This window comes from Nannocystis exedens (assembly GCF_002343915.1).
Lineage (GTDB): Bacteria > Myxococcota_A > Polyangia > Nannocystales > Nannocystaceae > Nannocystis > Nannocystis exedens.
In genome coordinates this window covers 6,766,963-6,824,633 of record NZ_NETK01000001.1, presented here as the reverse complement: position 1 = coordinate 6,824,633, position 57,671 = coordinate 6,766,963, and the positions used below count along the sequence as shown (strand labels likewise).

The following is a 57,671-nucleotide window of genomic DNA, read 5'->3' as shown; positions in this document are numbered from 1 at the left end:
GGTTCGCGCGAACAAACCGCACCCCACGCGTGCAGGGCAGGGCAGCCGCGCCATGACACCCGCGCCATCGGGCCCGGCTCGACGACCCCGGTTCGCGTGCGTCGAAGCCCCTGCGCTCGCCACATGTCTCGGGAAACATGCAATGCCGTTCCGGTCACGGCCGCGCAGGCCGCGGGAGCGCGCGCCGGACGGCAGCGCAGGCTCGCTTCTCTCGGGACATGGACCGAGAGTCCTCCGCGCATCTGCTCGCGGCCATCCCTGTCCGTCGAACATCCGCCCTCGCGAGCGCCCGGGGCGCGCCGCGTTCACCTCCGCCATCCCTGTCTCTCGGGACATCCGCCTCCCTCGCCCCGGCGCGCACGCGTCGACTGGCGCGTCCGCAAGGGCGGCGACTCGCCTGGCTCTCGGGGCCTCTCGCCGCGTCCCGAGGCCCGGCGCCCACCATCTGTCCTCCCGGACATCCCTGGGCCCTCCCGGCGCGGCCGCGCCCCGCCCGGCGCCCGTCACCTGTCCTTCCGGACATCCGGCTTCGTCCTCTCGCACGCTCCTCACCTGTCCTCCCGGACATCCTCCCCGCGCCGCCGCTCCACCCGGCGCCCATCACCTGTCCTCCCGGACATCCGCCCCCTCGTCCTCCCCGCGCCGCCGCTCCGCCCGGCGCTCACCACCTGTCCTCCCGGACATCCGCCCCGCGTCCTCCCGCGCGGCCGCCCTCGCGCCGCGCATCGGTCCCGGCGCCCATCACCTGTCCTCCCGGACACCCCCCTCGCCCCCACCGCGCGGCCGGGGCCTCCGCGGCTGCGCCCGCTCCGCCCTCTGTCGCCGCGCGGCGCGTGCGGCCCGTCGCCTCGTTCCGGCCCGCCGGTTGCCCTTCCGCACGCCCCGGCCCGCCCCTGCGACCGGCGGCCGCGGTCTCCCCGCGCGGCGCGCTGCTACACTGCGCGCGTGACCGCAGCTCCGGCCCCGTGGCTCGTCGTGCGTCGTCTCGGCGGCCTCGTCCGCTTCAGCCACACCATCTTCGGCCTGCCGTTCGCGCTGGCCGCGGTCGCGCTCGCGCACCGGCACGCGCTCGCGCGCGGCGGCGCGGGCCTGGACCTCGGGCGCCTGGCGCTGATCGTCCTCGCCTTCACCGCCGCGCGCACCGCGGCCATGGGCTTCAACCGGATCGTCGACCGCCGGATCGACGCCGCCAACCCGCGCACCGCCATGCGCGAGCTGCCGGCCGGGCTGGTCTCGCTGCGGGCCGCGGTGCTGCTGACCGTCCTGTCGGCGGTCGCCTTCCTCGGGTTCGCCTGGCTCTTGGGACCTGTCCCCTTGTTGCTGGCCCCCGCCTGCCTGATCGTCGTCCTCGCCTACAGCCTTTTCAAACGATTCTCGTGGTCGGCGCACCTGGTGCTCGGGCTCGCCCTGGCCCTCGCGCCCGGCGGCGCGTGGGTGGCCGTCACCGGCGACCTCTCCGCGCCCGCCACCCCGCTGTGGCTGATGCTCGCCGTCGCCACCTGGGTCGCCGGCTTCGACATCCTCTACAGCCTGCAGGACGAGGCCTTCGACCGCGAGCAGCGGCTGCACTCGATCCCCGTCCGCTTCGGCACCGTCGGCGCCCTGGTGTTCAGCGCCCTCCTCCACGTCGGCACCGTGGCCGCGCTGGTGGTCGTCCATCTGCGCGAGGGCCTCGGCGCCGCGCATGCCGTCGGGGTGGCGCTGATCGCCGCGATCCTCGTCTACGAGCACGCGATCGTCCGCCCCGGCGACCTCAGCCGGGTCGACAAGGCCTTCTTCGACCTCAACGGCTACATCAGCATGGCCTACCTCGCCTGCGCGCTGGTCGCCACGCTGGTCTAGCGAGCCGCGCTCGCGCCTGTCCGCAAGGACATATCGCTGCGACCGCGGCCGGGTCGACTCATGGGCGCGGTCCGCATGGCCCTCGCGCCCGCGGTCGGCGTCGCACACCCCATCGATGCCCGGCCGGCTCGCCGTCGATCCCGGGCTCGCCCTCGCCCCGTCGCCCGTGCGACGCTCGGGGCATGAAGGAGCGTCGTCGCCACCGCGACGAGCTCCTCCGCGGCCTCGCCCGCCTCCGCCGCATGCTGCCGGCCGATCCGTGACCTCCACCGACATGTCCCTTCGGACATTGTATATATAGAAAGGCGCGAGGCAATCGTCGCATGTCCCGGAGGACATCTGCGACGATGCGCTCGCGCCCGATAGGTTGCTGCAAAAGGGGACGAGACGCGGCGAGCTCGCGGAGGGGTCCAGGTGTCGCGGGCTCGCCGCGCTCGTCGAAGTCGTCGGGCCGGCGCTCGCACGAGGCGGTCGCGAGGCCCGGTTCGTCCGCGATTACTCGCAGAAGAAGAAGCCGGCGTAGATGTCGCCGTCGCAGAACAGCGCGCCGCCGAGGTTGCACGCGGCCTGGCAGTGCGCCATCAGGCCGGCCTGGCAGGCCGCCATCTCGTGCAGGCTGCAGTCCTCGCCCAGCTCGACGAGGCAGGCCGCCTCGACCGCGACCGGGTCGCACTTCGCCAGGCACTCGGCGCCCACGGCCACCTCGCAGCCGACGTCCACGTCGAGGCCGGCGTCGAGGCAGATGTCGACGTCGAGGTCGACATCCACGCCCAGGTCGACGTCGAAGCACGCGTCGATGTCGAGGTCGATGTCGACGAGGCCGTCGAGCAGCCCGTCGAGCAGGCCGTCGAGGCCGCCGAGGCAGGTGTCGGCGCCGAGGAACACGCCGTCGCAGAACAGCGCGCCGCCGGCCTCGACCTCCGCCTCGCAGTGGGCGGTCATGTCGGCGACGCAGCCGAGGAACGCGTCGAGGCCACAATCGACCCCGAGCTTGGCGATGCACGCGGCTTCGACGCTGAGCGGATCGCAGTAAAGGCCTGCGTCGACGTCGGCGACGATCGCGCAATCCGCTCCGAGATCGACGTCGATGTCGAAGCAGGTGCCGAGGTCGAGGTCGAGCCCGACATCGATGTCGAGGTCGAGGTCGAGGTCGAGGTCGAGACCCAGCCCTCCCCAACCTCCTCCGCCACAGCCGTTCTCGCAGCCGTGAGCCTCGGCCTCGGGCGTCGTGTAGGCGACGCCGGCAGCGGTGGCGAACGAGAGCGCGACGAAGAACGAAGAGATGAAGCGAGACATGGTGAGCCTTCCTTTCACGACAGGAGCTTGTGAATCGCTGGTAGATGGGGGATCTACACGGCGAGGAGTCCATCGAATCGCCCGGGCCGATTCCCGCAGGCGACATTGACGAGCCAACCATGGTCGGCAGGTTGTACCGGGCAAGCGAAAAATCGGGGGTGAGCGGTTGCACTCGGGGCCCGCAGACCGCGTAGGCGCCGAGCTACAACCTCGCCAGCCCCGTCAGGAGCCCGAATTCGGCGAGATTGCGGGCACCGAGTGCAATGGGGAATGAGCCGGGCCGAGCCCGGTCGGACGGCCCCGACCTGCGGTAGCCGCGCGCCGAATCACGGCAGTTGTGCAATGATTGCAGGCGAATTGGTACGGCGAAAGACCGCGCGAACGAGCAATTCATCGCTCGCTCCGACTGTCTGTAGGCGAGGGTAGCCACGGGGTCGCCGCCGCGCCCGGTCCATCCTCGCTCCCGACCCCGCCGCAAGCATGAGCCCGCCCGCGGCGCCCGTCCGGACGCGAACGCGGCGCGACCCCGCCGATCGTCGACGCGGCGGGGCGGATGCAGGCGCAGCCCGGCAGGGCTCGCTTCGCCCGGCGCCCCTGCCGAGGGTTCGATCGCGGCGGACCGAACCGCTGGTGTCGACATTGCTCGCCGCCTCCGCGCGGCGCTACCGACACTTCTCCCCCCTCCGCGCCCGCTGTCCGCGAACTGGGCTGCGGGCATCCAAACGTCGTTTGAAACACGTTTCAGGCCGCCCGGGGCGTCCGGGGAGGGTGACGTCTGCCAGTGACTACGGCCCCGGGGCCCGGCTCGGCCCGGTGAGGAGAATGTCATCACCGCGTTATGTCTCTTTATTCCTATGGTCAATGCGTGGCGGACGGCGATCGCAGCACGTACTCGCGCTCGAGCGTCGCGCCGGCGCGGTCGATCGTCAGCGTCAAGCGGCCGCGGGTCAGCGCCGCCTCGGGGTCCCACCAGAAGTCCTGGGTCACCGGCGCGCCGTCGACGGCGACGACGCGGTCGCGCGTCCGCAGGTCGAGCCGTCGCATCACCTCGCTGCCGTGGCCGACCATCACCCGGAACGCGACGAGCTGGCCGTCCTCCTGGTCCGGCATGAACCAGCTCCCCTCGAGCAGCGCCTCCGGATCGAGCTCGCCCTTCAAGAAGGCCAGATCGATCTCGCAGCGGCTGTGGTCGTACGTGCAGCGCAGGCCCTCGGTCAGCGCCGGCGTGTGCGGGACGATCGTGCCGACCGAGAAGTCGAGGTAGCCGCGATCTCGCGGGCTGCGGCTGTCGAGCTCGCCGGGGCTCATCTGCCGCAGCGCCGCGGCGCCCGCGACGTCGCCGACGTACTCGAGCAGCGCCGCCTGCTGCCCGTGCAGCCAGCCGCGCCGCGACGGGTCGGGCTCGCCGCGCACGGCCGTGGCGAAGTCGTCGAGCGCCCCGCGCACCGCCTCGCACGCGGGCAGTGTGCCATCGGGCGCGACGCAGCTGCCCGCGGGCGCCGCGTGGCGCACGTGCGCCGCCGCGAAGATCGCGAGGTCCGCGGCCAGCCGCCGCCGCAGCCGGTGCTCCGCCGGCAACTTCGCCAGCGCCGCGCGCAGGCCGTCCCACGCGGCCACCCGCGCCTGATCGCTGTGCGGGCCGGCCTCGAGCAGCTCGGCCGTCGCCGCCCAGGCCCGCGCCGCGACGTCGGCGAACCCGGCGGCCGCGCTGGTCTCCGCGATCCCCCGCAGCAGCCGGAGCGTGCGCGTCCGCGCCGGGTCCTGCCGCTCGTGATGCACGATCCGCTCGCCCGTCCGCGGGTCGGTGTACGAGTACGTGTTCGACTCGTCCCCCGGGTCGTGGAAGCCGAGCAGCGCGCCGGCGAGCTCGAGCTCCGCATTGACGCGCGCGTCGCCCAGCAGGTACGCCGAACCGAGCGCCTCGAACCCCTTGCCCAGCTCGGGCACGAGCGCGGCGTGCAGCGCCCGCGGCGCGAAGCCGCCGGCCATCAGCAGGCGCGCCCGCCAGCTCGCGCGCCGCGTCGGCGCGAAGCCCTGGCTGGTGAGCGTGTTGTACAGCGACGACTGCTCGCAGTCGGCGACGTCGGGCAAAAACTCGTGGGCGTGGCCGACCAGCTTCGCGCTCTCGCGCACGCCCTCGCTCGCCACCGTGACCAGATCGTCGAGCGCGGTGAGCCGGTCGGCCAGGCACGTGTTCGTCCAGTTGAACTGGTCCTTCGTCGCCGACGGCTTCGCCGCCACCTCGCGCCAGCGCGCCGCGTAGGCGTCGAGCGCCACCACCAGCATGTCGACCTCCTCGCGCGCCTGCGCCTGCGCCCACTGCAGCGCCCGCGCCCGGTCGGCGTTCCACACCTCGTCGATGTCCTTGCCCGGGCGGTCGTTGTACTTGAAGGCCAGCGCCTCGGCGTCGGCGACCGGCGGGGTCGGCGGGCGATCCAGCATATATACATAGGTCCCAAAGGACATGACCGAAGCGACAGCCACGCCTGCGACCGCCAGCGCCGGCCGCCACGCCCTCGACGCGCTCGCGCGGCTCAGCGCGGCCAGCAGCGCGTCCATCGACGGGAAGCGCGCCGCCGGATCGATCTGCAGCCCGCGGGCCAGCACCGCCTGCACCGCCCGCGGCACCGGCCGCGCCGGCTTCGCCGTCTCCTTGCGCGCGAACGCCTCGCACAGCTGCGCCAGGCTGTCGCCGCGGTACGGCCGGTGCCCGTGCAGCGCCTCGAACAGCACCACGCAGAACGCGAACTGATCGCTGCGCGCCGTGGCGCCGAGGCCCATCACCTGTTCGGGGGCCATGTACGCCGGCGTGCCGAGCACCGCGCCGGTGCGCGTCATCGGCTCGGCCAGCGCGGCCGCGTGCTCGTCGACGGTGCGCTCGGCCTCGGCGAGCGCGTCCTCGCCGAGCCGGGCGAGGCCGAAGTCGGAGATCCGGATCCGCCCGCCGCCGACGAGGACGTTGGCCGGCTTGAAGTCGCGGTGCACGAGCCCCGCCGCGTGCGCCGCCGCCAGCCCGCGCCCGGCCTGCGCCAGCACCTCGACGACCTCCTGCCAGCGCCGCGGCGCCGCCTTGAGCCAGTCGCCGAGCGTGCCGCCGCCCTCGTACTCCATGGCGATCCACACCTGCCCCGCGTGGACCCCGGCGTCGAACACCGCGAGCACGTTCGGGTGCTGCAGCCGCGCCATCGCCTGCGCCTCGCGCAGCAGCCGCTGCTGCGCCAGCGGCCCGAGCTGCCCCGGGTGCAGCAGCTTGAGCGCGACCGTGCGGTCGAGCTGCGGGTCGCGGGCCGCGTAGACCACCCCCATCCCGCCGGCGCCGATCACCCGCAGCACCTGGAAGCGCCCGATCGTGCTCGGCTCGTGCGGCTCGTCGAACAACGACGCCGCGACCTGGCGGCGGATCTGCTCGAGCGGGTGCAGGAGGACGTTCTCGGGCGCGTGCAACGTGTCGGAGCTCGGGGTGAGGGCGGCGGCGGCGGCGGTCATGGGAAGGTCTTTCCCGCGACGTTCCACGAGGATGCCCATCGATCACGCCGGGTGACGATTTTTTTTTCGCCGCCCGCCGCCGGCCCGATTACCATCGCCCGGATGGAGGAGACCGACGAGGCGCTGGTGGCCGCGTGGCGAGACGGTGACAAGCGCGCCGGCAGCCGCCTGTTTTCCCGCCACTTCGAGCCGATCGCGCGCTTCTTCTACAGCAAGGTGCAGACCGGCGTGGAGGACCTCGTGCAGCGCACCTTCCTCGCCCTCGTCGAGCGCAGCGAGCACCTCCCGGCCGGCGTGCCGGTCCGCGCCTACCTGTTCGGGATCGCGCGCAACCTGCTGCTCCGCCGCTTCCGCGACCAGTACCGCGACGGCATCTTCGACGGCGACACCGTCTCGGTCGCCGACCTCGGCGAGTCGCCCAGCGCCCTGGTCGACCGCCGCGAGCACCTCCAGCTCCTCTACCACGCCCTGCGCTCGCTGCCGCTCGAGCTGCAGATCGTCGTCGAGCTGTTCTACTGGGAGAGCTACCCCGCCCCCGCCATCGCCGCCGCGCTCGAGCTGCCCGAGGGCACCGTCCGCACCCGCCTCCGCCGCGCCCGCCAGCTGCTCGGCGACCGCCTCCGCGCCCTCGCCCCCGCGCCCGGGCTCGCCGAGGCGACCCTCCACGACCTCGAGCGCTGGGCCCGCGAGCTCCGCGACCAGCTCGGCCGCGGCTGACTCGTGCTCGTTGGGACATGTCGCAGCGGACATGCCCGCGAGGGCATGCCCGCGAGGGCATGTCCCAACGAGCTACTCGCTGTCGGCCTTCTTGCGCGAGGCGGACGCGATCAGCGCGTAGAACAGCGGGGTGGCGAAGATCGCCAGCACCGTCGCCGCGACCATCCCGCCGAACACGCCGGTGCCGATCGCCCGCTGGCTGTTCGAGCTCGCGCCGGTGGCGATCGCCAGCGGCACCACGCCGAGGATGAACGCGAGCGAGGTCATGACGATCGGGCGGAAGCGCAGCCGGCAGGCCTCGACCGCCGCGGCGCGGACCGAGCGGCCCTCGGCGACCAGCTCCTTGGCGACCTCGATGATGAGGATCGCGTTCTTCGCGGTCAGGCCGATGATCGTGATGAGGCCGACCTTGAAGTAGACGTCGTTGGGCAGCTCGCGCCACGAGATGGCGAGGACCGAGCCGAGCACGCCGGTGGGGATGACGAGCAGCACCGCCAGCGGGATCGACCAGCTCTCGTAGAGCGCGGCGAGGCAGAGGAACACGCACACCAGCGACAGCGCCAGCAGGTAGATCGCCTGGCTGCCCGACAGCTTCTCCTGCAGCGACTGGCCGGTCCACGCGTGGTCGAAGCCCTCCGGCAGCTCGGCCGCGAGGCGCTCCATCTCGGCCATCGCGTCGCCGCTGGCGCGCCCGGCCGCCGCGTTGCCGCTGAACTTGATGCTCTGGTAGCCGTTGTAGCTGACCACCTGCGACGGCCCCATCGTCCACGCGACCTCGGCGAACGCGCGCATCGGCACCATCTTGCCCGCGTTGTTGCGGACGAACAGGTCGAGCAGGTCCTCGGCCTTCATCCGCCGGGCCGCGTCCGCCTGGACGATGACCCGCTGCATCCGCGACTGGTTGGGGAAGTCGTTGACGTAGGCCGAGCCCAGGCTGGTCGACAGCGTCTGGTTGATCGCCGCGAACCCGACCCCGAGCGCGTTCGCCTTGTCGCGGTCGACCCGCAGCTCGATCTGCGGCGCCGTCGGCAGGCCCTCGACGTACACGTTCTCGAGCACCGGGCTCTGCGAGGCCGCCGCGAGCAGCTGGTCGCGGGCCGCCGCCAGGGCCGCCTGACCGCGCTGGGCCTTGTCCTGCAGGCGGAAGCTGAACCCGCTCGAGTTGCCGAGCGACTCGATCGCCGGCGGCGCGAGGGCGAACGCGATCGCGTCGGGGATCCCCGACAGCGCCGCGTTGGCCCGCCCGCCCACGGCGTCGGCCGAGTCCTCCGGCCCGCGCTGCGCCCAGTCGTCGAGCATGATGAACGCGAGCGCCGCGTTCTGCCCCTGGCCCGAGAACCCGAACCCGGCGATCGTGGCCACGCTGGCCACCGCCGCCTCGCTGGCGAAGTGCGCCTCGATGCGCCGGATCACGTCGAGGGTGCGCTCCTGCGACGCCTCCGGCGGGGTCTGGACGTCGACGATGAGATAGCCCTGGTCCTCGGTCGGCAGGAAGCTCGTCGGCAGCCGCTGGTAGCTCCACGCCAGCCCGGCGAGCAGGGCCACGTAGATCGCCAGGAAGCGCGCCGGCCGGCGCAGCACCCCGCCGACGCCGTTGCGGTAGCGCAGCGTCACCGCCTCGAAGCCGCGGTTGAACCACGCGAACGGCCCGCGGCGGGCGCGGCCGTGCCCGTCGGCGTGCCGCCGCAGCAGCGTGCCGCACAGCGCCGGCGTCAGCGACAGGGCGAGGAACGCCGAGAACGCGATCGACGTCGCCATCGACACCGCGAACTGGCGGTAGATCACCCCGACCGAGCCCGGGAAGAACGCCATCGGCAGGAACACCGCGATCAGCACCACCGTGATGCCGATGATCGCCCCGGTGATCTGGCCCATCGCCTTGCGCGTCGCCGCCTTCGGCGCCAGGCCCTCCTCGGCCATGATGCGCTCGACGTTCTCGACCACGACGATCGCGTCGTCGACGAGGATGCCGATCGCCAGCACCATGCCGAACATGGTCAGCACGTTGATCGAGAACCCGGCCAGCAGCAGCGCCGCGCAGGTCCCGAGCAGCGCGACCGGCACCACGATCGCGGGGATGATCGTGTAGCGGAAGTCCTGCAGGAACAGGAACATCACCGCGAACACCAGCGCCATCGCCTCGAGCAACGTGGCGACGACCTGGCGGATCGAGACCTCGACGAACGGCGTCGTGTCGTAGGGGACCAAGATCTCCACGTTCGGCGGCATCGTCCGCATCAGCTCGGCGATCTTCTGGTGGACGCCGGTCGCGGTGGCCAGCGCGTTGCCGCCGGGCGCGAGCTGGATGCCGATGCCGGCCGCGGGTCGCCCGTCGAGGCGCGCCTGGAACAGATAGCTCTGGCCGCCGAGCTCGACGTCGGCGACGTCGCGCAGGCGCACCAGCGAACCGTCGACATTGGCGCGCAGGACGATCTGCTCGAACTCCTGCACGGTGCCGAGCTGGCCCTTGACGAGCACGTTGGCGGCGATCCGCTGGCCGTCGACCGACGGCGGCGCGCCGACGATGCCGGACGCGATCTGGGCGTTCTGACTCTCGATCGCGGCGGTGACGTCGCCGGCGGTGAGGCCGTAGCCGACCAAGCGGGCCGGATCGATCCACACCCGCAGCGCCTTCTCGGTCGAGAACAGGGTCGCGCGACCGACCCCGGGCACCCGCCGCAGCTCGCCGAGGATCCGCCGGGCCGCCAGGTCACCGAGCTCGATCTCCGTCATGCTGCCGTCGGTCGCCCGCACCGTGACGAACTGCATGATCGCGGTCGTCGCCTCCTCGATCTGCACGCCCTGCTGCGCCACCACCCGGGGCAGCCGCGCCTCGACCCGCTTCAGCCGGTTCTGCACCGCCACCGTCGCCTTCGCCGGGTCGTAGCCGGGCGCGAACGACACCATGATCTGCGCCGTCCCCGAGGCGTCGCTGGTCGACTCGAAGTACATCACCCCCGGGATGCCGTTGAGCTCCTCCTCGAGGATGCGCGTGACGCCCTCGTAGAGCCGCTCCGGCGGCGCGCCCGGGTAATTCGCGGTCACCGAGACCGTCACCGGCGCCACGCTCGGGTACTGCGAGACCGGCAGGTAGACCAGCGAGATCGCGCCCGCCAGCATGATGAACAGCGAGATGGCCCAGGCGAAGATCGGGCGATCGATGAAGAAGGAGATCATGACGGTGCCCCCTCGGGCAAAATGGACAGGTCAGCGCTGCGCGGTGGCCGACGCGGGCGACGGCGGGGCCCAGGGCATCGGCGTCACGCTGGCGCCCGGGCGGATCTTCTGGAACCCCTCGACGACGACGGTCTCGCCGGCGGAGAGCCCCTCCTCGACGATCCAGCCGCGCGCGGTGAGCGGGCCGGTGCGCAGTGGTCTGAGCGCGATCTTGCCGGCGTCGTCGACGACGAAGGCTTGGGCCTCGCCGGCGCTGCTGCGCTGGATCGCCTGCGGCGGCACCACGATCGCCTCGACGTCGCGCCCGCGGGCCAGCCGCACGCGCACGTAGGTGCCGGGCAGCAGGGCGCCGTCCGGGTTGGGGAACGAGGCCCGCGTGGTCACCTGGGCGGTGCCCGGGTCGACGCTGACATCGGTGAACAAGAGCTGCCCGACCTCGCCGTACACGCTGCCGTCGGCGCGCACGAGCTCGACCTTGGCGGCGCCGTCGCGCTCGCTGGGGTCGAGGTCGTCGACCGGCTGCACGAAGTCGACGTAGATCGGATCGATCTGGTGAATGGTGGCGAGGTGCGTGGCCGCGATCTCGTTGACGAGCGCGCCCTCGGTCACCAGGGCGCGACCGATCCGCCCGCTGATCGGCGCCCGCACCGTGGCGTGGTCGAGGTCGACCCGCGCGCGGGCCAGTCGCGCCCGCGCCGACGCCACGTCCGCCTCGGCCTGCTTGAGCGCCGCGTCGGCGACGTCGTGCTGGGCCGTGCTGACCGTCTGCCGCTCGAGCAGCGTCTGCGTGCGGTTCGCGTGGCGCAGCGCCTGGTCGCGCGTCGCCTCCGCCCGCACGAGCGCCGCCGTCTGGGCGTCGCGCTCCGCCCGGTAGACCGTCGGCTCGAGGCGGAACAGCACGTCGCCCTTTTTCACGTAGCTGCCCTCCTCGAACACGCGCTCGAGGACGATGCCGGAGACCCGCGCGCGCACCTCGGCGACGCGTGAGGATGCGACCCGCCCCGGCAGCTCGCGCACGCGCGGCACCGCCTCGGTCGCGACGACCACGGTCGCCACCTCCGTGGCGGGCGGCTCACCCGCGGGGGCCGCGTCGGCCGTCGGCTGCTCGCACGCGACGAGCAAGGCGAGCAGCACCAGGGAATGGACGAACGAGGAGAAAGAGCACGGTTGCATGATTTCGAAACCCGTCGCATTCGCACCTCTTCGCGCGGACGACGTCCGGGTCGGAGGCGCAGCGCGCATTGGTAGAAATGTGGGACGATCGCAGATGCCGTGGAGCGACGCAGGCTCCGCCTTTACCGCTTTCGGGTCAGGTCGATCATTTGCGAGAACAATGCCTGGCGGTCGATCGGGGGTTCACTGTCCGGCGCCATCAGGTCCTCCAGCCACACCCCGTCCGCCGCGTAGCGTACGAGCTGCAGCTCCGGCGCTCCGTCGGTGTCGCGGTGCCGCTGCAGCCGCGCGCTGTACCAGTCGCGCCACGCCTGCCGCAGCGCCGGGTCGACCAGCGTCGAGACCGAGAGCGCCGCGCACGGACACGGCCCCGTCTGTCCGACGCGCAGCGTGCTGCGGACATATGCCCGCGTGAACCGTCCGTACGCGACCGGGTCCGCGGCCATCGACGCGTCGATCTCGGCGTCGAGGCTCCGCAGCTTCTCGGCGAACAGCGCCTCGGTCAGCTTCTGCTTGCTGGCGAAATGATGCAGCAGCCCGCCCTTGGTCACCCCCGCCGCGTCGGCCACCGCCTGCACGGTGAGGTTGGCCAGCCCGCGGTCGACCAAAATCTGTGCAGCGCAATCGAGCAACTTTTGTCGCACGACGTCCGGCTCCTTCTTGCGCTGATTGGCGAGCGACACGGGCCGCGAAACATACCGGCTGGTCGGTATCTTCGCAAGCGAACTCGCGCTCGGCGCCGCTGCTCGTCCGGCAGGTTTATGCACGAGTACCGCCTACCAGACAACGTTCGGCGATCTCACGCCCGTTCGCTGCTTTCCTGCCGCGGCGAGCGCGCTCGACCCTTGACGTGCGCGAGAACGCGCAATCGAACCGAGCATCTCGACATCCGTACGACCGCGAAATCCCACTCGCGGGCCGTCGCTCGTACCAACTTTTTGATGACACCCCGCGGCGACTCTCACTCCGGGGACTCCGCCACGAATGAGTACAGCGTCGATCGGGCTAGAGGTTGACGATCCGCTGCCCGTCCTTCGCCCCGAGCAGGCGCTTCGCGGCGCATTGGTGCCACTCGTCGTCGGCGCGCAGCGGCTCGAAGTCGACGGCGACCAGCCGTCCGCCGCGGATCTCGAGCGCCACCATGCCCGACGGTGCGCCCGGGCAGCGCCGCAGCTGCTCGACCAGCGTGGTCCGCCGGCGGGTCGACGGCGGCGGCGCGGGGCTCGGTGCCGGCGTCGCGTCCGGCACGGTCACGATCACCGGCGACGGCGCGGGGCTCGGCGCCGGCGCTTCGTCGACTCGCAGCTCGGCCGGCGCTGCCGGTACCTGCCAGCCGAGCGACCAGCCCAGCGCGAGCACCAACGACCCGCCGAGCGCGAGCAACAGCACCACCGGCGCCCACCGCAGCAGGCTCCGACGCGGCCGCGCCGGCTTCGCGGGCGGCGGCGCGGCGGCCATCCGCGGCGACGATTCGCCGGCCTCGCGGCGCTCGTCGGCCGCGGGCGGCCGCGCCGTCGCCACCTCCGGCAACGGCTTCGACGGCACCAGCACGCGCCGCAGCTCGCGGGCGAACGCCTGCGCGGAGCTCGGTCGCTGCGACGGGTCGGACCCGAGGGCGCGCAGCAGCAGTTGCTCGAGCTCGGGCGGCACGCGCGTGCCGAGCTGGGACAGCGGGATCGGCGGCGAGCCGAGCGCGATCTCGTCTTGCTGTTGCTGCGCCGTGTGACCGACCCAGGGGATCCGCCCCGTGATCAGCTTGTAGAGCGTCACCCCGAGCGCGAACACCTCGGAGGCCTCGGTGAACGGCGAGGTCTCGATCCGCTTCTGCTTCACCTGCGCATAGACCTCGGGCGCGCAGTAGCCGGGGGTGTGGGCGATCCACGCCGTGGGCTCCGCCAGCTGCGACACGATCGGGGCCGCCAGCGGCCGCTGGCGTACCAGCCCGAGGTCGATGAGCACGACCCGCTCGTCGTCCTCGCCGCCACCCAACACCATGAAGTTGTCGGGCTTGATGTCGCGGTGAAACCACCCGGCCGCGTGCAGGCTCGCCACCGCGTCGGCCGCCTTCGCCATCAAGTCGACCGCCCGCCGCCAGTACATCGGCCGCCCGTCGGCGAGCACCTGCAGGCTCTTGCCCTCGAGCCACTCCATCACCAGGTACTCGACCTTCGCCTCGAGGCGGAAGTCGAGCACGCGCACCACGTGAGGGTCGCGCAGGCGGAACCCGAGGATCGCCTCGGTCTTGAAGTGGGCGAAGCAATAGTCGTCGTTGCGGGCGACGGCCTCGGGGTCGCCGTCGAGCCCGACCGCGCGGCGCACCTTGACCGCCACCGGCGTCTCGAGCTCCTCGTGCCAGCCCTCGTACAGGTCGGCGAAGCCCCCGGCGGCGACGTGCCGCTTGATCCGGTAGACGCCACCCAAGGTGCGTCCCACGAGCGCCTTCGGATCGGGCCTGACCATGGCGTCTCATAGCACGATCGCAGGTCTGCGGTATACGAGGGCGTGCAGGGACCGCCGGCGAGACGATGTACACGCACATGTTTCCCCGGCGCTGCAAGTTCTTGGTATACGAGGGAAGACCAGGGCCCACGACGGTAAGACGATGTACACGCACATGTTGCTCTTCACGCTGGTCGGGGCGCCTGACACCTGTCCCGAAGTTTTAGTGCCCGCCTGCACCGAATACGCTGCCGGTCGCCGGCTCGAGGCCGCCGAGCTCGCCGCACCGATCGCAGGTGACGCGTCCGTCGCGCCGGACAATCGCCGCCTCGCGGCCGCCCTCGCCGCGGGCGCGTGGATCGACGAGGGCTCGCCGGAGGCGAGGTGCAGGGCCCGGGCGCTGCTCGAAGCGTACTTCGCCGACCCGGCCCTGAAGCGCTCGGCGGCGCTCGAGCGCCGCCGCCGCGAGGTCGAGGCCGACAAGTGTGAAAAGTCCGGCCCGCCGGACGACACGTCCGCGCCGCCCGCGGCGTCCCCCCCGCCCGCGCCGGCGCCCGAGCCCGAGCCGCCGCCGGCGAAGAATCCGCCGCGCTCGCAGCCGGTCCCCGACCGCTCCAACAAGGAGCGCCTCACCACCGGCAGGGCGCTGCTCGGCACCGGCGTCGGCCTCGGGGCGGTCGCGATCGGCACGATCGCGGTGTCGGGCTACTACCTCGGCGAGGCGCAGGCGATCACGACGAGGGCGGTCGTCGAGCACCGCCTGATGACCTTCGCGGAGAAGGAGGAGTTCCAGCGGGTGTTCGGGATCGCCGACCAGACGCGGTGGGTCGCGCTGGGCTTCGGGGTCGCCGGCGCGGTGACGCTGGCCGCTGCGATCCCGCTGTACGTGTCGGCGAAGCGGCGGGCCCGAGTGAGCCCGTACGTGCGCGGCGGAGCCGCCGGTGTCATCTTCAGCGGGGCGTTCTGACCGGAGCGCCGCGGACATGTCCCGAAGTACACTCGTGCTCCCGCTCGCCGTCGCCGCCTGCTTCGCGGAGACGTGGGCCGACGGCTCGGCGCGGTTCCCCGCCGAGACCGACACCGACGCGGGCACTTCGGCCGCGACGAGCAGCGGCGCGAGCGAGGCCCCGGGCGACTCGTTCCAGACGGTGACGAGCGACACGCCCACCGGCAGCAGCGGCCCCAGCGAGACCGCGACCACGTTCGAGGGCCCCGCCAACGAGCCGCCCGAGATCGTCAGCTTCACCGTCGAGCCCGACACGCTGCACGAGGCAGGCACGGCCGAGGCGCACGCCGTCGTCAGCGCGGACGTGGTGTCGCTGGAGCTGCACGTCGACGGCCAACCGGTGTGGTCCGGACCGCCGGCCGAGTTCGCGTGGTCCTTCGCGGCGACCTCGAAGGCCGCGTCCGAGGGCACGTACACGCTCGAGCTCGTCGTCCGCGACCGCGAGGGCCTCACCGCCAGCGCGACCGCGATGCTGTGGGTCACGTTGCCCGAGACCGGGGCCGAGAAGTGCGTGTTCACCGAGGACGTCCTCGCCAGCAGGTTGACCGCCACGGTCTACGCCGACGACGCGCTGATCGTCGTCGGCTCGCTGTCGAACCCCTCGCGCGAGGCCACGGTCTGGCGACTCGACCCCGACTCGTGCCAGCCCCAGGCGGGCTACCCGTGGAAGCTCTCGCAGTGGAGCGCGCTCAAGGTGCAAGGCACTTCGGAGGCCGTCGGCCTGGCGATCGACGGCGAAGGCCGCATGGCGATCGCCGCGAACATCGGCGAGGGCCTCGTACGCCAGCCCTACCTCGCGGTGCTCTCGCCCGAGGGCGCGCTCGAATGGGAACACCTCGGCCCGATGGGGCAGACGTACAGCGGCATCACGGCCGCGCCCGACCGCTTCTTCGTGGTCGGCGAGCAGCTACAGATCGTCGACGGCAAGGCGCCGCGCGACGGCCTCGTCGAGAGCTTCGACGCAGAAGGCAAGAAGGTCTGGTGGGACATCCTCGCCGCGCCGCTGCCAGGGGATAACTTCCCTGGCGACCCCAAAACCCTCGACGAACATCCGCGCGCAGTCACGTGGCAAGAAGAGAGTCAAACGCTGCTCCTCGTCGGCGAACGTCTGGTGTCAGAAGACATAGTTTTCAACTGGACGCGGGCTTTCTCTGCGCGTTACACTGGGAATGGCGCACTCGTCGGCGCCTGGACCTCGAGCGGCCTCGACGGCGACGAGGACGGTCTCCTGGCGATCGCCGATTGCGGCGGATTCCCGCTGGCTGCCGGCTGGGTGGGCTCCGGTCCGAACAGCCGAAGCCCGGCCACGCGTTGGCTCGATCCGCTCGGCAATGGCGACAAGCGCCGACTCGACAACCTGCTCCACGCATCGATGCAGGCCGTGGCCTGCGATCGTGAGCAGAAGGTCGCGGGCGTCGCTACGACCATCGACAGCACCTACGTCGTCGGCTTCAAAGGCAGCGACGATCCATTCCTGTTCAAGCACTTGTTTCCGCAGGCCACATTGACAGCCGTCGATTGTGATTCCCGTGGTTTCTGCGCGACAGCTGGCCTCCTGGGCAACCACGCGTGGGTGCGCGTGCATCACCCGTGAATCGCCCAATGCCACTACCAGCGCTACTTCGGGATGAACTGGTCGCACAGCGCGGCTACCTGCGCCGCTGTCTCTTTGAAAAACTCCCCGTAGGACGGCGCGCAGATCGATTCGACGTTGCCGTGCTTGATGTAATCTTCCGCGAACAGCCGAAGGCGGTTCTTCGCGGCCAACGGCGGTTCGCCGGGGAAGCACAAACTCGGCGAGAGCTCGACGTCGGAGGTGATGACGAGGGCGAACACTGCGTCCTCGTCGCCGCCCTTCACCGCGTAAAGGGCCTTCGTCCACTGATAGGGTCCCCCGAACGAGTCCTGGTCGAACGTATCCTGAATGACCACCACCAGGAGCAGCGCGTCGTCGCGCAGGAACCCTTCGTTGCAGCCCCCGGGGCCGTTCAAGTCGACGCCTGTATCGATCAAGGGGTGACCGACGGCCGCGAGGATCGAGTCGAATGGCAGCGGACTGGCCCCGCCCCAACCGACGCGGGCGAGGCAGTCGAACGCGGCGGGAAGGTCGGGGTCCTCGCGGGTGATGTACCGACGGCCACCCGCAAGCTTGCAGCGGCGGCCAGAGGATCCGATCTCGCTGCTGAAGGTCTCGCCAGCCCCAATCGTGAAGTCGCACTCGTCGATGGTCGCCCCGCACAGATCCGGCATCCCGTTTGGATCACAATCGGCCGGATCCTGGCACAACGAGCAATCGTCCATCGACCACCAGAATGAAGAATCTGTCACGAGGACGTGGAGGTCAAAGCCGTCGAGTTCTTCCTCGAGCGCCTGCGCGAACTCGGGGAACGCCGCGAGCAGCCGCGTCTGGGCGAACTCCATCGTGTGCTGGGCCGAGATCGCAAAGATGACGTCCACCTTCCCCTGGCAGCCGATCGGCGCCACGTCGCCGAAGTCCGGCAGGGCACTGCCACTGCTGCCGCTCGCGGCCGGCTCAAACGTCGTCGAGGTCGATGCATCGGCCGATGTCGACACATCACCCGTGCTCGTGGTCGTCGTCGGCGACGATGGCGCGCTCGTGGTCGACGTCGGGTCACCCGCGGTCACCCCGACGCTCGTGCTGCCGAACGGCGTCGTCTCCGCGCGCGACGCGGCGTTGCAGCCAACAAGGTAGAGGACGACAGCGAAAGCGGTGACGCGCGACATCGCGCGCCAGGTTATCGGCCTCCAGAACCCGGCGCTACTCGCTTGGCGTGCCATCACGCACGATCTCAGAAAATTTATTTCGTTGCGTACGCAACAACCGGACGCGTACACGACCAAGGGCACGTACGGCGGGGCGTCAACCTCGCCCTCGATGCCCTCTCCGCGACGCGTCAGCCGTTCCCGGTCGCGACGAGTCGGGGTACAACGCCACGGTCTGCCCGACGCATCCATCCAGGAGGTGGCCTGCGACCGTGAACCAGGAGCCGCGAGCGTTACGACGAAGACCCCGGCGCCGGCGCCAACGTCTTCGGCCTCAGGGCGTGCGACGATCCGTTCCTGTTCAAGCACTTGTTCCGCAGGCCTCACTGAGGCCGTCGATTGCGACTCTCGCGGCTTCTGCGACCGCCGGCCTCCCGGGAACCTCGCGTGGGTCCGCGTGCATCCCCCTGAAGCGTCAATAGCGCATCGGCGCTATTTCGGGACGAACTGGTCGCACAGCGCGGTTAGTTCCGCCGCTGTCTCTTTTAAGAACTCCCCGTAGGAGGGCGCGCAGATCGATTCAACGTTGCCGTGCTTGATGTAATCTTCCGCGAACAATCGAAGTCGATTCGTTGATTGCACCGGAGGCTTGCCAGGAGAACACAGGCTCGGCGAGATATCGACGTCGGTCGTGATGACGAGAGCGAACACTGCGTCCTCGTCGCCGCCCTTCACCGCGTAGAGAGCCTTCGTCCACTGATAGGGTCCCCCGAGCGAGTCCTGGTCGTACGTATCCTGGATGACCACCACCAGGAGTAGTGCGTCATCGCGCAGAAACCCTTCGTTGCAGCCGCCGGGGCCGTTCAGCTCCACGCCTGTCTCGATCAACGGATGATCGAGCGCCGCGAGGACCGAGTCGAACGGTTGGGGGCTGGCGCTGCCCCAACCAACACGAGCAATGCAGTCGAACGCGGCGGGCAAGTCGGGCTCCTCGCTGGTGATGTAGCGACGGCCGCCCGCGAGCTTGCAGCGCCGGCCGGAAGAGCCGATCTCGCTGCCGAAGGTCTCGCCGGCGCCCAGCGTGTAGTCGCACTCGTCGATGGTCGCCCCGCACAGATCCGGCACGCCGTTGGGATCGCAATCGGCCGGATCCTGACACAACGAGCAATCGTCCATCGACCACGTATACGATGAATCGGTCACGAGGACGTGTAGATCGAAGCCCTCCAGTTCCTCCTCGAGCGCCTGCGCGAACTCGGGGAACGCCGCGAGCAGCCGCGTCTGGGCGAACTCCATCGTGTACTGGGTGGAGATCGCAAAGATGACGTCCACCTTCCCCTGGCAGCCGATCGGCGCGACGTCGCCGAAGTCCGGCAGGGCACTGCCACTGCTGCCGCTCGCGGCCGGCTCGAACGTCGTCGAGGTCGATGCATCGGCCGATGTCGACACATCACCCGCGCTCGTCATCGTCGTCGGCGACGACGGCGCGCTCGTGGTCGACGTCGGGTCACCCGCGGTCACCCCGACGCTCGTGCTGCCGAACGGCGTCGTCTCCGCGCGCGACGCGGCGTTGCAGCCAACGAGGTAGAGGACGACGGCGAAAGCGTTGACGCGCGACATCGCGCGCCAGGCTATCGGCCTCCAGAACCCGGTGCTACTCGCTTGGCGTGCCATCACGCACATTTTGGAAGAATTTATTTCGTTGCGTACGCAACGACCGGACGCGTACGGCGGGGCGTCAACCTCGCCATCGATGCCCACGCCGCGACGCGACGACCGTGGGTGGTCTCGACGAGGACCGTGGGATCGCCTCGGTTCGTGCGCGGCGACTCCGCCGGTATCATCTTCGCGGCGCGAGCGGAGCCGAGGACATGTCCCGAAGTACACTTCTCGTCTCCCTCGTGACCGCCGGCTGCTACGCGGACGTAGAAGGCCAGGCCACCGCCCTGTTCCCCCAGGGCAGCGACAGCGGCGGCGCGTCGTCGTGGGTGACCAGCACCGGCGTCGACGCGAGCGCGGCGAGCGGGCTGCCGGCGACGACCAGCGACCCGCACCCGGCCACCCCCGGATCTGGCGAGCCGTGGAGCACGACCACCGGCGAGCCGGTGGACGAGCCGCCCGAGATCCTCCTGTTCGAGATCGAACCCCACGTGCTGCACGAGGCGGGCGCGGCCGAGGCGTTCGCGGTCGTGAGCCCGAACGTGACCCACCTGCATCTGAGCGTCACCACCCTGGAGATCGAGGAGAAAGAGTTCGCGCCGTCCGAGTTCACGTGGTCCGTCGACGCCACCTCGAAGGCCAACTCCAACGGCACCTACGAGCTGCTGCTGACCGCCGAGGACGACAAGATGCAGAAGGACCAGGCCTCGGCTACGCTGGTGGTGATGCTCCCCGACACCGGGACCCAGCGGTGCGTCTTCGAGGAAGACATCGGCTCGGGCTGGTTGACCGCCGTCGTCTACGGGGACGCGCTGGTCGTGGCCGGCGCGCTCGCGGCCCCCTCGCTCGAGGCCACGGTGTGGCGCCTCGATCCCGACACCTGCGCCCCGCAGTTCGGCTCGCCCTGGCAGATCTCCCAGTGGACCGAGCTTCCGGAGGTCCAGCCGCCCTCGCAGGCCGTCGGCCTGGCGGTCGACGCCGAAGGCCGCACCGCCATCGCCGCCAACATCGGCTCCGGCCTCGCGCGTCGACCCTACATCGCCGTGCTCTCACCCGAGGGCTCGCTCGAGTGGGAACGCCTCGGCGCCGTCGGCCAGACCTACAGCGGCATCACGGCCAGCCCGGACGGCTTCTTCGTGGTCGGCGAGGCGCTGGTGAACGAGCTGCCTCCCCGCTACGACGGGTTCATCGAGGGGTTCGGCGACGGCGGGACGATGCTCTGGTCCGCCACCATCGCGGCGCCGCTGCCCGGCGACAACTGGACGGACGACCTCAACATCTTCGACGAGCATCCGCGCGCGGTGGCGTGGTCGGAAAAATTGAACGTTCTGGTCGTGGTCGGCGAGCGCTACATCTTCAGTGACAACAGCGAGCCACCTCTGCGGGCGTTTTCGGTCCAGTACAAGCTCAACAACAGCCTCACCGACGCGTGGACGTCGAGCGGTCTCGATGCGGCCGAGGACGGCCTCGTGGCCGTCACGACCTGTGGGGAAGACATGGTTGCGAGTGGATGGATTCAGCCCGGTAAGACCGCGCGCTCGCCGGCTGCCCGCTGGCTCGACCCTACGGGCGACGGTGACGCGAAGCGAAGACTCGATCCTCTCGAAAACACGACGTTTTACGGGATCGCCTGTGACCGTGAGAACAAATTCACGACAGCGGCCAGCACCGCCACCTCCGCTGCGGTGGTCGGGTTCCAGAGCAGCGACGATCCTTTTCTGTTCAAGCACGACGTCGCCGACGCTGGCCTGCAGGCGGCCGACTGCGACGGCCGAGGGTTTTGCGCGGTGGCAGGTCTTCGTGGCGATCGAGCTTGGGTGAGAGTGCATCATCCGTAACCACGTCCCTCACAACGAGGGTCGGACAGCTCTCTGAGAATGAGTGCTCCAAGCTCGTCAGTCCGGGATGAACTGATCGCAGAGCATGGCGAGTTGAGCGGCGACATCCTTGAAGAAGGGGCCGTACGCCGGCGCGCAGATCGACGCCATATTCCCGTGCTTGAGCTGCTCTTCCATGAAGATCCGCATGCGGTTCTTATCGAGAGGCGGCTCACCAGGAGCGCAGAGATTCGGCGATATATCGTTGTCCGCAGTGATGGCGAGCGCGACCACCGCGTCCTCGTCGCCCCCCTTCACCGCGTACAGCGCCTTTTTCCACTGGTAGGGCCCCCCCAGCGACCCGTACTCGTAGGTGTTCTGGATGATCACGAGCAACAGCAGCGCATCGTCGCGGAGGAACCCCTCGTTACATCCGCCCGGAGAGTTGAGCTCGACGCCCGTCTCGATCAGGGAATGGTCCAGAGCGGCGAGGATCGAGTCGAAGGCCAGCGGCGTGGCACTGCCCCACCCGACGCGTGCGAGGCAATCGAACGCGGCCGGGAGATCGGGCTCTTCGCTGGTGATGTAGCGATGGCCTCCCGCGAGCTTGCATCGCCGGCCCGAGGAGCCCAGCTCGCTGGCGAAGGTCTCGCCGGAGCCCATCGTATAATCGCATTCGTCGATCGTCGCGCCGCAAAGGTCGGGCACGCCGTCGGGATCGCAGTCGGCTGGATCTTGACACAGCGAACAGTCATCCATCGACCACGTGTGCGACGAGTCCGTCACGAGGATGTGCAGGTCGAACCCGCCGAGCTCTTCCTCGAGCGCCTGCGCGAACTCGGGGAACGCCGCGATCAGCCGCGGCTGGTACTCCTTCATCGGATATTCAGTGGAGATCGCAAAGATGATGTCGACCTTCCCCTGGCAGCCGTCCGGGGCGACGGCGCCGAAGTCCGGCGGAGCGGCGCCACTGCTACTGCTGCCGCCAACGACCGCGTCGCTCGTCGAGGTCGACGTCGATACATCCGTCGCTGTCGCCGTCGACGTGGACGTGGACGAGGACGTCGTGCTGGTCGATGTCCCCGTCGACGTACTCGTCGTCGCAACCTCACTGCTCGCGCTACCGAACGGCACGCCATCGGGCGCAGCAGCCTGGCAACCGACAAAGCAGAGAGTGGTGACGACCAATCCGGCGAGGCGCGACATCGCGCGCTACCGTATCGGCCACACGGCCCCGGCGCTACTCGTTTGGCACGGCGAAGCACAAGAATGGAGCCGCCTAAATGTTTGCGTGCGCACCACGAACTGCGCCGGTCGAAGGTGTCGCCTCGAGCCATCCGCAGCACGTTTAAAGATTGAAGAAGAGGCTCCGTCCGAGGGACGGCGGTCTGGACAACGACCGCTGGTAGCAAGAAAAAACAGGCCGACGCGTCCTTCATTCTTGCGCTTGCCCCTCAGATGCCCAGCGCTGCAATCGTGGATGGGTCGCCACGATTCATCACGAGATGAACGGCTCGCTCCATCGAGTTCGGCGGCCAGCTCCCTGAACAGCAAACGCTGCCTCACCGGCGCTCCTGCCCGCGGTATCCTCGAAGGGTCGCGCTCCCGAGCACCACAATCACCGATGGGGGCACGGATCGCACCGCGGCGCGACCTGGGCCGCGACATCCTCGAGAACGCGCCCTACTCGGGCCGCGCAGATCGACGCCCTCATGCCGCGCTGGACCTGCGCTTCCACGAAGCTCCTCCCAGGATTGGGATATCCCTGGGCAGATCCGCGAGCGCGCATCGATCGGGTCGTCCGATCCGGCACTCGTGCTCGCGCTGGTCGTCGCAACCTCACGACTCGTGCTGGCGAACAGCGCGCCGCCAGGCGCGCCGGCGTGGCAGCCAACGAAGTAGAGGTGAGACCGACGCCGTGCGACATCGCGCGTCACCTTTACGGACCATGCGACCCGGGCGCTACTCGTTTGGCGGGACGCTGGGAGCCATCTATTCGGTTGCTTGCGAGGGACCATGCGACCCAGGCGTGCTCGCTGCGCGCTGTGCTACCCGACGATGGCAGCCGTTTTTTCGGTTGCTGCCAGCCATTCATTCGGTTGCTCGCGCAACGAGCCCTATGCGAAGCCGGGCGCCGCCCGCGTTCGCTCGCAAGCTGTGTCACAGCAAGGAAATACACGGCTTTGAACGCTTGCCGCCGACGATTCTCTTGCGCCGTCATCGCAGACGCTTCCTCCAGGCAAGAAAATGCAGGCCTTCTCCCTCGCACATCAAGCCCGCGCAACCAGTCTTGCTGCGCGCTCTTTTTTTAAAAATTTGCGACGGCGCGTCGGCCAGACTCACGACCTCTCGCGCCGAACAGTCTCATTCCTTGCTCCGAGCCCACCTGCCGCTGTCACGATGACCCGGCCCGCTTCCCGTTGCTGAACTTCAGCCGCAGCTCGAGCGTCCGTCAGTCGAGCTTCACGTCGGGACTTCGATCTCGAGCGCCTCTTCGAGGGCGGGCAGGGTCGCGTAGGCGGCTCACCCCGCGCCGGCCCGGGCGTCGCGCCTCTCGGGCGCACGCCCCAAAGCGCGCGCCTGACGAGCACCTTCACGGCGACGAGCCGCACCCCGTCGCGCCTGGCTTCGCCGGCGTCGGCCGCTCGCGTAGACTCGCCGCGGTGACCGATCACCTCGGCGAGCTCGCGGCGATCGGCACGGCCGTGTGCTGGGCGCTCGGCTCGCTCGCCTTCACGCGCGCGGGGCGGCGGATCGGCAGCTTGCCGCTCAACGTCATCCGCCTCGCGCTCGCGCTGGTGTTCGCCGCGGCCGCCGGCCTCGCGCTGCGCGGGCGAGCCTTGCCGACCGACGCGACCGCCGAGCAGTGGTGGTGGCTGGGGTTGTCGGGCTTCGTCGGCTACTTCCTCGGCGATCTCTGCCAGTTCCGGGCCTTCATCGAGATCGGCCCGCGCCTCACCCTGCTGCTCATGGCGCTCGCGCCGCCGCTGACCGCCCTGATCGACTTCGCCGTGCTCGGCCAGCGCCTCACCCCGCTGTCGCTGGCCGGGATGGCGATCACCCTCGCAGGTGTCGCTTGGGTCCTGTCTGAAAGGACACCCGCCGCCACGACGCCGGGGCCGGCCAGCCCGAGGCTACGGGGGATCTTGCTCGGCCTCGGGGGCGCGCTCGGGCAGGCCGTGGGGCTGGTGCTGAGCAAGCGCGGGATGGTCGGCTACGAGCCGCTGGCGGGGGCGCAGATCCGGATGCTCGTCGGCCTGGCCTGCTTCGTCGCCCTCGTGCTGGCGGCCTCGGCGGGACCGCGGCTGCGAGCTGCGCTGGGCGACCGCGGCGCGCTCGGCTACGCCACCATCGGCGCCCTGCTCGGCCCGTTCCTCGGCGTCTCGCTGGCCCTGTTCGCCCTCCAGCGGACCTCGGCCGGCGTCGCCGCCAGCCTGCTCAGCACCTCGCCGATCTTCATCATCCCGCTGGCCGCCCGGCTCGAGGGCGAACGCGTCGGGGTGCGCGGGCTGCTCGGGGCCGTGGTCGCGGTCGCCGGCGTCGCCCTGTTGTTCGCCGGGTGACGCGAGTTTGCGTCCGTCGTTTGCGGCCCCCAGCCTCGCTCCGGGGCTCCCGGAGAGTCCACGGCGGGAGAACGGTCGAGGCCGCCGGTCCTGGAAAAATTCTCGCCGCCGCTGGCGCCGCCGGGCATTGCCCCTCGCTCGGTCCACGCACAAATTCTCCGGCGTATGAGCACTCCTGACGCCGTCCTCGACTTCTGGTTCTCGCCGCGGGTCCGGCCGAAGTGGTTCGTTCGCTCCGACGAGCTCGACCATGAGATCCGCGAGACCTTCGGCGAGCTGCACGCGCGTGCCGCCGGCGGCGCGCTCGACGGCTGGGCCGCCTCGCCGCGGGGCGCGCTGGCCCTCGTCATCCTGCTCGATCAGTTCCCGCGCAACATGTTCCGCGGCACCCCCGAGGCCTTCGCCTCCGACGCCAAGGCGCGCGAGATCACCAACGCCGCCCTGGCTGCCGGTCACGACCACGACCTCACCCAGGAGGAGCGGCTGTTCCTCTACCTGCCGCTCGAGCACAGCGAGGACCTCGCCGACCAGGAGCGCTGCGTCGAGCTGATGCGCGCGCTCGACGAGACCCCGATGTGGCTCGACTACGCCGTCCGCCACCGCGACATCATCGCCCGCTTCGGCCGCTTCCCCCACCGCAACTCGCTCCTCGGGCGCGACAGCACCGCCGAAGAGTGCGAGTTCCTGATGCAGCCGGGCTCGTCGTTCTAGCGAGCGGAACAGAGGGACATGTCCAATCGGACATGGTCATATGGCCATGTCTGAGAGGTCATGCCCACTGGACCACGCGGCCGCGCTCGCCGTCCCAGCACCAGGGGGTGGCGGCGTCGAGCAACGCCCCGCCGAGCCAGCGGGCCGGGGTGGGCCAGCGCGCGCGGCCGGCTAGCACCGCCTGCCCGGCCTCGGTGATCTCGGCCTTCAGCTCGGGCGGAGCGGATCCGGCGAGGTGCACCAGCGGCGCGTCGCCCTCGGCGAGCCGGCGCAGGCGGGCGAGCACCAGCAGGTCGGTCAGCCACGGGCGGGCCTCGGCGCGCCCGCAGGCCGTCAGCAGCGCGCCCAGGTCGGCGGGGCCGTCGGCCAGCGCCGCCAGCAACTGCCGCTCGGTCCGGGCCAGGCCGTCCTCACGACCTGGCCATTCGGCCAGGTGCAGCGCCAGCGCCCCGCGCAGCGCCGGCCAGGCCACGAACGCCGCCGCGTCGTCGACCAGGCTCTGCAGCCGGATCGGGCCCGGCGCGCGGTAGGCGTCCCACGCCTGCACCGCCAGCGCGATCGCGGCCGGGTCGACGCACTCGCGGGCCGCGAACGCCTGCCGCAGGCCCGCCTCGTCGAGCTCGCTGACGCTGCAGCCCGGGCGGTCGGGGTCGTCGTCGGCCGCGACCCACGACAGCCGCGCCCCGGCCGGACCGAGCCGCGCGATCAGGGCCAGCGCGATCGCCTGGCAGAACCACTCGTTACCTGTCCACAAGACCAGCTCGTCGCGCCCCGCCGCGGCCGCCAGCGCCTCGTCCTGCGCGCGCAGGCCCGCTGCGATCCGCGACACCGCAGCCGGATCGCCGACGTGCTCGGCCAACCAGTCGGCGCGGATCTGGCGAAACCCCTCGTCGTCGGCCTCGGCCGGGACCGGGCCCTCGCACAGCACCTCCGACCACTCGAGCCGCTCGCCCGGGACACCCGCCTCCGCCAGGCGGGCGAGCAGGACGGACCCACCATGTACGTGAATCGGCACGCGCGCAGCATAGTCGCCTCGGGCGCCGCTGCCCACCCTCGCGCGGCGGACGGGCCACGGACGAGGCCGCCGGCGAACCAGGCCCCGGCGCCCTTCAGTGCCCGCGAACCCGCCCGAGCATCAGCAGCAGCGCCGGCAGCACCAGCAAACTGGCGATCAGGCAGCTGGAGATCCCCATGACCATCACCGAGCCGAAGCTCTTCATGCCCCCGTAGTCGCTGAGCGTCAGCGACGCGAAGCTGGCGATCGTCGTCAGCGCCGACAGCACCACTGCGCTGCCGGTCCCGCGGACCAGGTCGTCGAGGCGTGCGTGGCTGTTGTGCTGCTCGCTCTCCTGGCAGCGGTGCATGAGGTGGACCCCGAACGCCGTGCCGATGCCGATGACGAGCGGGAGCGACACGATGTTGGCGACGTCGAACGTGCGGCCGACCGCCGCCATCAGGCCGAGCATCCACAGCCACCCGAGCACCGTCGGGATCAGCGCCAGCAGCCCGTCGCGGAGCGAGCGGAGGTCCAGCGTCACGACCACCAGGATCAGCAGGGCCGCCCACAGCGCCGCGCGGCGGAACCCCGCCACGATCATCGACGAGTGCAGCTCGATGTTGATCGCCAGGCCCGACGCGTCGGGCGCGACCGTCGTCACCGCCTGGCGGAAGGCCTCCGCCGACTGCGAGTCCCACGGCGACACCGCCGGCACCACGAACATCGCCAGGCCGTTGCCGTCGCGGGCGACGAAGCGGGTGCGGAACAGCTGCGGCAGGTCGCTCGGCGCGTAGCTGCCGCGGTCGGCCACGTTCTTGGCGGTGGTCCAGGCGCGGCGGAGCAGGTCGGCCACTTGCGGCTCGGCCGCGGCCAGCCGCTCGCGCTCGGCCGGGCCCGCCTTCTCGAGCCGCTCGCGCAGCGCGCGGAAGCTCGCCTGGGCCTGGTCCACCGCCTCGGTCGGCTGGCCGCCCTGCTGCAGGGCGAAGCGGACCTCGTCGAGCGCGTCGACGATCGCCTTGACCTTCGGCAGCAGCTCCTCCGGCGTCGTCTTGCGCGCCGCCAGCTTGGCGAAGTCGGGCAGCGGTCCGAGCTTGTCGATCGCCCGCAACTGCGCGAGCCGCTGCGGCTCGAGCGGCGGCAACAGGTCGGTGGCCGTCTGCACCCCTGCGACCTCGGGCAGGGCCCGCAGCGCCTCGGCCTCGGCCCGCGCCGACTCGATGTCGTCGGCGGCCACGTTGGCGTAGACCGGGCTCATCAGCGGGTCGCCCTCGAGCGCCTCGAGCGCGCGCACGCCCTCGCTGCCGCGCGGCAGGAAGTCGAAGTAGCGGCCGTTGAACGCGATCCGCGACAGCCCCCAGCCGCCGCCGACCGCCGCCAGCACCGCCAGCACGACGATGAACACCCGCGCGCGCGAGACGAAGCCGACCAGCCGGTGGACCATCGGCGGCTCCTTCTTCACCGCCGCGATCCCCGTCTTGCCGGCCACGATCAGCAGCGACGGCAAGATGAACAGCGTCGCCAGGACCACGAACAGCAGGCCGACCGCGGTGATGACCCCGAGCTCGGCGTAGGCGGTGAAGTCGGAGCCCAGCGTGGTGAGGAACGCCAGCACCGTCACCAGCGCGCCGACCAGGATCGCCGGGCCCGTGTGCATCAGCGCCTCGCGGATCGCCGCCGCCACCGACGAGCCGGCGCGCCGCTGCTCGTTGAAGCGGTGCATCATGTGCACGCCGAAGTCGATGCCGAGCCCGAGCAGCGTCGACACGAAGCTCGACGTGATCAGGTTGAGGTAGCCGTAGATCCAGTAGACCGCGCCGAGCGTGAGCGCGAGGCCTGCCAGCAGCGGCACCAAGCTCAGCACCGTCTGCCGCAGCGACCGCAGCATCACCAGGCACAGCACCAGGATCGCCAGGCCCGACCACAAGCTCGACTGGAACAGCCCGCGGCTGACGAGCTGCTGCTCCTCGCTGGCGAGCGCCGGCAGGCCGGTGATGTCGGCGCTGACGCCGGCCGGGGCGTTGGCCACCGCCTCGTCGCGGATCTCGCGGAGCTTGGCCATCAGCGGCGCGAAGTCGCTGACCTCGTTGCCGGAGAATTCGGGGAACACGCTGACGACGTGGTACTTGCCGTCGACCGTCTGGATGTAGCCCGCCTCGTCGCGGCCGCGCGCCGGCGCCTCGCCGGCCTGGGCCTGCATCGCCGCGCGCATGAGATCTTCGCCGGCGAGGTAGCGGTCGAAGGTGCTCGCCATCCCCCCGAGCTGCTTCAGGCCCTCGGCCGCGCGCGCGGGGTCTTGCGGCGCAGCCTCGCCGTCGAGGCCCGCCTGGAGCTGGCCCTCGATCGCCCCGAACCACGCCGGCAGACCCCCCTCGACCAGCGGCGCGAGCGCCACGTCCGGCGGCAGGTTACCTGTCACTTGAGACAGGAGGTCGGGGCGCTGCAAGAGCAGCACCTCGGCGACCTCGCTCGGGCCGACGCGGGCGAGCACGCGGCCGCGCAGCTCCGGCACCGCCTCGAACCCGGCGATCAGCCGGTCGACGACCGCGCGGCGGTCCTCCGGGCGCTCGCCCGAGACCACCACCACCGGCGCGTCGGGGTTGCCGAAGCGCTCGAAGAACCGCAGCATCCGCGCCTGGTCGGGGTTGTCGTCCGACACCAGCCCGTAGCGGGACGTCGACACCCGCAGCTGCGGCAACGTCACCGCCGACGCGGCCACCAACAACCCTGCGACCGACAGCACCAGCCACGGGCGGCTCAGGCTCACGTGCGCGATGCGGGAAAAGATCCGTTGCGGGAGAGATTCGGGCATCGGCGGACCGCCCTGAGCTATACTCGGGCTCTGTTCTGGGCAACTTATCCAGGTTTTTTGACCGCCCCGGGCGCCCCAACGTGTGACGCGGAGCACATGTCGCCCCCAAACGCCGCTCAGGCCGGTGTACAGGCCGTTCGAGGAAGACCGACCGCGCCCCGGCCGGCCGCGCCGCGAGGGGCTTGGTGTCACCTCGGGCAGCGGCTCGTGCTCCTGCTCGGCCTGCTCGCCGGCGGGTGCGGCTTCACCAGCGAAGATCGCCGCGCGATCGAGGGCGTGCTCGGCGAGCAAGCCGCGGCCTGGAACCACGGCGACCTCGAGGGTTTCTTGCGCGCCTATGAGCCGTCGGACGCGCTGGTGTTCACCTCGGGCGGCGCGATCCGGCGCGGCTTCGTCGCGGCGCGGGCCCGCTATCTCGAGCGCTATGGCGCGCGCGGGGCCGAGTCGATGGGCCACCTCGAGTTCGAGATCGTCGACGTCCGCGGGCTCGGGCGCGACGCGGCGGTGGTCCTCGGTCGCTGGCGCCTGACGCAGACGGAAGCGGCCGGCGCGGGTGTCTTCACGCTGGTGTTCCGGCGCGACGCTCGCGGCTGGAGCATCGTCCACGACCACACCTCTGTCGACAGGACCGACCCACCACCCGCGACGAGCGCCGACCCGTCCGCGTCGACGTCGTCGCGAAAACAGTCGGACACGGACAGTCGCCCTGAGTTATAGTCGCCGTCGACCTAATACCTCCGTTTTCGCGCGGGAGAGTGGTGATGCGACGTTTTTCGGGTGTTCTGTTCTTGGCTTCCTTCGGGCTCGTGAGCGGCTGCGGCGACAACGGCAATGACACGCAGGGCGCGACCGGCAACATGATGACGACGACGTTGCCTCCGCTGACGACGACCGATCCGGGCACCAGCACCAGCACGGCGACGGAGACCACCGCGCCGACCACCACCGACGGCACCGGCACCGCGACCGAGTCGACCACCGCGCCGACCACCACCGACGGCACCGCGACCAGCACCACCGAGCCGGTCGACACCACCGCGGGTCCGACCACCGAGCCGCAGACCTCGACGACGATGATGACGACGATGCCCGGCACGACCGGCGACACGCCGTGTCAGGAGATCTCGGTCACCGTCCAGCCGATCAAGCCGAACACCATGCTCGTGCTCGACAAGTCGGGCTCGATGCTGCAGACGTGGGACGCCGACGCCGACCCCAACACGCCGAACGTGACCCGCTGGTACAGCCTCTACGCGGTCGTCAACCAGGTGCTGACCGACTTCAACGACAAGTTCAACTTCGGCATGAACCTGTTCCCGTCGAAGAACGCGCTCGGCGAGTACAAGATGACCGCGTGCCTGGTCAACGACCAGGTCGAGGTCCCGGTCGCCGAGCTCAACAAGGACGCGATCATCCCGGTGCTCCCGGCCCAGAGCAACATGACGATCGCGGGCGGCACCCCGACCGCGCTCGGCATGACGGCCGCGCTCAACCACCTCAAGTCGCTCGACCCGGCGGTGCCGCGCATCGTCATGCTCGTCACCGACGGCGCCGCCAACTGCAGCACCAGCGCCGCCAACCTCACCGAGCTGTTCGAGGTCTACGACGAGAACGTCGCCCCGATCATCAGCGACGCCTACACGGTCGACAACATCCCGACCTACGTCATCGGCATCGCCATCGACAACGCGCCGAACCCGAACATCCAGGACGGCAACCCCAACACGATCAACCCGTACGAGAAGCTCAACGAGCTGGCGACCCTCGGCGGCACGGCCAAGGCGGGCAACGAGAAGTTCTACAGCGCCAACAACGCGATCGAGCTCAGCGACGCGCTCAACGCCATCGTCCAGGACGCGCAGAGCTGCATCATCCCGCTCGAGTCGCCGCCGGCGTTCCCCGACAAGACGATCGTCAAGCTCGGCAACAACGAGATCCCGATGATCACCGACTGCGCCAACGAGAGCGGCTGGCGCTACATCGAGCCGATGCCGTACATGGCGCTCGAGCTGTGCGGCACCGCCTGCGCCGACCTCAAGATCGCCGGCGAGGCCGACGTCGAGTACTACTGCGACGCCGGCTGAGCGGCGCCGCGCGGCGGCCCTCCCGCAGCTCACGAGCCGCGCGCACCCTGGCGCGCGGCTCGTCTGCTTCTTGCCGCGAATTCGCCGGTCCGCCGGCCTCGTCGCCGCACCTCTGCGCAAGGGTCCCATCTTGCCGGACATGCGAATGCGTCGCCCCCCGGGCCTTGCCTCTATCGCTGCCGTCCTCGCCGCGCTGTCGTCCGCCTGCAACGACGACCGCCCGGCCACCGGCGCCACCGACACGGCCACGGCGCCCGGCGTCACCGGCGTCACCACCGCCGGGACCACGACCGCCCCGGCCGCGACCACGACCGACGGCGGCACCGACACCGGCGACCCGACCTCGATGCCGGCCACGCCGACGGCGGGCGGCTGCCTGCCCGCCTGTCCGGAAGGACAGTATTGCGCCGGCGACGCGTGCCAGCCCGGCTGCGACGACGACGGCGACTGCGCCGCGCCGAGCACCTGCGACCTCGCCGACCACGCCTGCAAGGGCTGCACCTCCGACGCCGGCTGCGCCCCCGGCAGCGTGTGCCAGGACGGCACCTGCGTGGCCGGCTGCAGCGACGGTCAGCCGTGCGCCGGCGGCCTCGCCTGCTGCGGCGGCGCCTGCGTCGACCCGCTCGCCGACCCGGCCCACTGCGGCGGCTGCGACCCGTGCCCGCTCCCGTTCCACGCCGCCGCGACCTGCTCCATGGGACAGTGTGGCCTGGGCGCCTGCGACGACGGCTGGCAGGACTGCGACGGCGACCCGGCGAACGGCTGCGAGAAGCAGGGCAGCTGCCAGTGCACCCCGAACGCGGTCGAGGACTGCTACGGCGGCCCGGCGAACACCGCCGGCGTCGGCGCCTGCAAGCCCGGCCAGCGCACCTGCAACCCGCAGGGCACCGGCTTCGGCCCGTGCGAGGGCGAGGTCCTGCCGGCGCTCCTCGACACCTGCGACAACGGCCTCGACGACGACTGCGACGGCGAGGTCGACGAGAACGCCGACGCCGACGCCGACGGCTGGACCGTGTGCGGCGGCGACTGCTGCGACGAGATCGGCCCCGACTGCAGCAACCCCGACCTCGTCAACCCGGGCGCCTTCGAGGTCATGGGCAACGCCGTCGACGACGACTGCGACGGCGGCGCCGACAACGTCCTGCCGGCCTGCGACGACGGCCTCGCCAGCGACGCGAGCGACCCCCTCGACTACGCGCGGGCCATGGACCTGTGTCAGTTCACCAGCGAAGACGCGCCGCTCGCGGAGCGCACCTGGGGCGTGATCTCCGGCGCCTTCACCCGCTCGAACGGCATGGGCAGCCCGGCCGGCGCCGCGCGATCGATCCGCCCCGGCTTCGGCAGCGTCATCGTCCCGCAGAAGAACCACCGCCTGGCCGTGCTGTCGACCGGCGCCGCCGCCGACGTGAGCGACACCAAGCCGGCCTTCTCCCCCTTCCAGGGCGGCACCCAGCTGTCCACCCCCGCGGCCGTGCCTGCCGACTGGCTGGCCGCCAACGGCGACAACTTCCCCAACGCGCCCGGCTGCCCCGAGCCCGGCGGCGGCGCGACCGGCCAGGACACGATCCAGCTCAAGCTGCGGATCCGCGTGCCCACCAACGCGCAGTCGTTCAGCGCCCACGTGTACTTCTTCTCGAGCGAGTACCCCGAGTGGGTGTGCAGCCCGTACAACGACTTCTTCCTGACCCTGGTCGACGGCACGGGCGCCGGCAACCCGGACGACAAGAACGTCGCCATCTACAAGGACCCGATGGACCAGCTGTTCCCGCTCGGGGTCAACATCCTCAAGGGCGCGCCCGGCCTGTTCACGCAGTGCAAGAACGGCCAGGTGAGCTGCGGCCACCCGCCGGTCGGCACCTACGACAGCTGCACCGGCAACGACGAGCTCGCCGGCACCGGCTTCCACACCCTGAACCCGCAGCCGCACTTCAAGGACGACCCCGGCTTCTGCGGCGGCAACAACCAGGTCGGCGGCGGCACCGGCTGGCTCAAGATGTCCGGCAACGTCAAGCCCGGCGAGACGATGGAGATCCGGTTCGTCCTGTGGGACACCGGCGACCCCTGGTACGACTCGCTGGTGCTGCTCGACAACTTCGAGTGGTCGCTGCAGGCGTCGCAGCCGGGCGTCAAGCCGGGCTGAGCGCGGAGGACATGCCCTTCTGGGCATGTCCTCCGCGACCTATCGCTTCAGACATGCCCTTGACGACATGTCTCAAGCGCCACCTTCGACCTCGTCGGTGATCCCGGCGAGCGCGCGGGCCAGCGCCTTCTTGTCCTCGACCTGCATCTGCCGGGCGATCTGGATCCGCTGGGCCTGCGGCGAGCCGGCGCCGTGCATCGACTCGGTCAGGTAGCCGACGGCGTTGCGGCCCATCGTCATGTTCTCGATCAGCCGCAGCGCCCGCGCGCGCGCCTCGGCCGACACGCCGTCGCGCCCGCGCAGGTACTTTTTGAGCAGCGGCCCGACCTCGGGGTCGGCGAAGTCGTGCTCCGACGGCAGCGTCGCCAGCAGCCCGCCGGCGAGGTCCTGGGCCAGGCGGGCCAGCTCGTAGGGGAAGCGGGTGACGTTGTGCTTGCACACGTTGGCGAGCATCGCGTCGTTCTGCCAGTTGCCGGCCGGCGTGGCCGTCGACTCGTGCGAGGCCGCGATCCCGGCGCCGTAGATCGTCTCGTTGAGGTGAGCCATCTCGACCAGCTTGTCGCGCACGTGCGAGACCTGCGGCACCCCGTTGTAGTCGGCGATCAGCGCCGCCGCGCCGATCAGCACGTCGCCGACGCCCGCCTTGCACACGTAGCTGCGGCGGTGGTACGCCGTGAACCGCTCGACCAGGTCGGCCGCGAACTCGAACTCGCCGTCCATGAAGACCAGCTCGTCGGGCACGAACACGTCGTCGAGGATGATGAGCGCCTCCTGGCCGCCGTAGCGGGCGTTGCCGACGTCGACCGCGCCGCCCTCGAGCGCCCGCGTGTCGCACGACTGGCGCCCGACCACGAAGGTCAGGCCCGGGTGGTCGACCGGCACCGCGCACACGATCGCGTGGTCGCGGTCGCGCGGCCCGAGCCGCATCGTCGGCATCACCACGATCCAGTGCGAATTGATGCAGCCGGTCTGGTGCGCCTTGGCCCCGCGGATCACCACCCCGCCCGGCTCGCGCCGGACCACCCGCACGAACATGTCGGGGTCGCTCTGCTCGTGCGGCGCCTTGCCGCGGTCGCCCTTGACGTCGGTCATCGCCCCGCCGACCACCAGGTTCTGGCGCTGCATCGCCCGCACGAACGCGCGCAGGCGGCCGTGGTAGGGCGTCCCGTGCGCCTGGTCGATGAGCCAGGTCGTGGTGTACAGCGCGTTGATCGCGTCCATGCCGACGCAGCGCTGGAAGCAGGTCCCGGTCAGCTGGCCGAGCCGGCGCTGCATCTTGTTCTGCTGGACGACGTCGGCCGCCGACTCGGTGACGTGGAGGAAGCGGTTGACCCGCTGGCCCGTCTCGCGCACCACCGCGGTCGCCAGCTCGGGGCGCTCGCGCGCGAGGTCGTAGGTCCGCGCGACCGCGTTGATCGACGGGCGCAGGATCGGGTGGTCGACCGGCTCGGCGACCCGCTCGCCGAGCAGGAACACCCGCAGCCCGCGGCCGCGCAGGCTGGCGATGTAGTCCTCGCCGCTGACGATCGGCGGCCGCGGCGGAAGCCACGACGGGGACGGCTCGGGCTCGCTGGACGACGCGTCGGCGCTCGACATCACCGCCAGGATACCCGAGGCGCCCGCCGCCGGGCACGGCCCGCGAGCCTACGCGGGCACCGGGATCGTCACCGCGTGCGGCTGGCGCGGCAGCGTGCAGGTGAAGGTGGTGCCGTCCTCGGCGGTCGAGCAGACCTCGATCGTGCCGCCGTGCGCGAGCACGATCTGGCGCGAGATGTGGAGCCCGAGCCCCAGCGAGGCCCGCGCCTGCAGCGTCGGGTCGCCCTGGAACGGCTCGAAGAGCGAGACGCGCCGGTCGGCCGGGATCGGCGGGCCCCAGTTGTGCACCTCGATCACCACCGCGTCGGCGTCGACGTTCACCCGCGTCGTCACCCGCACCACCGTGCTCGTCGGGCTGAACTTGAGCGCGTTCGTCAGCAGGTTCGACAGCACCTGCGCGATCCGGTCGGGGTCGACGCGGGCCTGGACCGGGTCGTCGCACGCGTACTCGATGATGCGCTCGGGGAACATGGTCGCCGCCTCGTCGATCGCCTCGCGCACGAGCAGCCGCAGCGACACGTCCTGCGGCCGCACGGGGATCCGGCCCGACTTGCGCTCGTGGGTGTAGTCGAGCAGGTCGTTGATGAGCCGCGTGGCCCGTTGCGCGCCGGTCTGGACCCGCAGCAGCAGCCGCGCCGTCTTGTCGTCGGGCGCGCCGCGGCGGACCACCGCCTCGGCCGCGATCAGGATCGCCGCCAGCGGGCTGCGCAGGTCGTGCGAGACGATCGCGATCAGCTGCCGTTCGAACTCGCTCGCCCGCTCGCGCTCGGCCGCGGCGGCCTGCAGGTCGCCCTCGCGGTCGCGCGAGTACTGATCGACCGCCTCGGCGATGCCGGCGGCGAACGCGGCGCACATCGCCCGCACGTCGGCGATCCGCAGCGGCAGGCCCGACTCCTCGATGGTGTCGAACAGGACCTCGCGCAGGATGTCGTACTCGATCACCAACGTGCGCAGGTCGAAGCCGACGCGGTAGCGCTGGCGGCCGTGCTCGCGGGCGACGTCGCCGGCGCACGGCGTCCCCGGCGGCTCCCGACGCAACGCGGCGGCCACCTCGGCGAGGAACTCCGGCAGGCGGTTGCGCAGCGTCGGCGTGCTGACCTGGGCGCCGACCAGCTCCTCGGCCCGCATGCGACGGGTCCAGCGATCGATGATGACCTCGCGGCGCTGCTCCAGCAGATCCGCGAGCGCACAGGTCTGCAGAGACGGGGGCGTCATGGTCCCATCAATCTAGCCCAGGTCCGACCTTGCGGACCCACACGCGGGCGCCTGGCCGCTGACCGCGTCACGGACGCTCGGCCGGCGCCCGCGGAGCCGCTGGCGCCGGGTGGGCGCGGCGCTCGCCGTCGTCAGCGCTGGAACGCGTAGACCGAACCCAGCTCGAGCAATTGCGTCAGCGCGTCGAGGGCGGTCTGGACCTCGCGCAGCAGCTGCGGGTCGGCGAGGTCGTCGGACGTGAGGCGGTCGCGGTAGTGCTTCTCGACCCAGGCGACCAGCGCGGCGTCGAGGGCGTCGTCGACGATCACGCGCCCGGCGAGCGCGGCCCGCTCACGCTCGTCGAGGGTGACGCGCAGGCGCAGCGACGCCGGGCCGCCGCCGTGGCGCAGCGCCGGGCGCAGGTCGACCTCGCGGATCTGGGCCACGTGGCCGTCCGCCACCAGGCGGTCGAGGTAGCCGCGCGCCGCCGCGTTCTCGCGCGTCTCGGCGGCGACCAAAAATCCGAGCTGTCCGCCGGGACAGGTGAAGAACTGGCCGCCGAACACGCTGGTCGCCACCGCGTCCTGCAGCGGGAGGTCGGCGTTGCGGGCCAGCGCGACCTGCAGCGCCGAGCCGAGCCGGCGCCGCAGCTCGGTCAGCACGCTGCCGACGTCGCGCAGCGCGAGCTCGTGGATCAGCAGCAGCGAGCCGTGCGCGACCGCCAGGACGTCGGTGTGCGAGGCGCCGCCGTCGAGGCCGTCCGGGTGTTGCTGCGGGAACAGCACGCGCGCCGGGTCGAGCTGCAGCAGCCGCGCCTGCGCCTGCGAGGCCTCGATCGTCTGCCGCGCCGGGAACCGGGCCGCCGCGTGCCGCACGTACGCCCCGCGGCCCCACGCGAACACGTGGACCGCCGGCCGCCCCCCGACCTGCAGCCGCAGCGTGTTGGCCGCGCCCTCGTCGCCGAGCTGGTGGACCGCCGGCAGCGGCGCGTGGACGGCGAAGCGCGCCTCGTCGCGGAAGATCGCCGACAGCACCGCGTGGGTGACCTCGGGCTCCTGCGCGCGGTGCAGCATGTGCTGCAGGTTGGCGACGACGATGTGGACGCGGCCGTCGCGCGTGTCGCTGCTCGGCGCGACGGTCGCCGCGTTGGCCGCCCACATCGACGAGGGGTTGCTGCACAGCCGCAGCCACATACCGTCGCCCTCGGCCGCCGAGCGCAGGACCCGCTCGTCGTCGCCGGTGAAGCCGAGCCGGCGCAGCCAGCCGAGGTTCGGCCGCGGCTGCGGCGGCAACACCGCCTGCACGAGCCCGAGCGAGCGGGCCAGCCGGATCTTCGCCAGGCCGGCGAGCGCGGCCGCTTTCGGGTTGGTGGTCGAGCCGGCGCGCTGACTCGGCGCGACGCCGGCGGCGAGCCCATCGTTGTAGGTCGGCCCGATCAGGCCGTCGAAGTTGACCTCGCCCATGTCCTCGCGTTTTTGGCACCACCCCGGGCCGTGGCGCAAGCGCCGGGGCGCGCGGTATAGTGGCCGCGCGGTGACGCAGCTCGGCAGCATCTTCGAACCCGAGGCGCCCGGACCCCGCGGACGCGACCTCCACGCCGACGTCACGGTGCCGGCGTGGGCCCTCGGCCTCCCGTTCGCCTACGAGGTCCGCGTGCCGCTCGACCTCGCCGCCGAGGGCGGATACGCGCGCCGCACCGTGTCCTCGCTCGACACCGACGACCGCGTGCGCCTGTCGCTGCCGGCCGGCTTCCCCACCGGCGGGGTCGTGCGCCTGCGCGGGCAGGGCGAGGCGCTCGCGGGCGGCCGCCCCGGCGATCTCCTGGTCCACGTCGAGGTCGACCGCCGCCGCACCGAGCCGCCGCCCGAAGTGAAGCTCGCGCTGGCCGCGATGCCCGCCCCCGCCCCGCCCGCGGAGACCGACGCGGCCGCCGTCACCTACCGCCTGCCCGTCCACGGCCCGCCCCCGCTCGACGCCAACACCCTGACCTGGATGGCCGCGCTGCTGGCCCTGGTCGTCGCGGCGCTGATGTTCGGCTGAGCTGCCCGCTCGGGCATGTTCTGCAGAGCATGTCGTGACGGACATGCTCGTCAGGGCATGTCGCCGACGACATGCCCGAATTGGCATGCGCCCCGGCGCTCACGAGCCGAAGTAGAAGCCGACGTACAGCCCGAGGTACACGGTGTGCGACATCGGCCGGCCCTTCGCCGCCGGCATGAAGCCGATCCAGCCGAGCTCGGGGCCGATCGAGAAGCCGCCGCCGCGCTTGGGCCGGCGCTTGGCGGCCCCGGGGAAGAACTCGTAGCGGACCGCGGCGGTGAACACCGCCCCGCCGAAGCCCGAGCGGTCCTGCCGGCGAGCCTCGCGGATCGCCCCGCCGCCGGCGCCGAAGCCCGCCCGCAGCGACAGCGGGATCTGCTTCTTCGCCCCCGGATAGAACCCGAAGTCGACCAGGAACGCGCCCTGCAGCAGGCGCTGGCGCGGGTCGGCGCTGCGGTAGGCGAGGTTGCCGGAGATCTCGACGCCGATGCTCAGCCAGGGATAGATGACCTCGCCGACGCGCAGCGTCGCGCCGCCGCCGACGAACGGGTTGGGCGTCGGGAAGTCGTTGACCCGCGCGAAGCTGATGCCCGGGCCGATGGTGCCGCCGACGTAGGTGCCGTCGACCCGCGGCGGCTTCTCCGGGGCCGGGCGGGGCGGCGGCGGGGCCTCGGCCGGCGCGTCGACGGCCGCCGCCTCGGCCGGGCCGTCGATCTTGCGCTCCGATTGCGCGCTGTCCTCGGGGGCAGCCTCGGCGTCGGCCGACGAGCTGTCCGCGGGGACAGGCGCGGGCGCGCCCTCGGCGGGAGCCGGCGGCGACCCGCCCGGCGCTGCCGGGGCCGCGGCCGAACCGGGTGACGACGCAGCCGGCGCGCTCGGCGGGCTGTCCGAAGGAGCAGGCGCCGGCGAGCTGACCGAAGGGGCAGGTGACGCCGCGGCCAGCAAGCGCGAGGCCCTCGAGCCCGCCGCCAGCACGGAGGTTCCCCCGGCCCCGGTCGTCGCCCGTGACGGCGTCGCGGGCGCGGCCGTCGCGACGTTCGCCGTCAGCGCGAGGACCACCGCGGACGCCGACGACCCGAGCCGCCAGGCGCGACGCGCCGGTGCGAGGGCGGGAGCGGGCGCGAGTCGCCGGGGCGGCGCGGGGACGAAGGTCACGGCGGAGAGCATGGACGAGCCCCTGCGTTTGGAGCAAGCGGGTTGCCACCGCGGAGGCGCACGGCTATCGTCCGCGGCACCTTCGGCGACATGCAGCGCAGGCGGCTCATCGAGGGCGTCGGGAGCTTTCTCTGCGGCGTCGTCCTCTCAGCGGCGGTGTACGAGACCGGCTTGCGCCAGCCGGGAGGCGGGGCCGAACAGGCCGGCGACGACCCGGAGGCGGCGGTCGATCCGGCGCCGGCCGGGCCCGAGGCGCCTGCGATCTCCCCCGACGCCGAACCGGCCGAGGCGCCCGCGATCGCCGCGGACCCGCCGGCCACGCCCGGCGATCCGTACACGCCCGACGCCAGCGGCACCTTCACCGCCTTCCCGGCGATCTACGCCCCGCCGCCCGAATGGACGCCGGAGCTCGAGGCGAAGTACCCCAAGCACGGCCTCGTCACCGGCCTCGCCGCGCTCGTGCGCGAGCGGACCGAGCGCGACGCCCCGATCCTCGGCATCCTGCGCGCCGGCACGCGCGTGCGCACCGACGCGGAGCTGAGCTTCGGCGGCGGCTGCACCAAGGGCTGGCACAAGGTCTACCCGGCCGGGTGGATCTGCCTCAACGCCGGCCTCGAGGTCGGCGACGCCCCGCCCGACGACGGTTTGGTCGCCACCCCGCGCCCGCGCCTCGACGCCGCCATGCCGTACGACTACTGGCGCGTCTCGCACGACGGCACCCCGTTCTTCCACCGCCTGCCGGGCTTCAGCGAGCAGGACCAGGCCGACCTGGCCGCCAAGACATGGCTCGCGGAACATGGCCGAACGCTCATGCCGACCACCCCGGCCGACCGCCCGCCCGAGGTCCCGGCCGTGGTCAAGGAGTACCTCAACGCCGGCTTCTACGTCACCGTCGCCGGCGAGGCGGTCAAGAGCGAGCGCAAGTTCCTCCGCACCCTGCGCGGCACGTTCGCGCGCAAGTACCAGCTCGAGCAGCGCGAGGGCTCGACCTTCCAGGGCCTTGTGCTGCGCGGCGAGGAGGACCTGCCGATCCACTGGATCGTGCGGGAGACGCCGCTGCAGCGCCGCTCGGGCGAGGGCGACGCGCTGGTCAAGCTCGAGGACAAGAAGCCGACCCGGCGCTCGCGCTACCCGTTCGTGCGCAAGGTGACGATCGGCAACGCCCGCTTCTACGAGGACGCCGAGGGCAACCTGATGCCCGAGTACGCGGTCGGCCAGTCGTACAAGCTGAAGCGCCCGCCCGGCGTCGGCCCCGAGGAGAGGTGGGTCCACGTCGACCTGTCCGAGCAGACGCTGGTCGCCTACGTCGGCGACCGCCCGGTGTTCACCACCCTCGTGTCGACCGGCAAGGAGCCGGGCATGACCCCGGTCGGCGTCCACCGCCTGCAGAGCAAGCACATCGCCACGTCGATGCGCGACCAGCCGGTCGAGGACGACGCCTACTCGATCGAAGACGTGCCGTGGACGCAGTACTTCCACAACAACGTCGCGCTCCACGGCGCCTTCTGGCACGGCGGCTTCGGCCTGGTGCGCAGCCACGGCTGCGTCAACCTGTCGCCGCCCGACGCCCGCTGGCTGTTCGGCTTCACCGAGCCGGCCCTGCCCGACGGCTGGCACTCGGTCTCGCCGGCGACCGGCCCGTTCGGCAAGGGCTCGGCGGTCGTCGTCACCGAGTGACGCTCGAGCACCCGGCGTCCGAGCGCGCGCTGCAGCTCGACCTGCAGCAGCGCGCCGCGGCCGGAGCCGGCGTCGCCGAGCTGGTCGCGCGGGTCTGCGGGCGCTGCGAGGTGCACGGCGAGGTCGCCGGACGCTTCTTCGTCGTCGCCCTGATCGCCGCGTTCGCCCTGCCGGTCCGACTCGCCACGCCCGCGTGGTTCGAGGATCGCGCCGCGCCTTGCGGCGCGCCGGACCGCGAGCTCGCGCCTCACCTCCGCGCGTCGCCCTGAGCGCGCGCGCGCACGGCATCGCTCGACGTGGTCCGCGTGGCGATCGCCGCGTTCGCCCTGCCGGTCCGACTGCTCATGATGTCGCCACGCGACGTTCGCTCGCCGTCGAACCGCGAGCTCGCGCTGAGCTCGGTGTCGTCGTTCTCCCGACCTGGTGCGCGTGTCGGCGCGAGAACGGCGTCGCTCGCCCGGCTGCAGCGCCTCGGCGCCGGCGCGGACACGCCCGCCGCGCTCGTGATACACATGGCACCCACTTCCGCGAAGCAGGAGACGCGAGTTCCATGAAGGTCTACGGGCACCCGATCAGTACGTGTACGCGCAAGGTCCTGATGACGCTGGCCGAGAAGGGCCACCGGGCCGACTTCGTCATGGTCGACATCATGAAGGGCGAGGGCCACAACGCCGAGCACCTGGCGCGGCAGCCGTGGGGCCAGATCCCGGCGTTCGAGGACGACGACGGCTGGCAGATGTACGAGTCGCGGGCGATCTGCCGCTACCTCGACGCCAAGCTCTCGGGCCCCTCGCTGATGCCCGCCGACCTGCGCCAGCGCGCGCTGGTGGAGCAGTGGATCTCGATCGAGACCGCGAACTTCACCGCCCCGGCGATGAAGATCATCTACAACCTCGTGTTCAACAAGTTCTTCGGCAAGGACCCCGACATGGCCGCCGTCGAGGAGGGCCGCAAGGGCGTGAAGAAGGCCGTCGCGGTGATGGAGCGCCAGCTCGAGAACCGCAACTTCCTGGTCGGTGACGGCCTCACCCTGGCCGACATCTTCTTCATGCCGTACATCGAGTACCTCGCCGCCGCCGGCGAGCTCGGCCTGATCGACGCCAGCGAGCGCGTCGGCCACTGGTGGCGCCGCCTCAGCGAGCGGCCCACCTGGCAGCAGGTCATCGGCCGGACGAACGCCGCCTCGTGACCCGCCGGGCGCCCGATACCTGCGCCCCGTCCGAGACGGCCGCGACCGGACCTGTCCCTTCGGACACGTCCAGCGCGGCCGTCGCCGCTCGCGCCGCGCGAGAACCTGTCTTTGCAGCCAGGTCCCCCGCGCCGCCGGCCCCTTCCGCGCCCGTCCTCGGACCTGTCCCCTCGGACACATCCCGCGCGATCATCGCCGCTCGCCTCGCGCGAGCGCCTGTCCTCGCAGCCAGGTCCCCCGCGCCGCCGGCCCCTTCCGCGGACGCGACCGGACCTGCCCCTTTGGACACGTCCAGCGCGATCATCGCCGCTCGCGCCGCGCGAGAACCTGTCCTCGCAGCCATGTCCCCCGCACCGCCGGCTTCCTCCGTACCTGTCCTTGCGGCCATGTCCACCGCGCCGTCGGACGCGCGGCTCCCTGTCCTCCCGGACATGTCCCGGACGCCTGTCAACCGCCCGCGGCGCCCGGCCGCACCTGTCCTCGCGGCCATCCGGGCCCTCCTGCCTGCCCTCCCCGTCCTCGCGCTCGCGCTCGCGGCCGCCGCCTGCGATCCCGCGCGCCAGCAATCGCCCGCACCCGCCCCCGCACCCGCGCCCGCACCCCCGTCCTCCGCCGCGTCCCCTGCCCCCGCCGCCGCCGAGCAGCGCGCCGGCGTCACCTCCGACCTCAAGTCCGACGAGGACCTGCGCCTCCTGCCCGCGGTCGCCGTGCGCGACGGCGACCGCTGGCGCGTCGACCTGCGCGCCTGGGTGTTCGAGCCCGAAGAGGGCTCGTGGCGGCGCGGCGCCGCGGTCGAGGCCCTCGTGGCCGCGCTCGAGCTGCCGCCCGGCAGCGAGGCCAACGACGTGTTCCGCAAGCGGGCCCGCGCCTTCCTCGTCGACAACGAGAGCGGCAAGCGGGTCGTCGTCCGCATCGGCACCAAGGAACATGTCCTCGGGGTCACCGGCGCCAACGGCCACAGCGAGACCACCCTGCACCTCGACGACGCCGACCTGCCCGCCCCGCTGACCCCCGTGACCGCCGTGCTGCGACCCGGCGACGCGCGCAGCTTCACTGGCACGATCGTCCGCCTCGACGCCACCGGCCTCTCGGTCGTCTCCGACGTCGACGACACCATCAAGATCAGCGAGGTCCGCGACAAGCAGCGCCTGCTCGAGCGGACCTTTTTAAAAGAGTTCGAGCCGGTGCCCGCGATGGCGGCGGCGTACCAGCGCTGGGCAGCGGCAGGCGCCACGTTCCACTACCTCTCCGCCAGCCCGTGGCAGCTCTACGACGCGCTCGTCGAGTTCACCGGCGCGGCCGGGTTCCCGGCGGGCAGCATGCACCTCAAGCTGTTCCGCCCGAAGGACTCGAGCTTCTTCTCGCTGTTCCAGGACCCGCGCGAGTACAAGGCCCCGCTGCTGCGCGCGCTGCTCCGCGGCGCGCCGGGCCGGCGCTTCGTGCTCGTCGGCGACTCGGGCGAGATGGACCCCGAGGTCTACGCCGCGGCCTACCGTGAGTTCCCCGACCAGGTCGTTGCGATCTACATCCGTGACGTCACCGACGAGGGCCGCGACGCCCCACGCTACCGCACGGTGTTCGCGGGCGTCCCGGAGGCGCGCTGGCAGATCTTCACCGACCCGGCGGAGCTGCCGCCGACATTGCCCTGAGGATTCCAGGCGAGCGCTTCGGTTGACGCGGACTTGCGGGCGCGGCTAGCGTGCTTTGCCAGGAAGTCCATGTTCAGCCGTCTCCTGAGCTCCGCCAGTATCGTCGTGATTCTCGCCCTCTCCCTCCCGGGCGAGGCCCGGGCCCGCCGCGTCGAGCCGGGCGCCTGGCAGCCGGCTGCAGGGGTCGGGATGCGCCTGCAGCGAGCGGTCGACCTCGGTGGAGCCCCGCCGCGCGTGGCCGCGGCCGCCTGGCGCCGCCTCGCCGCCGAGCTCGGCCCGAACGCGCAGGCGATCTGGGACGCCGACACGCACGTGCCGACGCGGGTGTGGGGCCTGGGCCTGCCGGCCGCCGGCGCGATGGGCTCGAGCCTGGTGGCCCGGCGCGTCGGCGACAGCTTCCTCGCCGCCCACCTCGATCTGCTCGCCCCCGGCGCGCGTGTCGACGACTTCGAGCTCGTCGCCGACGACCTCTCGGCCGGCATCCGCAGCCTCGGCTACGTCCAGACCTACCGCGGCCGCCGCGTCGTCGGCGGACAGCTCAGCCTGCGCTTCAAGCACGACCGCCTCGCGTTGATCGGCAGCGAGGCCCTGCCGCACGTGCGCGCTGTCCTCACGGACAGCCCGATCGGCGACGACCTCGCACGCGCCCGCGCGCTCGAGTGGTTGCGGGTCGAGTACCCGGCCGCCACCGCCGGCGCCGTCTCGGCCCCCGTCATCCTCCCCCTCGTCGGTCACGGCCCTGTCCGCTACGTCGAGGCGCGCGCGGTCGACGTCGCCTCCGAGCGGCCGCTCGGCGGCTGGACCGTCTACGTCGACGCCGCCACCGGCGACCCGCTCGCGCGCGTCTCGACCTTCGTCTCGGCCAGCGGCACCGTCCTCTACGACGTCCCCGAGCGCAGCCCGAGCTTCGGCGAGCGGGTCCTGCGGCCGGCGCCGTTCCTCGACGTCACCATCGACGACGTCCCGGCCACCACCGACGCCCTCGGCGCGGTCAGCTTCGACGCCGCGACCGTGCAGATCGGCCTCGGGGTGCGCGGCGACTTCGTCCGCATCATCAACAAGGCCGGCGAGCTGGCCAGCCAGGTCGTCGCGCTCGACGGCGGCAGCGACGTCCAGTGGAGCGGCTCCGACGACCCGCACCTCGACGCCCAGCTCACCGCCTACATCGCCGGCAACTTCGCCAAGGAGTACGTGCGGGCGATCGCCAGCGAGCCGCTCGCCTGGCTCGACGGACAGGTCAACCTCACCGTCAGCGACAACAGCGGCGCCTGCAACGCGATGTCGAACGGCGACGACCTGTTCTTCTTCGACGGCAACGACAATTGCGAGAACACCGCGCGGATCCCCGACGTCGTCTATCACGAGGCCGGCCACAGCGTGCACAACCAGGCCCTCATCCCCGGCGTCGGCCTGTTCGAGGGCGCCCTGTCGGAGGGCATCTCCGACTACCTCAGCGCCACGATCACCGGCGACCCCGCGATGGCCCGCGGCTTCTTCCTCGACAGCCAGCCGCTGCGGGACCTCGACCCCGACGGCTACGAGTGGCACTGGCCCGAGGACCGCGGCGAGGCCCACGACGAGGGCCGCATCATCGGCGGCACGCTGTGGGACCTGCGGACCGAGCTCATCGCCGAGATGGGCGAGGCCGAGGGCGTCGCCCACTCCGACAAGATCTGGTACGAGTCGGTCCGCCGCGCCAGCGACATCCCGACCATGTACCCCGAGGCGCTGCTGGTCGACGACGACGACGGCGACCTGTCCAACGGGACACCTCACGGCTGTCTCATCGACCAGGTGTTCTACAAGCACGGCCTGGTCGGCGCCGCGATCCTCGGCGGCAAGGTGCGCACGCTGGCGGCCGAGGGCGACGGCAGCGTCCCGGTCGCGCTCGACATCCAGGCCGCGCAGAGCTCGTGCATCGACCTCGCGCCGACCGGCGCCGCGCTCGAGTGGCGCGTGCGCGGCACCGCCGACGTCCAGGAGGCGACGATGACCGCCACCGCGGAGGGCTTCGCCGGCTCGTTGCCGCCGCAGCCGGACGGCACCGTGATCGAGTACCGCGTGACCGCCGACCTCAGCGACGGCACCGACACCCGGTTCCCGGCCAACCCGGCCTACCCGTGGTACCAGCGCTACTACGGCGAGGTCGTGCCGATCTGGTGCGAGGGCTTCGAGGGCGACGTGTCGAGCTGGACGCTCGGCACCGAGTGGGAGGTCGGCGCGCCGCAGGGCAAGTCGGGCGACCCGGACGCCGCGTTCGCCGGCGACAAGGTGGCCGGCATCGACCTCGGCGGCGACGGCCGCTACTCGCCGCAGCGGGTCATGAACCTGACCGGCCCGATCGTCGAGCTGCCGCCCGGCTTCGCCGTCTACCGCCTGCAGTACCAGCGCTGGCTGAACGTCGAGGACGCCTACTTCGACAAGGCCGAGATCCTCGTCAACGGCGAGCTCGGCTGGCGCAACTTCAACAGCATGATGGGCGACAACAACAGCGACGTCCATCATCGCGACAGCGAGTGGAGCTTCCACGACGTCGACATCACCCCGGTCGCGTTCCCGGGCACCATCCAGCTGACCTTCCGCCTGTCGTCCGACGGCGGCCTCGAGCTCGGCGGCTGGACCCTCGACGACGTGTGCATCGTCGGCGTCGAGGAGCCGCCGCCGCCCGTCTGCGGCGACGGGGTGATCGCCGCGGGTGAGGGATGTGACGACGGGAATTCCGAAGGCGGTGACGGATGCAGCGCGACGTGTACCGTCGAAACGCCGGAAGACCCCACGGACGGGGCGCCAGCGACCACCGGCGACGACGACCCCGAGACCACGACCGCCGCCGTCGACGACAGCGCGACGGCCGGTGGCGCGACCGACATGGGCGGTTGTGGTTGCCGGAGCGCGGGGGGCGCGGGTGGCTCCAGCGCATGGATGCTCGTCCTGGCCGGACTCGGCTGTCGGCGGCGGACGCGGCGCCGACCGACGTCCGCGCTCCGCGCTTGACGGCCTGCTGAGGAGCGCGTAAGCGAGTAATGTGCGTTTAAAGAATATTGCTGCGGGTAGTCTTTCGGCGACGATCGTGACAGCGCTTTGCTGGCTCGCTCCGGAGCGAGCCGAGGCGTTCGTCCCGCAAGCAGGCCGGCGAGCGAGCGTCGAGCTGGCCGCCGGCGCCGGCGTCAGCGTGAGGTCCTCGCGGGCCGTCCTCCACGCCGCCCCGCCTGCGGCGCAGGCCGCCTATCGCCGCTTCGCCGCCGCGCTCGACCCCGGCGACGTCCTCTGGGACCGCGCCACCGGCGTGCCGCTGCGGCTGTGGGGGCTGAAGGGCGCGGCTGTCCCGAGGGCCATGTCGAGCCGCGACCTCGAGCTGCGCAGCGCTCACGACCTGCTCGAGCGCCACCTCGACCTGCTCGCGCCCGGCAGCAAGGCCGCCGACTTCGTGCTCGTCGGCGACGACCTGTCCTCCGGCATCCACAGCCTCGGCTTCGCCCAGCACTACCACGGGCGCCCGGTCCTCGGCGGCCAGGTCAGCTTCCGCTTCAAGGGCGGGCGGCTGGCGATGATCGGCAGCGAGGCCCTGCCGAAGGTCCAGGCTGTCCTCACGGACAGCCCGATCCCCGACCCCGTCGCGCGCGAGCGGGCCCGCGAGTGGATCGCCCGCGACGCCGGTCACGCCCGCGCCGACCTCGTCGAGGGCCCCTTCATCCTCCCGCTGGTCGACGACGACCGCGTCCGCGGCTACCGCGAGGTCCTGCGGGTCACCGTGCACGCCACCGCGCCGATCGGTCGCTGGGCCGTCTACGTCGACGCCGCCACCGGCGAGCCGCTGGCGCGCGAACAGCTGCTGCGCTTCGCCTCCGGCAACCTCAAGATCAACGCCCCCGTGCGCGGGCCGAACGGTCAGCGGGCCGAGTTCGCCGCGGCCAACCTCGGCGTCGTCGTCAACGGCGCCCCCGCCGTCACCTCGATCACCGGCGCGGTCAGCTTCGCCGACGGCGGCCCGGCCAACATCGCCACCACCGTGGTCGGCTCGTTCGTCGCCGTCGCCAGCGAGGCCGGCGCCCCGGCCGCGACCCAGCTGGCCCTTCCGCCAGGTGGTCAGGTCACCTGGACCGCCTCGACCGACGAGTTCCTCGACGCCCAGCTCGCCACCTACGTCCACGCCGACCGGGTCAAGCAGTTCGTCCGCGCGATCGCCCCCGACTTCGCCTTCCTCGACCAGCAGATGCCGGCGATCGTCAACATCCCCGACATCTGCAACGCGTTCGCCGACGGCGAGACGATCAACTTCTTCCAATCCGACGTGCAGTGCGAGAACACCGGCCGGATCGCCGACGTCGTCTACCACGAGTTCGGCCACAACGTGCACTTCCAGGGCGTCATCCCCGGCGTCGGCTTCCCCGAGGGCGCGCTGTCGGAGGGCATCTCCGACTTCCTGAGCGCGACCATCACCGACTCGCCCGACCTCGCGCCCGGCTTCTTCAAGGGCAGCGACGCGCCGCTGCGCGAGCTCGACCCGCAGGGCTCCGAGTGGCACTTCCCCGAGGACAACGGCGAGATCCACGACGGCGGGCGGATCATCGGCGGCGCGCTGTGGGACCTGCGCAAGGCGCTGCGGAACAAGCTCGGCGCCGGGCCCGGGGTCACCCATGTCAACAAGCTGTGGTTCGAGTCGATCCGCCGCGCGGTCGACATGCCGAGCATGTACCCCGAGGTCCTGCTCGCCGACGACGACGACGGCGACCTGTCCAACGGGACACCCAACGAGTGCGAGATCAACGTCGCCTTCGACGCCCACGGCCTGGTCGGGCCGTCGGCGGTCAACGCCGAGGTGTTCACCGCGGCGCCGACGCCCGACGGCGTGCTGGTCGACCTGGTGGTGTCGGGCGAGCAGAAGCCCTGCCTCAACCTCAGCCCGCTCGGGGCCGAGCTGCACTGGCGCGTCCGCGGCGAGCAGCAGAGCGGGATGGTGCCGATGAACCCGACCCAGGGCGGCTTCGCCGGCATCATGCCCAACGCCGGCGACGGCAAGGTGCTCGAGTACCAGGTCCGCCTGCTGCTGCAGGGCGGCACCACGGTGGTGTTCCCCAAGAACCCGGCCGACCCGACCTACGAGCTCTACCTCGGCCCGGTCACCAACATCTTCTGCGAGGACTTCGAGTCGGGCCCGGGGGCGCAGGGCTGGCAGCTCACCGGCGACTGGGCGTTCGGCCCGCCCGCCGGCGGCCCCGACCCGGGCGCCGCGTTCAACGGCAGCAGCGTGGGAGGCAACGGCCTCGCCCCGCCCGGCACCTACGAGAGCTTCCTCGAGAGCCACCTGCTCGGACCCGTCATCAACGTCGCCGGCCACAACACCGTGCGCCTGCAGCTGCGCCGCTGGCTCGAGGTCGAGGACGCCACCTTCGACCAGGCCATCGTCCTCGCCAACACCAGCGAGGCGTGGCGGAACGCCAGCAACGACGCCGGCAACCTCCACCACCTCGACGGCGAGTGGCGGTTCCAGGACATCGACCTCACGCCGTTCGTCGTCGACGGCCAGGTCCAGCTCGAGTTCATCCTCGAGGGCGACGAGGCGCTCGAGTTCGGCGGCTGGAACATCGACGAGCTGTGCGTCGTCGGCACCGGCTCCGTCACCCAGGGCGTGTGCGGCGACGGCATCGTCAGCGGCATCGAGGCCTGCGACGACGGCAACCTCGACGCCGGCGACGGCTGCAGCCCGAGCTGCACGATCGAGTCGGTCGACCCGACCACCGGCCCCGGCGGCCCGGTGATCACCGCGACCGACACCGACACTGACACCGACACCGACTCGGCCACCGGCGGCAGCGACAAGGAAACCGGCTGCGGCTGCAATCAGGGGGCGGGAGACCTCGGCGCCGCGATCCTCGCGCTCGCCGGCCTCGTCGTCCTCCGCCGCCGTCGCGCGTAAAACCCCGCCGCGCGCTGCTACGAATCACGGCCTCGGCGATTCGTGGCAGTCCGCCCTGCGAGCCCGCCCGATCCTCTCGCGACCCCAGGCCGAACCGCCGGGGTCGCGGCTTTTTCGCGGGCTGCTGCGCCGGCGCGATCACGACCTCACATTTCCAGCGGCTTGAGCCTTCGCGCCGGACACCTGACCTCTATCCTTGTCCGCACGATTTGCAGAGAGGCCGGGCTGCGCCCGGGGGACGAGGGAGGTTGTGATGAAGCTGGACATCTTCACCGAGATTCAGGACCCGCGGCCGTGGACGCCGGACCACGAGCACCGCCGGATCATGGAGGCGCTCGAGCAGGCCAAGCTGGCCGACGAGATGGGCTACGGCACGTGGTGGCAGGTCGAGCACCACGGCGGCGAGGAGTTCAGCCTGTCGTCGGCGCCGGAGATCCTGCTGACCGCGATCTCGCAGCACACGAAGAACATCCGCCTCGGCCACTCGGCCGCGCTGGCGCCGTACCGCTTCAACCACCCGATCCGGATCGCCGAGCGGGCCGCCTTCCTCGACCACCTCAGCAACGGCCGCGTCGAGCTCGGCCTCGCGCGCTCGACCATCCCCGAGTGGCGCACCTTCAACATCGCCGCCGACGAGGCGCGCGATCAGATGCAGCAGGCGTTCGAGATGATCCCGAAGATGTGGACGCAAGAGCGCTTCTCGTGGAAGAGCCAGTACTTCGACATCAAGGACGTGCCGATCGTGCCCAAGCCGCTGCAGAAGCCGCACCCGGCGCTGTGGCAGGCGTGCTCGTCGCCGGCCTCGTTCGAGCAGGCCGGCCGCAACGGCGTCGGCGCGCTCGGGGTCACGCTGTGGGCCCCGCCCGAGCAGGTCAAGGCGTGGATCGGCCTCTATCGCCAGGCGATCGCGGCGTGCAAGCAGCCGGTCGGCGAGTTCATCAACGACAAGGTCGCCTTCTTCACCTTCGTCCACTGCGCCGACACCGACGAGGAGGCGATGCGCAACGGCGCCGCCACGGCCGCGGCCTGGTACACCAACCGCTCGTTCACCTTCTTCGAGGCCAAGGAGCAGTTCCTGCAGCAGGCCGCCGAGCAGGAGAAGCGGCTCAAGGACCCGGCCGGCAGCGCCCTGCTCGGCCAGTTCTTGACCGACGAGCAGGCCCGCAGCGGCGGCCGCGTCAACCGGGCCCAGATCGTCATCGGCCGCATCATGCAGGGCGAGGACGTCCCGCCCGAGGAGGTCTACGACGCGCTCGCCGAGCAGGACTCGCTGATCGTCGGCAGCCCCGAGACCTGCCTGCGCAAGATGCAGGTCTACGCCGACCTCGGCATCGACCGCCTGATGTGCTTCCACCAGGTCGGTCAGCTGCCCCACGACAAGGTCATGAAGAGCATCCGCCTCGTCGGTGAGCTCATCCCCAAGCTCGAGCGCAAGTCCACGGGGTCGCTGTCGGCCCAGGTGTGACCCGCCCGCGCGTCCGTGCCCGCGCTCCCGTGAGGTCCACGGGCCTCGGACCGGCCTCGGACGCGCGATGAAGAAATATTCATCATGTCCTGGCGCCGGCCAACAACGGGGGCCACTCTCATCGGAGCAAAGGACATCGCCGTGCAGCGCTCCCTGCTCTCCGCTCTGACCCTGTCGTTCGGTCTCTGGGCCTGCGGCCCCGAGCTCAACCCGCCGCGCCCGCCCCCGGCCCACAGCGAGCTGGCCCCCGGCGGCGTGTGGGTCGCCTACAACCTCGGCTGCGAGGTCGGCTGCGAGGAGATCAAGCGCGGCGACCGGATCCTCGCGGTCGACGGCCGGCCGGTCTCGAGCGGGGCGGAGATCGATCAGATCGACCTGGCCCGCAACACGCCGCTGAAGCTGCAGGTCGCCAAGTACGGCACCAACGAGATCCGCGAGGTCACGATCGTCGCCAAGCCCAACGAGCTGCTGCCGCCGATCCCCGCCGCCCCGCCGATGTTCACCGTCGGCGCCGAAGCCCTCGACCGCGCCCCCGACTGGGCCCGCAGCAAGCTGTTCGGCCACGCGATCCCGGCGATCCGCTTCTACCGCGCCGACGAGCCGCGCGGCTACATCAACGGCCGCGAGCTGTACGGCCGCGCCGCCCTGCTGGTGATCTGGGAGCTGCCGCCGATGATCGAGGAGTACCGCCGCTCGCTGGCCCTCGCCCCCACCGTGTACGCGCACATGCAGGAGTTCAGCGACGAGCTCGCCGCCGCCGGCGTCGACAGCTACTTCATCACCGACTTCCGCGCCGAGCCGGCCATCCGCGACATGCTGCGCCAGACCGCCGACCCCGGCCCCGACGGCTTCATCCCGATCTTCCAGCTGTCGTCCTCGCCCACCAACGGCTTCACCGTCGGCCTCGAGGGCTCCGCCGCCGACATCCGCGAGTCGATCTTCGACTACTCCCGCACCCCGGTGGTCCTCGTCTTCGACCGCCGCGGCATCGTCCGCTTCCACACCCGCGGCTTCCCGGCCGGCCCCCAAGAGACCCTGTCCGTCGCCATCGACTTCGCCCTCCACTCCCTCACCGACGCCCCGCCGGTCAAGGCCCTCGCGTCGGTCGGCGCCGGCGCGCAGTGAAGGGTTTGAAAGGGCATGCCCGATGGGTCATGTCCCTTCGGTCATAAGAAACCCGGGCGTGGTGTGATACCGTCGGCTCCCTCGCCGACCTCGAGCGCGCGTCGCAGGATCATGAACGAATCGCAGGTCCTGCTCCACGCACCTTTCGCCGCGGGGCTCCACGAGCTGGAAATTCCTCGCTCGAAGTTGTCTCCCCCACGAACACCGCTATGCGCCTTCACCTCGATCTCCTCGCCGTCCCGCTGCTCGCCCTCACCCTCACGGCCTGTCCGGGCAGCGACAAGACGACCGCCGGCGACACCACCACCGACGCCTCGACGACCGGCACCACCGGCCCGACCACCGGGACCTCCGAGCCGACCTCGACCTCGACCGACACCACCACCGACGCCTCGACGACCGGCACCACCGGCCCGACCACCGGGACCTCCGAGCCGACCTCGACCTCGACCGACACCACCACCGGCGAACCGAACGCGCTGTGTCCGGACCACACCGCCGCCGACGCCTGCTGCTGCTTCGAGGCCCACGTCAGCACCTCCTCCACCGTCGAGAACGTGTGCGGCACCACCGGCCTGTGTCCCGCGGCCGAGTTCGAGTGCAGCGAGATCGACGAGACCTGCACCGCCGCGGACGAGGCCGCCGTGGACTGTGTGCTCGACGCGCTGTCGGCCGGCACGATGGTCGGCTCGCTGACGATCCACTACGTCATCGACGACTTCTACGGCCAGCGCAAGATCGACCTCTACCTGCAGGGAGACCGCACCGCGTACGTGGCCGACAAGGAGGAGCTCGACGTCAGCGGGTTCTTCGAGCCCACCGGCCTCTACGACCTCCGCGAGGCCGCTTACTTCGACGCCTGCCGCGCCGAGGCGGACCTGCAAGCCAAGGCCGACTGCCTCGAGGACATCGTCGAGGGCGAGGCCAGCGAGGTCTGCATCGAGTCTTTTCATTACGAGACCTGACGCCGCCACCGGGCGCGGCGTGCCCGGCAAGCGCTTCCTCGGACGCGGATGCCTTCGGACCGCTCCGCGAGGCTGGGCCTCGTGCAGCCCGCTCGCTCGCGCGCATGCGCCCGGCCCGAGGACGAAGCGCTAGCGCCGAGGCGAGCGCCGCGCCCCGCGATCCCATCGGCGTGACGCGAGCCCGTCGCGGGGGCATCCTGAACTCTCGCGTGCCCGACCTCGCCGCCCTGCTCCCGCCCGCCGAGGCCTCGCTGCTGGCGCTGCTGGCGGTCAGCTTCCTGGCGGCCACGCTCCTGCCGCTGGCCTCCGAGGTGTGGCTGCTCGCGCTGCTGGCCGCGCGGCCCGACCTATGGCCCGCCGCGCTCGCGGTCGCCACCGTCGGCAACACCGCCGGCAGCCTCACCACCTACGCGCTCGGCCGGCTCGGCCGCGTCGCCGTCGATCCGGCCGCGCTCGCCTCGCCGCGGGCCGCCTGGCTGCAGCGCCGCGGCGCGCCGGCGTTGCTCCTGGCCTGGCTCCCGTTCGTCGGCGACGCCCTGTGCGTCCTGGCCGGCTGGCTCGAGCTGCCCGCCGTGCCTGTCGCGCTGTGGATCGCCCTCGGCAAGCTGGCCCGCTACGCCGCGCTCGTCTGGCTCTTTCTGAATTCGACATGACCTTCGGGACATCTCCGAAGGCTCGCGACGCTCGCGTCGGCGACCGCGAGGCCGCCTGCGCCGAGGCGCTCTGCCGGCTCCGGCCGGCGCTCGAGCGACGCGCGCGCGAGCACCCTGATGCAGTCACCTGCGCTTTCAAGCATGCCCCGAAGCACATGCCCCGAAGCACATGCCCTCGCGTTCAGCTGACCTTGTCGCGCCCGAGGCTGCTGTACACGTCTTCCAGGTCGGAGCGGACCTTGGCCAGCGAGATCACCTCGACGTCGGCGAGCACCAGCTCCTTGAGCAAATGAGCGGCGCGCTCCTCGCTGCCGTGGATCCGCACGCGGAGCAGGCCGCGCTCGTCCTTCTCGGGGTCGGGCTGGGGCTCGCCCTTGTGCAGGGGCAGGAGCGCCTCGATGAGGCCCTCGTGCTTGCGCAGGATCTCGATCGCGCGGGCGAGCCCGCGCGTGACCTGCACCTCGTGCAAGCGGCGGCCGACCTCGTAGCGGTTGATGACCTCGTCGACCGGCCCGTGGACCTCGAGCTTGCCCTGCTGGATGACCGCGACCGCGTCGCAGAAGCCGTCGAGCTCGCGCAGGATGTGGCTGCTGATGACGATGCCGACGCCCTCGGCGGCGACCTGGCGCAGGACCTCGCGCAGCTGGCGGCGGGCGAGCGGGTCGAGGCCGTCGGCCGGCTCGTCGAGCAGCAGGAGCTCGGGCCGGTGGACCAGGGTGCGCGCGATCGCCAGGCGCTGGCGCATGCCCTTGCTCATGTCGGAGATCCGCGCATTCGCCTTGCTGGCGAGGTCGAACACCTGGAGGAGCTCGTCGACGCGCCCCTTGGCGGCCTTGTCGTCCTGGCCGTAGCACTCGGCGAAGAACGTGAGGTAGCCGGCCGCGGTCATGCCGGGGTAGAGCGCGGTGCCGTCGCCGAGGAAGCCGATCTTCTGGCGGATCGCGTAGCGGTCGTCCCAGGCGTCGCGGCCGTCCCACAGCACGGTCCCGCGGTCGGGCTTCTGGAGCGTGGCGAGGATCCGCAGGGTCGTGCTCTTGCCGGCGCCGTTGGGGCCGATGAGGGCCAGCACTTCGCCGGCGCGGATCTCGAGGCGGAGGTCGCGGACGGCGTCGCGGACCCCGTCGTACGAGTGATTGACGTCGACACAGACGACGCGCTGCATGGCCTGGGACTCCCGTGGTGGTTCGCGGTGAGGACGCGGCCGCCGCCGGCCGATGTTCCCGCCAGCGTACCAGGCATCGCCGGCGCCTGCGCGGTACACTACAGGCCGATGCCGCGTCCCTCGCTCCGCACCGCGCTCCTCGGCGCCTCGCTCGCGCTCCTGTCCTGCTCGCGCCCCAAGGCGAGCGCCGAGGCCCCCGCGGAGGCGCAGGCGACCGGCGAGAGCCCGCTGGCGCAGGCCGCCGCCGGGCTGCCCGGCTTCGAGACCGGCGGCGCCGCGCGCGACGTGCCGCACGAGCGGTTCTACGTCGAGGTCGGCGACGCGCCGGTGCGCGGGCCCGCGGACGCGCCGGTGACGATCGTCGCGTTCTCCGACTTCGAGTGCCCCTACTGCGAGAAGGGCCACCAGAGCATGCTGGCGCTCGAGAAGGAGTTCTCCGGCCAGCTCCGCTTCGCCTACAAGGCCTTCCCGCTCGAGTTCCACGGCTACGCGCTGGTCGCCGCGCTGATGGCCCGCTCGGCGCTCGAGCAGGGCAAGTTCTGGGGGTTCTACGACCGGATCTTCGGCCAGAAGGGCCTCGACCTCGAGCGCCTGCAGGAGGCCGCGCGCGCCGCCGAGCTCGACCTGGCGAAGATCCAGGACGACCTCGAGGCGCTGCGCTGGGGCACCGCCGTGCAGAAGGACCTCCGCCAGGGCCGCAAGCTCGGCGTCACCGGCACCCCGGCGTACTTCATCAACGGCCGCCACATCAACGGCGCCAAGCCGCTCGAGCTGCTGCGCTCGGTGGTCCGCGAGGAGCTCGACCTGGCGGCCAAGTGGCGCGAGCAGGGCGTCGCGCCCGACCAGATCTACGCCCACGCGATCGCCGACGGCTACCGCGAGGTCCAGGTCCGGCGGCCGCGGCCCGGCCTCAAGCCCGACGTGATCTACCCGGTGCCCGTCGACGACTCGCCGCAGCGCGGCCCGGCCACCGCGCCGGTCACCATCGTCGAGTTCGCCGACTTCGAGTGCGGCTTCTGCGTGCGCGGCCACGAGACGCTCGAGAAGCTGCGCCGCCGCTACGGCGACAAGGTCCGCGTGGTGTTCAAGCACTACCCGCTGCCGTTCCACAGCCACGCGTTCCTGGCCGCGCGCGCGGCCATGGCCGCCCACGCCGAGGGCAAGTTCTGGGAGTTCCACGACCGGCTCTACGCCGAGAAGGCCCAGTTCGACGAGAGCACGCTGCTGCAGATCGCCAAGGAGCTGAAGCTCGACCTCAAGAAGTTCAAGCAGCGCCTGCACGGCGCCGAGGCGGACGCGCGGATCGTCACCGACCAGGACCTCGGCGCCACCCTCGGCGTCCGCGGCACGCCGGCCTACTTCGTCAACGGCCGCGCGGTCGACGGCGCCGTGCCCGAGCTCGAGTTCCGGCTCGTCATCCAGGAGGAGCTCGAGCGCGCGGAGGCGCTGCTGCGCGAGGGCGTGCCTCCGGCCGCGCTGTACCACCGCCTGGTCACGCCGCCGACGCCGAGCGCGTCGCGCTGATCGGCGCGGTTCCGAGCCGCGCGCGCGCCTGCGAGCCGGCTGCCGGCGCCGCGAAGCGGCCGCCGATTGGGTGATACTTCCGCGGTGCCGGACACACCGACTGCGCAGCTGCCGGGCGTGCAGCTCCTCGAGGAGGTCGGTCGCAGCGCGCGGAGCGTGGTCTACCGGGCGCGGCGCGGCGACTTCGTGGTGGCCGTCAAGCTGCTGCGCACCGACGCCGGCGGCGACGCCGACGCGGCGGCGCTGACCTTCCGCCGCGAGGCCGCCACGCTGGCGACGCTGTCGCATCCATGCGTGGTTCAGGTGTTCGAGATCGGCGACGCGGGTGGACTGCCGTACGTGATCATGGAGTACGTCGAGGGCCGCACGCTGGCCGCGCGGCTGTCCGCAGGACCCCTGTCCGAGACCGAGGCGATCCAGCTCGGCGTGCAGCTCGCGGGCGTCCTCGGCGAGGTCCACCGCCGGCGCCTGATCCACCGCGACCTGCGACCGCAGAGCGTGCTGTTCCTGCCGAACGCCAGCGGCCTGATCAAGCTGGTCGACTTCGATTTCCGCCTCGACGTCGCGCCGCCGCACGCCGCCGGGCCGGCCGCCTACCGCGCCCCCGAGCAGAGCGGCATGCTCGACCGCACCGTCGACGCCCGCAGCGACCTCTACGCGCTCGGGGCCATGCTGTTCGAGGCCGTCTCGGGCCGCCCCCCCTTCCTCGCCCGCGACCCC

The 57,671-nt window shown here is 71.6% G+C and carries 40 protein-coding genes (1 of these 40 running past the window's edge); 24 read left to right on the top strand and 16 right to left on the bottom strand.

Translation table 11 applies throughout. The annotated features are described in order from the left end of the window. Positions 1–945 precede the first annotated feature (945 nt). Positions 946–1,842, top strand: a complete 897-nt coding sequence (locus NAEX_RS52245; protein ID WP_211302480.1) for a UbiA-like polyprenyltransferase — start codon at positions 946–948, stop codon at positions 1,840–1,842. A 495-nt stretch (positions 1,843–2,337) separates the two neighbouring features. On the opposite strand, the gene NAEX_RS50740 is transcribed toward NAEX_RS52245, so the two are convergent. Both NAEX_RS50740 and NAEX_RS26810 read right to left on the bottom strand, forming a co-directional pair. Further along, the gene (locus NAEX_RS50740) at positions 2,338–3,138 is read right to left on the bottom strand and encodes a hypothetical protein (protein WP_096330327.1); all 801 of its coding nucleotides are present in this window, start codon (positions 3,136–3,138) and stop codon (positions 2,338–2,340) included. A gap of 858 nt (positions 3,139–3,996) precedes the next feature. After that, the gene (locus NAEX_RS26810; protein WP_170136031.1) at positions 3,997–6,624 is read right to left on the bottom strand and encodes a serine/threonine-protein kinase; all 2,628 of its coding nucleotides are present in this window, start codon (positions 6,622–6,624) and stop codon (positions 3,997–3,999) included. Positions 6,625–6,726: 102 nt separating this feature from the next. On the opposite strand from NAEX_RS26810, the gene NAEX_RS26805 reads away from it, so the two are divergent. Then, entirely contained in the window at positions 6,727–7,341 is a 615-nt protein-coding gene (locus NAEX_RS26805) for an RNA polymerase sigma factor (protein WP_096330325.1), read from the top strand. A gap of 72 nt (positions 7,342–7,413) precedes the next feature. On the opposite strand, the gene NAEX_RS26800 is transcribed toward NAEX_RS26805, so the two are convergent. From NAEX_RS26800 to NAEX_RS26785, 4 genes are all read right to left on the bottom strand, one after another. After that, positions 7,414–10,518: an efflux RND transporter permease subunit gene (locus NAEX_RS26800; protein WP_096330324.1), complete on the bottom strand. Its 3,105-nt coding sequence runs from the start codon at positions 10,516–10,518 to the stop codon at positions 7,414–7,416. Positions 10,519–10,548: 30 nt separating this feature from the next. Beyond that, the gene (locus NAEX_RS26795; protein ID WP_096330323.1) at positions 10,549–11,691 is read right to left on the bottom strand and encodes an efflux RND transporter periplasmic adaptor subunit; all 1,143 of its coding nucleotides are present in this window, start codon (positions 11,689–11,691) and stop codon (positions 10,549–10,551) included. A gap of 122 nt (positions 11,692–11,813) precedes the next feature. Continuing rightward, the gene (locus tag NAEX_RS26790; RefSeq protein ID WP_096330322.1) at positions 11,814–12,374 is read right to left on the bottom strand and encodes a TetR/AcrR family transcriptional regulator; all 561 of its coding nucleotides are present in this window, start codon (positions 12,372–12,374) and stop codon (positions 11,814–11,816) included. Between the two features lie 322 nt (positions 12,375–12,696). Next, complete coding sequence (locus tag NAEX_RS26785) at positions 12,697–14,124, bottom strand: serine/threonine-protein kinase (protein ID WP_170136030.1); 1,428 nt, start codon at positions 14,122–14,124, stop codon at positions 12,697–12,699. Positions 14,125–14,305: 181 nt separating this feature from the next. On the opposite strand from NAEX_RS26785, the gene NAEX_RS26780 reads away from it, so the two are divergent. Together NAEX_RS26780 and NAEX_RS26775 are read left to right on the top strand one after the other, a co-directional pair. After that, positions 14,306–15,097 carry a hypothetical protein gene (locus NAEX_RS26780; protein ID WP_143140321.1) on the top strand — a complete coding sequence of 264 codons (792 nt, stop codon included), beginning with the start codon at positions 14,306–14,308 and terminating at the stop codon, positions 15,095–15,097. A gap of 16 nt (positions 15,098–15,113) precedes the next feature. Continuing rightward, the gene (locus tag NAEX_RS26775) at positions 15,114–16,730 is read left to right on the top strand and encodes an Ig-like domain-containing protein (RefSeq protein ID WP_143140320.1); all 1,617 of its coding nucleotides are present in this window, start codon (positions 15,114–15,116) and stop codon (positions 16,728–16,730) included. Positions 16,731–16,753: 23 nt separating this feature from the next. Here NAEX_RS26775 and NAEX_RS26770 read toward each other — a convergent pair whose 3' ends face one another. Both NAEX_RS26770 and NAEX_RS26765 read right to left on the bottom strand, forming a co-directional pair. Then, positions 16,754–17,881 (bottom strand): hypothetical protein, encoded by a 1,128-nt coding sequence (locus NAEX_RS26770; RefSeq protein WP_096330318.1) that lies wholly within the window; start codon positions 17,879–17,881, stop codon positions 16,754–16,756. Between the two features lie 471 nt (positions 17,882–18,352). After that, positions 18,353–19,480 (bottom strand): hypothetical protein, encoded by a 1,128-nt coding sequence (locus NAEX_RS26765; RefSeq protein ID WP_143140319.1) that lies wholly within the window; start codon positions 19,478–19,480, stop codon positions 18,353–18,355. 251 nt (positions 19,481–19,731) lie between these two features. On the opposite strand from NAEX_RS26765, the gene NAEX_RS26755 reads away from it, so the two are divergent. Continuing rightward, the gene (locus NAEX_RS26755) at positions 19,732–21,357 is read left to right on the top strand and encodes a hypothetical protein (protein ID WP_143140318.1); all 1,626 of its coding nucleotides are present in this window, start codon (positions 19,732–19,734) and stop codon (positions 21,355–21,357) included. 57 nt (positions 21,358–21,414) lie between these two features. Here the strand turns inward: NAEX_RS26755 and NAEX_RS26750 are convergent, their stop codons facing one another. Then, positions 21,415–22,542: a hypothetical protein gene (locus NAEX_RS26750; protein WP_096330314.1), complete on the bottom strand. Its 1,128-nt coding sequence runs from the start codon at positions 22,540–22,542 to the stop codon at positions 21,415–21,417. Between the two features lie 1,457 nt (positions 22,543–23,999). Here NAEX_RS26750 and NAEX_RS26745 point away from each other — a divergent pair. Both NAEX_RS26745 and NAEX_RS26740 read left to right on the top strand, forming a co-directional pair. Then, the gene (locus NAEX_RS26745) at positions 24,000–24,899 is read left to right on the top strand and encodes a DMT family transporter (protein ID WP_143140317.1); all 900 of its coding nucleotides are present in this window, start codon (positions 24,000–24,002) and stop codon (positions 24,897–24,899) included. Between the two features lie 165 nt (positions 24,900–25,064). Next, positions 25,065–25,610, top strand: a complete 546-nt coding sequence (locus NAEX_RS26740; protein ID WP_096330312.1) for a DUF924 family protein — start codon at positions 25,065–25,067, stop codon at positions 25,608–25,610. Between the two features lie 58 nt (positions 25,611–25,668). Here the strand turns inward: NAEX_RS26740 and NAEX_RS26735 are convergent, their stop codons facing one another. Together NAEX_RS26735 and NAEX_RS26730 are read right to left on the bottom strand one after the other, a co-directional pair. Then, positions 25,669–26,625 (bottom strand): hypothetical protein, encoded by a 957-nt coding sequence (locus NAEX_RS26735; RefSeq protein ID WP_143140316.1) that lies wholly within the window; start codon positions 26,623–26,625, stop codon positions 25,669–25,671. 94 nt (positions 26,626–26,719) lie between these two features. Further along, positions 26,720–29,371: an MMPL family transporter gene (locus tag NAEX_RS26730; RefSeq protein WP_096330310.1), complete on the bottom strand. Its 2,652-nt coding sequence runs from the start codon at positions 29,369–29,371 to the stop codon at positions 26,720–26,722. A gap of 252 nt (positions 29,372–29,623) precedes the next feature. On the opposite strand from NAEX_RS26730, the gene NAEX_RS26725 reads away from it, so the two are divergent. The 3 genes from NAEX_RS26725 to NAEX_RS26715 all read left to right on the top strand — a co-directional run bounded on the left by NAEX_RS26725 (position 29,624) and on the right by NAEX_RS26715 (position 33,640). Further along, entirely contained in the window at positions 29,624–30,133 is a 510-nt protein-coding gene (locus NAEX_RS26725; protein WP_170136029.1) for a YybH family protein, read from the top strand. A gap of 71 nt (positions 30,134–30,204) precedes the next feature. Further along, complete coding sequence (locus tag NAEX_RS26720; RefSeq protein ID WP_096330308.1) at positions 30,205–31,500, top strand: vWA domain-containing protein; 1,296 nt, start codon at positions 30,205–30,207, stop codon at positions 31,498–31,500. A 139-nt stretch (positions 31,501–31,639) separates the two neighbouring features. Continuing rightward, positions 31,640–33,640, top strand: a complete 2,001-nt coding sequence (locus tag NAEX_RS26715) for a choice-of-anchor L domain-containing protein (protein WP_096330307.1) — start codon at positions 31,640–31,642, stop codon at positions 33,638–33,640. Positions 33,641–33,712: 72 nt separating this feature from the next. Here NAEX_RS26715 and NAEX_RS26710 read toward each other — a convergent pair whose 3' ends face one another. From NAEX_RS26710 to NAEX_RS26700, 3 genes are all read right to left on the bottom strand, one after another. Next, positions 33,713–35,236: a 4-hydroxyphenylacetate 3-hydroxylase family protein gene (locus tag NAEX_RS26710; RefSeq protein WP_096330306.1), complete on the bottom strand. Its 1,524-nt coding sequence runs from the start codon at positions 35,234–35,236 to the stop codon at positions 33,713–33,715. Positions 35,237–35,284: 48 nt separating this feature from the next. Further along, entirely contained in the window at positions 35,285–36,451 is a 1,167-nt protein-coding gene (locus NAEX_RS26705) for a sensor histidine kinase (RefSeq protein WP_096330305.1), read from the bottom strand. Positions 36,452–36,582: 131 nt separating this feature from the next. Then, positions 36,583–37,893 (bottom strand): N-succinylarginine dihydrolase, encoded by a 1,311-nt coding sequence (locus NAEX_RS26700; protein WP_096330304.1) that lies wholly within the window; start codon positions 37,891–37,893, stop codon positions 36,583–36,585. 70 nt (positions 37,894–37,963) lie between these two features. Here NAEX_RS26700 and NAEX_RS26695 point away from each other — a divergent pair, with 70 nt between their 5' ends. After that, positions 37,964–38,470 carry a DnaJ C-terminal domain-containing protein gene (locus tag NAEX_RS26695; protein WP_096330303.1) on the top strand — a complete coding sequence of 169 codons (507 nt, stop codon included), beginning with the start codon at positions 37,964–37,966 and terminating at the stop codon, positions 38,468–38,470. A 99-nt stretch (positions 38,471–38,569) separates the two neighbouring features. Here the strand turns inward: NAEX_RS26695 and NAEX_RS26690 are convergent, their stop codons facing one another. Next, the gene (locus NAEX_RS26690; RefSeq protein ID WP_143140314.1) at positions 38,570–39,625 is read right to left on the bottom strand and encodes a hypothetical protein; all 1,056 of its coding nucleotides are present in this window, start codon (positions 39,623–39,625) and stop codon (positions 38,570–38,572) included. A gap of 90 nt (positions 39,626–39,715) precedes the next feature. Between NAEX_RS26690 and NAEX_RS26685 the strand changes: the two genes are divergently transcribed. The 11 genes from NAEX_RS26685 to NAEX_RS26635 all read left to right on the top strand — a co-directional run bounded on the left by NAEX_RS26685 (position 39,716) and on the right by NAEX_RS26635 (position 54,265). Then, positions 39,716–41,302, top strand: a complete 1,587-nt coding sequence (locus NAEX_RS26685; RefSeq protein WP_096330301.1) for a L,D-transpeptidase — start codon at positions 39,716–39,718, stop codon at positions 41,300–41,302. Continuing rightward, on the top strand, positions 41,299–41,571 hold the full coding sequence (locus NAEX_RS26680) for a hypothetical protein (protein ID WP_096330300.1): 273 nt from the start codon (positions 41,299–41,301) through the stop codon (positions 41,569–41,571). Before NAEX_RS26685 ends, NAEX_RS26680 begins: the two co-directional genes overlap by 4 nt. Positions 41,572–41,607: 36 nt before the next feature. After that, a complete protein-coding gene (locus tag NAEX_RS48325) occupies positions 41,608–41,856 on the top strand; it encodes a hypothetical protein (protein ID WP_143140313.1) in 249 nt (82 codons plus the stop codon). Next, the gene (locus NAEX_RS26670; RefSeq protein WP_096330298.1) at positions 41,853–42,491 is read left to right on the top strand and encodes a glutathione S-transferase family protein; all 639 of its coding nucleotides are present in this window, start codon (positions 41,853–41,855) and stop codon (positions 42,489–42,491) included. Before NAEX_RS48325 ends, NAEX_RS26670 begins: the two co-directional genes overlap by 4 nt. Before the next feature lie 431 nt (positions 42,492–42,922). Next, positions 42,923–44,140 carry a phosphatidate phosphatase App1 family protein gene (locus NAEX_RS26665; RefSeq protein ID WP_143140312.1) on the top strand — a complete coding sequence of 406 codons (1,218 nt, stop codon included), beginning with the start codon at positions 42,923–42,925 and terminating at the stop codon, positions 44,138–44,140. A 105-nt stretch (positions 44,141–44,245) separates the two neighbouring features. Next, on the top strand, positions 44,246–47,134 hold the full coding sequence (locus NAEX_RS53120) for a DUF4215 domain-containing protein (protein WP_245913807.1): 2,889 nt from the start codon (positions 44,246–44,248) through the stop codon (positions 47,132–47,134). Between the two features lie 76 nt (positions 47,135–47,210). Beyond that, positions 47,211–50,057 carry a DUF4215 domain-containing protein gene (locus NAEX_RS53115; RefSeq protein ID WP_245913806.1) on the top strand — a complete coding sequence of 949 codons (2,847 nt, stop codon included), beginning with the start codon at positions 47,211–47,213 and terminating at the stop codon, positions 50,055–50,057. A gap of 253 nt (positions 50,058–50,310) precedes the next feature. Next, complete coding sequence (locus NAEX_RS26650; protein ID WP_096330296.1) at positions 50,311–51,522, top strand: LLM class flavin-dependent oxidoreductase; 1,212 nt, start codon at positions 50,311–50,313, stop codon at positions 51,520–51,522. A 141-nt stretch (positions 51,523–51,663) separates the two neighbouring features. After that, complete coding sequence (locus tag NAEX_RS26645; protein ID WP_096330295.1) at positions 51,664–52,647, top strand: hypothetical protein; 984 nt, start codon at positions 51,664–51,666, stop codon at positions 52,645–52,647. A gap of 209 nt (positions 52,648–52,856) precedes the next feature. Then, complete coding sequence (locus tag NAEX_RS26640; protein ID WP_096330294.1) at positions 52,857–53,612, top strand: hypothetical protein; 756 nt, start codon at positions 52,857–52,859, stop codon at positions 53,610–53,612. A 209-nt stretch (positions 53,613–53,821) separates the two neighbouring features. Further along, entirely contained in the window at positions 53,822–54,265 is a 444-nt protein-coding gene (locus NAEX_RS26635; RefSeq protein WP_211302479.1) for a YqaA family protein, read from the top strand. 181 nt (positions 54,266–54,446) lie between these two features. Here NAEX_RS26635 and NAEX_RS26630 read toward each other — a convergent pair whose 3' ends face one another. Further along, positions 54,447–55,427, bottom strand: coding sequence for an ABC transporter ATP-binding protein (locus NAEX_RS26630; RefSeq protein ID WP_096330293.1), 981 nt, complete (start codon positions 55,425–55,427; stop codon positions 54,447–54,449). Between the two features lie 108 nt (positions 55,428–55,535). Here NAEX_RS26630 and NAEX_RS26625 point away from each other — a divergent pair, with 108 nt between their 5' ends. Together NAEX_RS26625 and NAEX_RS26620 are read left to right on the top strand one after the other, a co-directional pair. Beyond that, a complete protein-coding gene (locus tag NAEX_RS26625; protein WP_096330292.1) occupies positions 55,536–56,951 on the top strand; it encodes a DsbA family protein in 1,416 nt (471 codons plus the stop codon). A gap of 84 nt (positions 56,952–57,035) precedes the next feature. Further along, positions 57,036–57,671 carry the beginning of an ATP-binding protein gene (locus tag NAEX_RS26620; protein ID WP_143140311.1) on the top strand. It continues 4,641 nt past the right edge of the window, so the window shows 636 of its 5,277 coding nt (coding positions 1–636); the start codon lies at positions 57,036–57,038; its stop codon lies beyond the right edge, outside the window.

Bases quoted from the DNA above. Each gene is read 5' to 3' on its own strand.
- NAEX_RS26755 (WP_143140318.1), top strand. From the start codon at position 19,732: ATGTCCCGAAGTACACTTCTCGTCTCCCTCGTGACCGCCGGCTGCTAC.
- NAEX_RS26810 (WP_170136031.1), bottom strand. From the start codon at position 6,624: ATGACCGCCGCCGCCGCCGCCCTCACCCCGAGCTCCGACACGTTGCAC.
- NAEX_RS26780 (WP_143140321.1), top strand. From the start codon at position 14,306: ATGTTGCTCTTCACGCTGGTCGGGGCGCCTGACACCTGTCCCGAAGTT.
- NAEX_RS26650 (WP_096330296.1), top strand. From the start codon at position 50,311: ATGAAGCTGGACATCTTCACCGAGATTCAGGACCCGCGGCCGTGGACG.
- NAEX_RS50740 (WP_096330327.1), bottom strand. From the start codon at position 3,138: ATGTCTCGCTTCATCTCTTCGTTCTTCGTCGCGCTCTCGTTCGCCACC.
- NAEX_RS26770 (WP_096330318.1), bottom strand. From the start codon at position 17,881: ATGTCGCGCGTCACCGCTTTCGCTGTCGTCCTCTACCTTGTTGGCTGC.
- NAEX_RS26710 (WP_096330306.1), bottom strand. From the start codon at position 35,236: ATGTCGAGCGCCGACGCGTCGTCCAGCGAGCCCGAGCCGTCCCCGTCG.
- NAEX_RS26715 (WP_096330307.1), top strand. From the start codon at position 31,640: ATGCGAATGCGTCGCCCCCCGGGCCTTGCCTCTATCGCTGCCGTCCTC.
- NAEX_RS26685 (WP_096330301.1), top strand. From the start codon at position 39,716: ATGCAGCGCAGGCGGCTCATCGAGGGCGTCGGGAGCTTTCTCTGCGGC.
- NAEX_RS26750 (WP_096330314.1), bottom strand. From the start codon at position 22,542: ATGTCGCGCCTCGCCGGATTGGTCGTCACCACTCTCTGCTTTGTCGGT.
- NAEX_RS26800 (WP_096330324.1), bottom strand. From the start codon at position 10,518: ATGATCTCCTTCTTCATCGATCGCCCGATCTTCGCCTGGGCCATCTCG.
- NAEX_RS26705 (WP_096330305.1), bottom strand. From the start codon at position 36,451: ATGACGCCCCCGTCTCTGCAGACCTGTGCGCTCGCGGATCTGCTGGAG.
- NAEX_RS26700 (WP_096330304.1), bottom strand. From the start codon at position 37,893: ATGGGCGAGGTCAACTTCGACGGCCTGATCGGGCCGACCTACAACGAT.
- NAEX_RS26795 (WP_096330323.1), bottom strand. From the start codon at position 11,691: ATGCAACCGTGCTCTTTCTCCTCGTTCGTCCATTCCCTGGTGCTGCTC.
- NAEX_RS26740 (WP_096330312.1), top strand. From the start codon at position 25,065: ATGAGCACTCCTGACGCCGTCCTCGACTTCTGGTTCTCGCCGCGGGTC.
- NAEX_RS26670 (WP_096330298.1), top strand. From the start codon at position 41,853: ATGAAGGTCTACGGGCACCCGATCAGTACGTGTACGCGCAAGGTCCTG.
- NAEX_RS26625 (WP_096330292.1), top strand. From the start codon at position 55,536: ATGCCGCGTCCCTCGCTCCGCACCGCGCTCCTCGGCGCCTCGCTCGCG.
- NAEX_RS26630 (WP_096330293.1), bottom strand. From the start codon at position 55,427: ATGCAGCGCGTCGTCTGTGTCGACGTCAATCACTCGTACGACGGGGTC.
- NAEX_RS26805 (WP_096330325.1), top strand. From the start codon at position 6,727: ATGGAGGAGACCGACGAGGCGCTGGTGGCCGCGTGGCGAGACGGTGAC.
- NAEX_RS26640 (WP_096330294.1), top strand. From the start codon at position 52,857: ATGCGCCTTCACCTCGATCTCCTCGCCGTCCCGCTGCTCGCCCTCACC.
- NAEX_RS26775 (WP_143140320.1), top strand. From the start codon at position 15,114: ATGTCCCGAAGTACACTCGTGCTCCCGCTCGCCGTCGCCGCCTGCTTC.
- NAEX_RS26665 (WP_143140312.1), top strand. From the start codon at position 42,923: ATGTCCCGGACGCCTGTCAACCGCCCGCGGCGCCCGGCCGCACCTGTC.
- NAEX_RS26765 (WP_143140319.1), bottom strand. From the start codon at position 19,480: ATGTCGCGCGTCAACGCTTTCGCCGTCGTCCTCTACCTCGTTGGCTGC.